Raw genomic sequence first — 55,152 nt, 5'->3', positions numbered from 1 at the left:
CCTTCGCCGCTACCCCGAGGGCTCGGTGCCGGTCTACGCGGTCGGTGACCGCCATGTGCTCAAGCTGTATCCCACCGTCTGCGCCGGGGACGGGGTCGCGGAAGCGCGGGTTCTGGACCACATCCAGGGCAGGTTGCCCGTTGCGACCCCCGAACTCCACGCCTGCGGCGAGTACGAGAGCGGCTGGCGCTACGTCCTGATGTCGCAGCTCCCCGGTGAGGGGCTGGCCGGGGCGTGGCCGCGCGCGACGGGGGCGGACCAGGACCGGTTGGCCACTGCGACCGGGGAACTGCTCGCCGGGCTCCATGCCCTCGACGCGGCGCCGTTGAGCGATGCGCTCGGCCCGAAGGCATGGGGCTCCTTCCTCGCCGGGCAGCGCGCGGCGGCGGTGGAGCAGCAGCGTGAGCGCGGACTTCCTGAGGTGTGGCTCGAACAGATACCGGAGTTCCTCGAGTCCGTGCCGCTGGCCGAGGACCCGGAGCGGGTGTTGCTGCACACCGAGGTGATGCGCGAGCACCTGCTCGTCGATGCGAGCCGGTGGACGCTGAGCGGGCTCTTCGACTTCGAGCCCGCGATGATCGGCGACCGCGCCTACGACTTCGTCGCGGTCGGCGTCTTCGTCTCGCGCGGCGACCCACGTCTGCTCGGCCGGATCATGGCCGCCTACGGTCACGTCTTCCCGCCCCGCGAACTGCTCGCGCACACGCTCCTGCACGTCTACGGCAATCTGCCCTGGTACTTCAGGGTGCTGCCGGCGCCGCCGGAACCCACGCTGGACTCGCTGGCGGAGGCGTGGTTCGGCACCGCCCAGCGGGTCACCGCTGGTGCTTGCTCGCGGCGGCCAGGGCGCTGGTGATGTTGGCTTCGGCGGCCGCCTTGTCGATGCCCAGGCCGGTGAGGACGCCGGTGCCGTCCTCGAGCTCCAGGAGGGCGAGCAGGATGTGCTCGGTGCCGACGAAGTTGTGGCCCATGCGCAGGGCCTCGCGGAAGGTGAGTTCCAGGACCTTGCGTGCGCCCTGGTCGTACGGGACGAGCTCGGGCACCTCGTCGGCCGCAGGGGGGAGCGTGGCGGTGACGGCCTGGCGGACGGTTTCCAGGGGGACGCCCAGGGCGACGACGGCCGCGGCGGCGAGGGCGTCGGGCTCGCTGAGGAGGCCGAGGGCGAGGTGTTCGGGGCGGACCTGAGGACTGGCTGCCGTACGGGCTTCCTCGTGTGCGGCCATGACGACGTTCCGGGCCCGCTTGGTGAAGCGGCTGAAGCCCTGGTCGGGGTCGAGGTCCGCGGGCGTGGCGGGGTCCTTGGGGACGAAACGCTTCTGGGCGGCCTGGCGGGTGACGCCCATGCTCCGGCCGATCTCGGTCCAGGAGGCGCCGGAACGCCGTGCCTGGTCGACGAAGTGGCCGATCAGGTGGTCGGCGACGTCGGCGAGGTGGTCTGCGGCGATGACGGCGTCGGAAAGCTGGTCGAGGGTGTCGGAATGGGCCTTCTTGATGGCGTCGATGAGGTCATCGAGCCGAATGGGCTGCGTCATGTGTCAACGCTAGGTTGACACCCTCCCAACTGTCAACCGCGAGTTGACAATTGGCTACTCGCAGGGCGTGCCCCGGGTGAGCGCGTACCGCGCGCCTATGTGGTACGTCCCCGCCGACGGAGCGTAGAGCCGCGTCCAGGTGCCGGACTGGGTGAGGCAGCCGTGCAGCGAATCGGTGGCGCCTTCGATGCCGAGCCAGGGGGAGTAGGGGATGCGCAGGAGGTAGGAGCCGGGGGAGGGGATCTTGACGGTGAGGGCGGCCGGGCCGGCGTCGGTGACGGTGGCGGGGGCGGCGGCCAGGGGCTGGGGGTGGGTGACGCGGTAGACCTGCCAGTTGGTGTCGTGCCAGACGGGCTGGAGCCAGGAGAGGTGGGCGGAGGTGATGAGTTTGCTCTCGGCGAGGCCGGCGCCGTCGGGTGCGTCGGAGGGGAGGACGACGTAGCGGACGCCCCACTGGCGCAGCCAGGTGCGGTACGAGGTGGCGGTGAGGGTGCCGTCGTAGAAGAGGGGGTTGCGCTCGACGTCGGCCTGCCGGTTCCAGCCGCGGGCGAGGTTGACGTACGGGGAGAGGCCGGAGGCTTCCCAGTGGGAGCGGAGCGGTACGACCTCGACGCGGGCGGTGTCGGCGCCGAGCCTGCCGAGTTCGGTGATCAGGGGGGCGGCGTGGCGGACCGTGTCGGTGACGGGGGCGGTGTTGATCAGGTCGGTGACCGGCTTGGCGATCTGCCAGATGGCGACGCCGGCGAACGCCGCGTACAGGGCGACGGTCCGGCGGCCCCCGACCCGACCGGCCAGCGCGGCCGACAGCAGCACCACACCCCCGAAGAGCAGCGCCAGGCGTTCGGCGTTGCTGCCTATGGGCGACGGTATGGCGAAGGTGAGGGCTATGCCGACCGCGTAGACCACCGCACCGGCCCGCATGACGCGCCACTCGCGCGGCACCAGCAGGGCGACGAGCACCGCCGTGGCGAAGGGCAGCGCCGCGAAGTACCAGGCGAAGGGCTGGACTCCGTCGAAGGGGAAGAGGAGCGACGTCGCGCCGATGACCAGCGGCGGCCCGGCGGCGAGTACGTACGCCACCTTGCGGCGCCCGGTGAGGAAGAGCGCGGCGGCCAGCACCTCGACGAACAGCCCGGCGACCGGGCTGCACGCGGTGGCGAGCGCACCCAGCGCCGAGGCCCCCACCACATGGCGCGTGCCGCCCAGCACCATTTCGGCGGCCAGCAGTCCGAACAGGACGCCGAGTGCGAAGGTGACCCGGCCCGACGCCACGTCGCACCAGAGCGAGAACGCCGCCCAGAGCGCGGGGAGCAGTGGACGGGCGATGCCGGAGCGCATGACCAGCCGCGCCGCGATCGTCGCCGACAGGGTGCCCGCGAGCACGGCGGTCGTACGGACGCCGAGCAGGCCCATGACGTAGGGGGAGAAGAGACTGTACGAAGCCGGATGCATGCCCCCGTACCAGGACAAATTGTACGCAGAGTCCGGGTACTTGAGGGCGAAGTCGGTCCAGGCGTACTGGGCGGCGAGGTCGCCGGCGTCGTTGGCCAGGAAGAGCGCCCACACGATGAGGAGGACGCCGGCGAGGACGGTGGCCGCCGTCACGGGGTGCCGCAGATTCAGGCGCAGAGGCGGGAAGCGTAGGGACGGCTCCAGGACGGCCACAGTGGGTTTCCTCCAGGTGGGGTGTTGACCCCGCACCTTTCGATCTGGAGTCCGATCAGCGAAGAAGGACGCTAACACGGGCTCCTGTGGTTGCCTGCGCGCGGGCGTACGCCGGATTCGTCCATTGCCCTACGCGCCGCCTCACGGCAGCCGTACCGTGGTAGCGGAGTCGCAGATCTTCGCATCGGGAGCGCGCCATGGAACGTCGGGTACCGCCGGGCGGGGACAACCGCTCCGGTCTGTCCGGCCGGATCCCGCTCGCCGTGGTGGTCGTGGACGACGCAGGCATGGTCTCGCACTGGAGCACAGGTGCGCGCAGGCTGTTCGGGCGCGCGAAGGAGGAGGCGCTGGGCAGGCCCGCCATCGACCTGCTGCCGGTGTCGGGCGCGTTGGGCGCGGAGGCGGTCGGTGCGGCGGGCCGTGCGGGCGGCGGAGCGGCGTACGACCCCGAGGACGATCTCGGGCCGGATCTGGACGCGTCACTGAACGGAGAGACCTCCTTTCCGACCGCCGGGCGGGCGCGTTTCGCCGATGCCGACGCTGACGCCGGCGATGGCGACGGGCAGCGGGTGGACGTCCTGTGGTGGGCGTATCCGCTGGTCGGCCCGGGGCCGGAACGGCTGTTGGTGCTGGCCGCGGATGCCGGGCTCCTGCACACACCGCCCGAGGAGGCGGAAAGCCAGGACGAGTTCGAGCGGATCGCCCCCGGCTTCGCCCTGCACACGGAATTCCCGGGCGCCGACGACCTCGCCAGGCGGCTGCCGGAGATCCTGCCCAGCATGAGCGTCGCCGAGAGCCGCCGGATCGTCTCCCAGGTACTCGAACTCGGCTACCCGGTGCTGGAGATCAGCCAGCACGACCGGGTGCCGGTGACCCCGGACTGGGGTGTGCCCAAGCGGGTCGAGCGCCGCAGGCCGACGGGGCGGCCGGCCGATGCGGCGGAGGCGGGCGCGGCTGGAGCGGCGGGCGCGGCCGTCGGCGCGCGGGCGCCACAGCGGACGGGAGCGATCGAGGACGACCTCGAATACGCCGCCGTACGCGAGCGCCTGGAGTTCCTCAACGAGGTCAGCGGCCGCATCGGATCCTCCCTCGACCTGGCCCGTACGATCCAGGAGGTCAGCGCGGCAGTCGTCCCGCGCTTCACCGACGTCGCCGGGACCTATCTGCGTGAGCAGGTGCTCGCGGGCGAGGGCTTCCCGGACGGACCGCCGGACGTCACCACCATGTGGTACCGGGTCGCGCTCGAGCACAACGACGAGCCGGGGCGCTGGGACGACGTGGTGCCGGTCGGTGAGTCGATGCCCTTCCCCGAGCACACACCCTTCTTCCAGTGCATGACCAGCGGTCAGCCGGTGCTGGTGCCCCGGATCACCGAGCCGATGGGCGACGCGATCGCCTCGCAGTTCGAGAAGCGGGACATCCGGCCGCTGATCACCGGGCGGTCGATGCTCGTCGTGCCGCTGAAGGCGCGCAATGTGGTGCTCGGCTTCATGATCCTGCTGCGGCACGGCGAGCGGCCGGTCTTCAACGACATGGACCGCGTGACGGGGGCCGAACTGGCGGCGCGCGCCGGGCTCGTGCTCGACAACGCGCGGATGTACACCTACCAGGAGAACGTCGCCGACACGCTCCAGGACAGCATGCTGCCGCAGATCACCCCGCGCATGCCGGGATGCGACGTGGCCACCCGCTATCTGCCCGGGACCAGGCTGGGGAGGGTCGGCGGCGACTGGTTCGACACCATCAAGCTGCCGGGATCGCGGCTGGCACTCGTCGTCGGCGACGTGATGGGGCATGGCCTCAACTCGGCCGCCATGATGGGGCAGTTGCGGACCGCCGTGCAGACGATGGCGGCGATGGACATGCCGCCGGCGCAGCTGCTGCGCAATCTCGACGACCTGGCGCAGCGGCTCGGCGAGCACTATCTCGCGACGTGTCTGTACGCGGTCTACGATCCGGTCGAGTCCGAGCTGCTGATCGGCAACGCCGGCCATATCCCGCCGGTGCTGGTCAGGGCGGTGGACGGGCGGAGCGAGCTGCTGGAGATCCCGACCGGCGCGCCGATCGGCATCGGCGGTGTGCCCTTCGAGACGGTGAAGGTGCGGGTGGCGCCCGGCGACCGGCTGGTGCTCTGCACGGACGGGCTGGTCGAGGTGCGCGGCCAGGACATCGGGCAGGGGCTGGCCGCTCTGTGCGAGAGCGCCGCCCATCCGGCGGCGTCCATGGACGACGCCTGCGACACCATCATCCGCGCCCTGAACCGGCCCGGCGGCCGCAAGGACGACGTCGCGCTGCTCATGGCCCGGCTCAACGGCATCCCGCGCGAGGACGTCGCCATGTGGCAACTCGCCCTCGACCCACGCGAGGTGGGCCGGGCGCGTCGGCTGACCGGCGACACACTTGAGCGCTGGGGCCTCGCGGGGGCGGCCGAGACGGCCGCGCTGCTGGTCGGCGAGGTCGTCACCAATGCGGTACGGCACGCCCACACCCGGCATGTCGAGCTACGGCTCGTGCGGGCGGACACCGCGCTGCTGTGCGAGGTAACGGACGACGACCACGCCATGCCCGCGCTGCTCAGCACCGGGCCGGACGACGAGTACGGGCGCGGGATGCGGATCGTCAGCCGGCTGGCGCGGGAGTGGGGCGCGAGCCGTACCGCGCAGGGGAAGACGGTGTGGTTCGAGCAGTCGTTGCCACGGCGATAGTGCGAGGCTCGAACGCGGCATCACGGTTCACCACGGATTGTGCCGGGCGCTTGCCAGGGTCAAGTGGCGCCTGTAGTTCAGATCTTGACTGTGCGTCGGATGATCTGGTCTTCCTGGGGAGTACGCGATGAACGTGGCCGGCGGGTATCTGCAAGCGTGGGAGAGCTTCTGGCGGGATGTGCCCGACGAGCCCGGGGCCGCCTTCTGGGACTCGGAGGCGGAGGTCACGGCCGCCGGCCATCTGCCGCTCTTCGAGGGGTATGTCGACGACACCCTCCCGCTCGTCGATCTGGGGTGCGGTAACGGCACCCAGACCCGCTTCCTGGCGGGACGCTACGGCCGGGTGGTCGGCGTCGATCTCGCGGCCGCCGCCATCGAGCGCGCCCGACGGGCGGACCCGGGCGGCCTCGCGGAGTACCGGCAGCTCAACGGGGCCGACGCGGAGGCCGTACGGGCCCTGCACGCGGAACTGGGGGACGCGAACGTCTACATGCGCGGCGTACTGCACCAGTGCGAGCCGGACGAGCGCGGCCCGCTGGTCGAGGGCATCGCCGAGCTGCTCGGCGTACGGGGACGGGCCTTCGCCGACGAGCTGGCGGGCGCGGCCAAGGGCGTACTGATGGGGCTGGCGCAACAGCCGGGCGGCCCGCCCGCGAAACTCGCGGCGGTCTTCGCGCACGGCATCGCACCGGGAGAGGTCCCGGACGAGGCGATTCCCGGCTTCTTCCGGTCGGCCGGGCTCGACGTGCTGGAGCAGGGGGCGCTTCCGCTGACCACGACGGAGTACGCGGCCGACGGCACGCGGATCCAGGTGCCGACGAACTGGCTGGTGGCGGGGCGCCGGGGCTGACCGGTCCGGCGAGGGAGCCACTGCGGCGGGGCGCCAGAGGTCTGTGCCGGTGGAGTTATCCACAGGGCCGGAGGGGGCCCTGGAGCGAGCGGCGCGCACCGCGTAGCGTGACGTCCCATGAAGATCCTGATCTCGGCCGACATGGAGGGCGCCACCGGCGTGACGTGGCCCGCCGACGTGCTGCCGGGCAGCGAGCAGTGGCAGCGCTGCCGGCACATGTTCACGTCGGATGTGAATGCGGCGATCGCCGGGTTCTACGACGGTGGCGCCGACGAGGTGCTGGTCAACGAGGCGCACTGGAGTATGCGCAATCTGCTCCTGGAGCGGCTCGACGAGCGCGCCCAGATGCTCACCGGCAGGCACAAGGACCTGTCGATGGTGGAGGGCGTGCAGCACGGGGACGTGGACGGCATAGCGTTCGTCGGCTACCACACGGGCGCGGGCACGGAGGGGGTGCTGGCGCACACCTATCTGGCCAACTCCATCACCGGCGTGTGGGTCGACGGTGAGATGGCGAGCGAGGGGTACCTCAACGCGCTGGTCGTCGCCGAGTACGGGGTGCCGGTGGTGCTGGTGACCGGTGATGACCGGACGGGGATCGACGCGAAGAGCTATGCGCCGCAGGCCCGTACCGTCGCTGTGAAGGACTATGTGTCACGGTATGCGGCAGTGTGCCGGCCGCCGGCCCGGACGGCGGCGGACATCCGGGCGGCGGCGAAGGAGGCGGCCGCGCTCGCGGTGCGGCACGAGCCGCGCGAGGGCGGACCTTTCGGCGTCGAGCTGGAGTTCGACGCCGTCCATCTGGCGGGGGCGGCCACCGTGGTGCCCGGGGTGGAGCGCACCGGGGAGCGGCGGGTGACGTACACCTCGCCGACCATGTACGAGGGCATCCGGTGCTTCAAAGCGGTGACAACAGTCGTATCGGCGGCGGTGGAGGAACAGTATGGCTGACCAGGCTGACCAGCAGGCGATGGACGAGGTGGTGCGGTTCACCTCGGACCTGATCAGGATCGACACGACCAACCGGGGCGGCGGGGACGGCAACGAGCGCGCGGCCGCCGAGTATGTCGCCGAGTGGCTGGCCGAGGCCGGAATCGAGGCGCGGATCCTGGAGTCGGCACCGGGCCGGGCCAATGTCGTGGCCCGCATCGAGGGCACCGACCCCGCGGCGCCGGGCATGCTCGTCCACGGACACCTCGACGTCGTGCCGGCGGAGGCCGCCGACTGGACCGTCCACCCGTTCTCGGGCGAGGTGCGGGACGGCGTGGTGTGGGGACGCGGCGCCGTCGACATGAAGGACATGGACGCGATGGTGCTCGCCATGGTGCGTTCCTGGGCCCGCGAGGGCCGGCGGCCGCCACGCGACATCGTGCTGGCCTTCACCGCCGACGAGGAGGACAGCGCGGCGTACGGAGCCGCCTTCCTGGCCTCCGAGCACGCCGACCTCTTCGAGGGCTGTACGGAGGGCGTCAGCGAATCGGGCGGCTTCACCTTCCACGCCGGCGGCGGCCTGCGGATCTACCCCGTCGCCGCGGGGGAGCGGGGCACAGCCTGGTTGAAGCTGACCGCCCACGGCCGCGCGGGCCACGGTTCGAAGGTGAACAGGGAGAACGCGGTGAGCCGGCTGGCGGCCGCGATCACCCGGATCGGCGAGCACGAATGGCCGGTGCGGATCATCCCGACCGTGAGGGCGGCGCTGACCGAACTGGCCGCGCTGCACGACATCGAACCCGACTTCGACGACGTGGACGCGCTGCTGGCCAAGCTCGGCCCGGCGGCGGCGCTGGTCGAGCCGACCGTCCGCAACAGCGCCAACCCGACGATGCTGCAGGCCGGTTACAAGATCAACGTCATCCCGGGCCATGCGACCGCGTACGTGGACGGGCGGATGCTGCCGGGCGGCGAGGAGGAGTTCGCCAAGACCCTGGACCTGCTCACCGGGCCCGAGGTGGACTGGGAGTTCCAGCACCGGGAGATCCCGCTGCAGGCCCCGCTGGACTCGCCGACCTACGCGGCGATGGCCGAGGCGCTGCGGCACTTCGACCCCGACGGCCATGTGGTGCCGTACTGCATGGGCGGCGGCACCGACGCCAAGCAGTTCTCGCGGCTCGGGATCACCGGCTACGGCTTCTCGCCGCTGAAGCTGCCCGAGGGCTTCGACTACGCGGGGATGTACCACGGGGTCGACGAGCGGGTGCCGGTCGAGGCGCTGCACTTCGGCGTCCGGGTGCTCGACCGCTTCCTGATGGGCGGGGACGCCGTATGACCCGCGTCGCGTCCTACGGCGCCTGGGAGTCGCCGATCGACGCGGGGACGGCCGCGTCCCACGACGGACGCCCCGAATACCCCGGCACGGTCGGCGACGAGGTGTGGTGGACCGAACCCCGTCCGGCCGAGGGCGGCCGTCGCGCGCTGGTGCGGCGCCGGGCCGACGGCAGCACGGCATCGGTGCTCCCCGCGCCCTGGAACGTCCGGACCCGGGTCATCGAGTACGGCGGCCGCGCCTGGGCGGGCACGACCGGATCGGGCGGCGGCCCTCTGGTGGTGTTCTCCCACTTCCCCGATCAGCGGCTGTACGCGTACGAGCCCGACGAGCCCGGCGCCGAGCCGAGACCGCTGACCCCGGTGTCGTCCGTGGGCGGCGGGCTGCGCTGGGCCGACCCCCAGGTGCGCCTGGACCGGGGCGAGGTGTGGTGCGTCCTGGAGGAGTACACGGGGGACGGGCCGAGCGATGTGCGCCGGGTGACAGCCGCCGTGCCGCTGGACGGCTCCGCCGCCGAGGACCGGGACGCGGTGCGCGAACTGTCCGACGACGCCCACCGGTTCGTGACCGCGCCCCGGCTGTCCCCGGACGGGCGGCAGGCGGTGTGGATCGCCTGGGACCACCCCCGTATGCCCTGGGACGGCACCGAGCTGAAGATCGCCGACATCGCGGAGGACGGCCGCTTCACCGGGACCCGCACCCTCATCGGCGGCCCCGAGGAGTCCGTCGCACAGGCGGAATGGGCCGTGGACGGCTCCCTGCTGGCGGCCACCGACCGCACCGGGTGGTGGAACCTGCACCGCGTCGACCCCGGGACCGGGGAGGCGGTCAACCTGTGCCCGCGCGAGGAGGAGTTCGCCGGACCGGGCTGGCAGATGGGGGCCCGCTGGTTCACGCCGCTGGACACCGGGCTGATCGCGGTCCTGCACGGCAGGGGCGCGCTCCGTCTGGGCCTGCTCGACCCGGCCACCGGCGAACTCACCGACGCCGCAGGGCCGTGGACCGAGTGGGCCGGCGGCCAGCTCACCGCGTCCGGCACCAGGGTCATCGGCACCGCCGCGAGCCCGCGCACCGCCCACGAGGTCGTCGAGCTCGACACCGCCACCGGGCGGGCCCGCGTCATCGGCGCCGCCCACCACGACACCGTGGACCCGGACTACCTCCCCGATCCCGTCGAGCGGGTCTTCACGGGCCCCGGCGGCCGCGAGATCCACGCCCACGTCTACCCGCCGCGCAACCCCGGCTTCGCCGCGCCCGAAGGGGAACTGCCGCCGTACGTGGTGTGGGTGCACGGCGGCCCGACCAGCCGGGTCCCGCTCGTCCTCGATCTGGAGGTCGCCTACTTCACCTCGCGCGGCATCGGCGTCGTCGAGGTCAACCACGGCGGCTCGACGGGCTACGGCCGCGCCTACCGCGAACGGCTGCGCGGACAGTGGGGAGTCGTCGAGGTCGAGGACTGCGCCGCCGTCGCCCGGGCCCTGGCCGACGAGGGCGGCGCCGACGGCACCCGGCTCGGCATCCGGGGCGGCAGCGCGGGCGGCTGGACCAGCGGGGCCTCGCTGGCCTCGAGCGACCTCTACGCCTGCGGCACGATCAGGTATCCCATCCTCGACCTCTACAGCTGGGCGGCCAACGGCGAGACCCACGACTTCGAGTCCCGCTACCTGGAATCCCTCATCGGCCCATTGGCGGAGGTCCCCGAGCGGTATCGCGAGCGCTCCACGATCAACCGCACCGACCGGATCAGCGCGCCCTTCCTCCTGCTCCAGGGGCTGGACGACGTGATCTGCCCGCCCGTGCAGTGCGAACGCTTCCTGGAGCGGATCGCCGGGCGCGGCATCCCGCACGCGTACCTCTCCTTCGAGGGCGAGGGACACGGCTTCCGCCGCGCGGACACCATGATCGCCTCCCTGGAGGCCGAACTGTCGCTGTACGGGCAGACCTTCGGCTTCGACCCGCCCGCCGTACCGCGTCTGGAGCTCGCCACATGACCACCCTCACGCCACTGCTCCGTCCCCGCCGGCTCGCGCCGGGCGACCGCGTCGCCGTGGTCGCCGCCAGCGGGCCCGTGGTGCCCGAGCGGCTCGACGTGGGGCTCGACATCCTGCGCGGCTGGGACCTCGACCCCGTCGTGGCCCCGCACGTCCTGGACCGGCACCCCCGCCTCGACTATCTCGCCGGGGACGACGAAGCGCGTGCCCGTGACTTCCAGGACGCCTGGTGCGATCCGGCCGTGGCCGCCGTGATGTCCGCCCGCGGCGGCTACGGCGCGCAGCGCATGATCGACCTGCTCGACTGGGATGCCCTGGCGGCGGCCGGCCCGAAGGTCTTCATCGGCTTCAGCGATGTGACGGTCCTTCACGAGGCGTTCGCCCGGCGCCTCGGCCTCGCCACGCTGTACGGGCCGGTGGCGGCAGGTGTCGCCTTCACCAAGGACGAGCCCACCCGCGAGCACCTGCGCCGGACCCTCTTCGAGCCGGAGACCGTGCGGACCCTCACCTCGGCGACCGCCGCGCCCCTGGTGCCCGGCCGGGCGGGCGGCGTCACGGTGGGCGGCTGCCTGGCGATGCTCGCCGCCGACATCGGCACCCCGCACGCCCGGACCGGCCTGAGCGGCGGCATCCTCGTCCTGGAGGACATCGGCGAACGGCCCTACCAGCTCGACCGGCTCCTCACCCAACTGCTCCGCTCCGGCCTCCTCGACGGCGTCGCCGGCATAGCCCTCGGCTCCTGGCGCGACTGCGGGCCGCCGGAGGAGGTGCGGGCGGTCCTGCTGGACCGGCTCGGCAGCCTGGGCGTCCCGGTCGTGGAGGAGCTGGGCTTCGGGCACTGCGACAGCTCCCTCACCGTGCCGCTCGGGGTCCCGGCCGTCCTGGACGCCGACGCCGGGACGCTGACGCTGGAGGTGCCGGCTCTTACGGAGCTGTGACGTCGGGGCCCGCCGCCGCCCGACAGCCGGGTTTGTGACCTACGGTCGGCCCCATGCTGGTACTCGTCACCGGAGGGGCCGGTTTCATCGGCTCCCACATCGTCACCGCCCTGACCGCAGCCGGGCTCGGCGTCCGCGTCCTCGACGCCAACGGCCCCGGGCCGCACGCCGACGTACGCGACCGTGCGGCCGTCGACGAAGCGCTGCGCGGCGTCGACGCGGTCTGCCACCAGGCCGCCATGGTCGGCCTCGGCAAGGACTTCGCCGACGCGCCCGAATACGTGAGCCGCAACGACCTCGGCACGGCGGTGCTGCTCGCCGCGATGGCCGCGAGCGGCGTACGGCGGCTGGTGCTCGCCGGGTCGATGGTCGTCTACGGCGAGGGGCGCTACGACTGTGAGTGGCACGGCACCGTACGCCCCGGGCCCCGGCGGGTCGCCGACCTCGACGCCGGGCAGTTCGAGCCGCCGTGCACGCTGTGCGGGGAGCCGCTCAGCCCCGGCCTCGTCGGCGAGGACGCCCCGGCCGACCCCCGCAATGTCTACGCCGCCACCAAACTCGCCCAGGAGCACCTGGCCGCCGCCTGGGCCCGGGCCGTCCAGGGGCGGGCGGTCTCGCTGCGCTACCACAATGTCTACGGCCCCGGCATGCCCCGCGACACGCCGTACGCGGGCGTCGCCGCCCTCTTCCGTTCCGCGCTGGCCGGCGGTGAGGCGCCGCGGGTCTTCGAGGACGGCGGCCAGCGGCGCGACTTCGTCCACGTACGGGACGTCGCGGCGGCGAACCTCGCCGCGCTCGGCGCCGACGGGACCGCGCCGGGGGAGCTGCGCGCGTACAACGTCGGCAGCGGCGAGCCGCGCACCGTGGGCGAGCTGGCGAGCGCGCTCGCGGCGGCCTGCGGCGGCCCGGCCCCCGTCGTCACCGGCGAGTACCGGCTCGGCGACGTCCGGCACATCACGGCCTCCTCGCGGCGGCTGCGCGACGAGCTCGGCTGGAAACCGGCCGTCCGCTTCGAGGACGGCATCGCCGAGCTGTGAACGCCCCGGTCTAGAAGTCGTCCGGGCACCACGGAGCGACGGCGCTGCGCAGCAGCAGGTCGGCCTCCAGGGCGGCGCCGGGGCGCAGTTCGCGGACCAGCCCGGCGGCGGTGAGGCGCGGGACCGACTCGCCGCCGAGGTAGAGCGAGCCCAGGGCGCCGGCGTCCATCGACAGGTCGGCCGGGTCCTCGGTGCGGGTGGCCCTGCCGGTGCCGTCGGCGGCGGCCTCGACGGCCCAGCGCCCGGCCGCGTAGCCCGCCGGGTCGGCGACCTCCAGGACGGTGCGGCCGGGCACCCGGTACGTACGAGCGCCGAAGGCGGCCGGCACGTCGAGGACGCGCAGCCACAGGGAGTCGATGGATTCGGACGTCGGCCGGGCCGCCCGGGGGTTGTTGAGCAGCAGCGGCAGCGGATCGTCGGGCGCGATGTTGTCGACCACGACCTTGCGCACCCAGTCCACCGAGAAGGCGTACCGCCACAACGCCTCGGCGGTCTCGCGGTCGGTGGCCATGTGGTCGAGGACGGTGAGGGTGCAGTCCGGGCGGCCGTCGCCCCAGCCGCTCTCGACGCGGTAGGCCAGCAGCCCGGTCACCTCGCCGTCGGCCGCCCGGTGCAGCGCGACGAACGGCTCCTTGAAGGGCGACGCGCCCGGCCGGGCGATCTCGCCGGTGTACCACTGCCACCACCATGCCGGGCGGCTGATCGCGCCGGGCTGCGTCACGCGGTGCCGGTCGTGCAGCTCCGGCCCGACCTTGCGCAACTCCTCCATCGTCGCGAGGTCGATACGGCCCGCGCCGCCGGTGCCGACGCCCGGCCGCAGACCGCCTGAGGAGGAAAGCGCGATCTCGTACCCCGCCTTCCGGACGGCCGGGCCGAAGCCGTAGCGGCCGTAGATGGCGTACTCGGCGGCCATCAGGATCGACACGGCCTCCCCACGCGCGTGCGCGGTCGCCAGGTCCAGCTCCATCATCCGGGTCAGCAGACCGCGCCTGCGGTGCGTGGCCGTCACCGTCACGCTCGCGACCCCGTCGGCGGCGAGCGTCGCGCCGCCCGGCACCGTGAGGTCGAAGGGGATACTGCGGAACGTCCCGACGCAGCGGGCCCCGTCGTACGCGCCGAACCAGCGGCCGGGCTCGAAGGTCCGCCTCCGCCAGCCCATGTCGTCCTTCTGGAACGGGGCCAGGAAGCCGGCCTGTACGGCCCGGCCCCACTCGTCGATGTCGTCCTCACGGACCACCCGGACGACGAGATCCTGCTGCCGGTCCCCGTGCTCAGCGCTCGGCTCGATACCCATGCGGTGCACGCTACGGCGCCCACCGGCTCGGGCGCATCCGGATTCAGCCCGCCGCAGGCAGCACGACCTCGAAGCGGCAGCCGCCCGGAACATTCCGTACCGCCGCGCGGCCGGAGTGGGCCTCGACGATGCCGCGCACGATGGCGAGGCCCAGGCCGGCGCCGGCGGGCGGGGTGCGGGCGTCGGTGCCGCGCCAGCCGGTGTCGAAGACACGGGGGAGGTCCTCGGCGGGGATGCCGCCGCAGCCGTCGGTGATGGACAGGACGACCGAGTTGTCGAGGCGGTGCGCGGCCACGGCGACGGTGCCGTCGGCCGGGGTGCGGTGGATGGCGTTGACGAGCAGATTGGCCAGTACGCGGGTCATCTCACGGCCGTCGACCTCGACCGGCACGGCCTCCACGCCGTCGCCGACCAGCCGGACGCCGTGCTCCCGGGCCAGGGGGTCCGCACCGGCTATGGCGTCGCCCACGAGGTCGTACGCGGACATGCGTGTGGGCGCGAGGGCCAGGACGCCCGCCTGGATGCGGGAGAGTTCGAAGAGGTCGCCGACCATCTCGCTGAGCCGTTCCACCTCGGCGAGGATCCGGGCGTGGTAGCGCGGGGGATCGTCGGCGACACCGTCCTCCAGGGCCTCGGCCATCGCGCGCAGACCGGCGAGCGGGGTGCGCAGGTCGTGCGAGATCCAGGCCACCAGCTCCCGCCGGGAGGCTTCGAGGGCCTGCTCGCGCTCCCGCGAGGCGGCGAGCCTGGCGCTGGTGGCGGCCAGTTCGCGGCCCAGCTCGGCGAGTTCGGCGGTGGGGGCGGCGTCCGGCGCGGCGAAGCCGTCGCCGTCACCGAAGGCGCGGGTCGCGGCGGCCAGGGCGCGGCTGCCGGCGACGACGCTGCGGCCGAGGATCAGCGCCATGACGAGCGAGACGACGGCGGCTATCGCGCAGACCGTCGTGACGACGCCGAGGTCGTGCGAGGACAGGAACATCGCCCACGCCACCGACAGCGTCCCGGCGAGCATCGCGGCGACCGTGACGGCCGCGACGACGGCGAGCGACAGGGCGACCGAGCGGTGCCGCAGCAGGCGCAGCGCGATCGAGCCGAGGACACCGGCGGTGGCCGCGCCGAGGGCCGCGTAGGCGGCGATGAGGAGCAGGTCATGCATCAGTGGCCTCCCCTTGCCCGTGGGCCTGCCCATCCGCCTGCCCGTCGGTCTGCCCGTCGGGCAGGGGCAGATCGAACCGGTAGCCGACGCCCCACACGGTGCTGATCAGCCGGGGCCGCGCCGGGTCGTCCTCGACCTTCTCGCGCAGCCGCCGCACATGGACGGTCACCGTGGACAGGTCGCCGAACTCCCAGCCCCACACCCGGTGCATCAGCTCCTCGCGGCCGACCACCCGGCCCGGGTGCCGCAGGAAGAAGGCGAGCAGGTCGAACTCACGGATGGTGAGGGCGAGTTCGCTGCCGGAACGGAGGGCGCGCCGGGCCACCGGGTCCAGGGCGAGCGACCCGGCGCTCAGCCACGGCTGCCCGGCGGGGGCGGTGGCGGGGGTGGTCGCCGCGCCCGCCCGGCGCAGGACGGACTCGACGCGCAGGACGAGCTCGCGCGGGCTGAAGGGCTTGGTGACGTAGTCGTCCGCGCCGACCTCCAGGCCGAGGATCCGGTCGTCCTCGTCTCCCCGCGCGGTCAGCATGACCACCGGCACCTGGCCCTGCTCCTCCCGGATCCGGCGGCACACCTCCAGCCCGTCCAGCCCCGGCAGCATCAGGTCGAGGACGACCAGATCGGGCCGTACGGCCACCGCGCGCGCCACCGCCGCGGGGCCGTCGCAGGCCCGGTCCACGGCGAAGCCGGCGCGGGCGAGGTAGCCGGCGACGACCTCGGCGACGGTCGGGTCGTCGTCCACGACGAGGATCCGGCGGGGGGTGGTTTCTGGGGCGGTGGTCACGTTTTGAGTCTTGCACCGGCGACGGGTCGCCGGATCCCCGGAAGGGGGCCGGGTGGGGGACGTCCTTGTTTCGTAAGGAGCCGAGGTCCTGAATGTCCCGATTCCCGTTCGTACTGTCAGAGGCGTGACCGACTCTCCTTGTGTTGTGGATGTTGTGCTGCCCTGCCTCGACGAGGCGGCCGCGCTGCCCTGGGTGCTGGAACGGATCCCGCCCGGCTGGCGCGCGATCGTGGTCGACAACGGCTCCACGGACGGCTCGGCCGAGCTCGCCGCATCCCTGGGCGCGTACGTGGTGCGGGAATCCCGGCGCGGCTTCGGCGCCGCCTGCCACGCCGGGCTGCGTGCCGCGACGGCCGACGTGGTCTGCTTCTGCGACTGCGACGCCTCGCTCGACCCCGGGCTGCTGCCCTCCGTCGCCGACCCGGTGCTGGACGGCTCCGCCGACCTCGTACTCGGCCGCCGACGCCCCGTCGACCGGGGCGCCTGGCCGCCGCACGCCCGTCTGGCCAACCTGGAGCTGGCCCGCCTCATCCGCCGCCGTACGGGCCTTCGGCTGCGCGACCTCGGGCCGATGCGCGCCGCCCGCCGCGAACCGCTGCTCGCCCTCGGCCTGGCCGACCGCCGCTCCGGCTACCCCCTGCAGATGCTGGTCCGGGCCGCCGACGCGGGCTGGCGGGTACGGGAGACGGACGTGCCGTACCACCCGCGTACGGGACGCTCCAAGGTCACCGGCACATGGCGCGGGACCTGGCACGCGGTACGGGACATGCGGGCCGTGCTGGCGGAACCGGCGGGTGGCGTGCGATGACCACCCTGCTCGTCATCGCCAAGGAGCCGCTGCCCGGCCGGGTCAAGACCCGCCTGACGCCGCCGTACAGCCCGGACGAGGCCGCCGCCCTGGCCGAGGCGGCCCTCGCCGACACGCTCGACGCCGTTCTGCGCGCCCCCGCGCGGCGCCGGGTGCTGGTCCTGGAAGGGGCGCCGGGGCCGTGGCTGCCGGCCGGCTTCGACGTCGTACCGCAGGTGCCGGGCGGCCTGGACGAACGGCTCGCGGCGGCCTTCGCCGGGTGCGACGGGCCTTCGCTGCTGATCGGGATGGACACCCCGCAGCTCACCCCGGCGCTGCTCGCCCCGGCGCTGGCGGCGGACGCCTGGCGGCACTGCGACGCGTACTTCGGCCCGGCGGCCGACGGCGGCTTCTGGGCGCTCGGCTTCGCGGAGCCCGCCCCGGAGCTCGTGCGGGGCGTGCCCATGTCGACGCCCACGACGGGCGCCGTCCAGCGGCGCAGGCTGAACGACGCCGGGCTCCGAGTGCGCGATCTGGCGCCGCTGCGTGACGTGGACACCGCCGCCGACGCCGCCGAGGTCGCCGCGCTCGCCCCCGGCACCCGCTTCGCCCGGGCCCTCCGGGTGGCCGTCCGATGAGCCAGGTGACCGCCACTGCCTCCGAGCCCTGGGTGGACGACCCCTACGCCCTGGCCCTGCACAACGGCCGCGGCCCGCTCTTCCTGCGCCGGTCCGACGGCTGGCTGCTCCCGCTGGAGGTCGAGCGCTGGTGCGCCGGCCCCGACGCCGCCGACGCCGCACTGCTGCGCCGCTGCCGGGGCCCCGTGCTCGACATCGGCTGCGGACCCGGGCGGCTGGTCGCCGCCCTCGCGGCATACCGGCTGCCCGCCCTCGGCGTCGACGTCAGCCCCGCCGCCGTCGCCCGCACCCGCGGCGCCGGGGGCGCGGTGCTGCGCCGCTCCGTCTTCGACCGGCTCCCGGCGGAAGGACGGTGGGCCACCGCCCTCCTCGTCGACGGCAACATCGGCATCGGCGGCGACCCGCGCGCCCTCCTCACCCGGGTACGCGAACTCGTTTCCGCCGGCGGCTCCTTGCTGGCCGAGGCCGCCCCGTACGACGTCGACGAACGCCTCACCGTCCGCGTCCAGGACGCCCGCGGCCACCACGGCCGCGACTTCCCCTGGGCCCGCCTCGGCCCTGCGGCCCTGCGGACCGCGGCGGCCACCACGGGGTGGGCGGTGGCCGGCGAATGGGCCGTCGAGGGGCGGCGCTTCGCGGAGCTGCGGCGCTAGGGTCTGTCTTGTGGATCTCCGTGGGAGAAGGAGCGGGGTCTGGCGCCTGTGATCGCAAGGCGGTGGGGCACCCCCAGCCGCCAGGGCTGGGGGAGAAGGAAGCGACGCGGTGGGGGCACCTCCCAGCCGCCAGGCTGGGGGACGTCGTTGACTGACGACAACGCCGCGAGCTCCCCCAGCCCTGGGGGCTGGGAGGTGCCCCCAGTGCCAGGGCACGCGACGCCGCGGAGATCCACAAGACAGGCCCTACGCCTGTCCGGCGATCCCGAGTGCCGTGGAGAAGGTCCGCCCCGACAAGGCACTCACAAGGTGCGCTCCATGCACACCAGTTCGTCCCGCTCGTCCCACGACTCGGTGACGGTGAAACCAAGCCGTTCGTACAGGGCGATGGCACTTGCCCGCCACTTCCACACCGACAGCCGGACCGTGCCGACTCCGCTCTCCGCAGCATGCGCAAGCGCGGCGCTGACCAGGGCGGACGCGATGCCCCGGCCCCGGGATGCCGGGTCCGTCCAGAGCCTTTTCACCTCTGACCGTCCCTCGACGGGGGCGGTCACCACCAGGCAGCCCACAGCGGTGTCCCCGCTCAACGCCACCAGCACGGCATCGTCGGCGAACGCGGTCCGGGGGTTCAGGACCTCCGCCCGGTAGCGGTCCGGCAGCTCGTCCACGCCGGCAACGGCCTGGCCCTTCTCGGCCTCCGTCTGCAGATGGTAGGCCGCCAACAGCCCCCGCAGCCCGTCCTCGGCGGAAGGGCTCTGGCCTGGCCGGCGGACGATGACAACCTCGCGTTGATCAGTCACAACGGCAGCATGACACGAGCCGCCGGCCCCCTCCTACGGCCGCCGCTTGCGCCCGAGCAGGCGCAGCGCCCACCAACCCGCCGTCGCTGTGGCGACGGCCCCCAGCGCGATCAGCAAGCCGAGCGGATAGTTCAGCGGCAGCACCGTCGCGTTGGTCGGCCGCCCGGGCCGGAGCAGCACCGGCAGGGCCACGGCGGTCAGGCAGGCGGCGACGATCAGGGCGGCGCGGAGGGGGCGGCGGATCCGTACGGGCAGGAGCGCCCCGATCCCCAGCACCACCGGCACCAGGACACCGTCGTGCAGTACCACGGCGCCGACCAGCCACTCCAACACCGCCAGCGGGGCCTTGACCTGGCGATCCGTCAGCAGCAGCCACGCACCGAAGGCCATGCCAGCGACCCCGGCCCCGCCCGCCACCATGCGCACGGCCCGCACGGTACGCATCAGATGACCTCCAGCCGGGAGACCCACTTGGTCTGCAGGACGCCCGGCCGGTTCGGCGCGATGATGCGGGCCGGGAAGCCGTGGTCGAGGGAGAGCGGCTCGCCGTTCAGCGAGAGGGCGAGCAGGGTCAGCGGGTCGCGCGCGTAGGAGGCGCCCATCTCCATGACCGCGTAGGCGCCGTGCTGCTGCAGGGACACCACACGCAGCCGCGATCCGGGCGGCGCGCCGGCGCGGTCGAGGAGGTCGCGGATGCGTACGCCCGTCCAGTGGGCGTTCTTGCTCCAGCCCTCGACGCAGGCGATGGGGAGCACGGCGGAGTGGACGGCCAGAGCGCGCAGTTCGGGGAGGGTGAGTTCGTACGGGCGGGGGCCGGCCACCTGCAGTCGCCAGTCCGCGAGGCGGTCGGGGGTGATGGCGGCGGCAGCGGCGGTGCGGTTGATGGGCAGGCCCTGGGGGCCGTGGTCGGGGTGGCGGGGCGCGAGGAGGTCGAAGTCCTTGAGCGGGGTGAAGGACTGGCCGCCGGTGGTGAGGGTCACGGCGCCGACGGCCGCGCCCACGGCGGCGACGAAGGCGCGCCGGTCGGGGCCGTCGGTGGCGGGCAGTTCGAAGGTGCCGGGGGACCGGCGGGACCAGTGGGCGGCGATCACGGGAGCCTTCACCGCGATGTGCAGCAGCAGCGCGCCTGCCGCGACCCAGGCCAGCGCCCAGTGCACGGGCCGGAAGTTCCAGGGCCAGGGATACCACTGGACGGTGTTCAGGATCCCGGTGACGATCTGCAACAGCACGCTCGCGACCAGCACCCCGATCGACAATCGCTCCAGCGCCTGCCGCACCGAGCGGGCAGGCGGCCAGACGAACAGCCGAGGGTACACAGTCCACAGTTTCGCGAGCAGCAGCGGAATCGCCGCGATCCCGCTCGCCACATGCAGCCCCTGGGTGAGCCGGTACCCCCACACGGGACGGCTCGGCAGGACGTCCGCCGCCCAGCCCGGCGGCTGCTGGAGGTAGTGGCTGATCAAGCCGGTCACGAAGCAGACCGCGATCGCCGCACCCAGCGCACGGCCGAGGACCGTCGCCGTACGGGCGTCGTGCAGCCGCCCCTTGAAGACCGGGAGCGGCGGCCTGGGGAGGCGGGGGAGGTTGGTTCGCATGTCTCCATCACACCCCCGACCAGGCCCGGAGAGGGGCCGCCGACACCTTACGGAATGCGGACGGACGGCCCCGCAAGATCCCCACGGCCGCCTCCGGCTGCGACGGTGGGTGGCGTGGGAATCCGTACTGCCGCCGTCAGAAGCCAAGCCGCCGTCAGAGGCCGAGCCATCGTCAGAGGCCGAGCCGCCGTCACCGCCGCCCTCCTCGCCGCGCTCACCGCGGTCGTCGCCGCCACCCTCCGCCTCGGGGGCGTGCGGGCCGACGACAACCACGGCCGCCTGCTGCTCTGGTACGCGGCCGCGTGGGCGCTCTTCGCGGCCGCGGCCTGGACCGTGCGCAAGGTCCCGGTCCGGGCGGCGACGGTCCTGGTCCTGGTGGGCGGCGCCGCGATCGCCGTAGCGGCGCTGGCCGCCCCGCCCCGGACCAGCGACGACATGTACCGCTACGCGTGGGACGGCCGCGTCCAGGCCGCCGGGATCTCCCCGTACGCCTACCCGCCCGCCGCGCCCGAGGTGGCGGCGCTGCGCGACGGCTGGCTCTTCCCGCAGGGCAGCGCCTGCGACGACTGGCAGTCGCACCGGGTCGGCGACAGCCTGTGCACGCTCATCAACCGCCCCACCGTGCACACCATTTACCCGCCCGTCGCCGAGGGCTGGTTCCTCGCCGTCCACGAGGCGAGCCCCGCCGGAGCCCGCCACCAGCCGGTACAGATCGGCGGCGCCCTCCTGGCCACCGGGACCACCCTCGGGCTGCTCGCCGTACTGCGGCGGCGCGGCGGCGATCCGCGCGGTGCCGCGCTGTGGGCGTGGTGCCCGGCGGTGCCCTTCGACGCCGTCAACAACGCGCACATCGACACCCTCGGCGTGCTGCTCACCGTCCTCGCCCTCGGCACCGCGCGGCCCGGTGCCCGCCGCGGCGTGCTGCTCGGCGCCGCCGTCGCCGTCAAGCTGCTGCCCGTACTCGCCCTCCCCGGCGCGCTGTCCGGAAGGCCGGGCCCCGGCAGGACCGCCCGCGTCGTCCTGGGCGCCGCCCTCGCCGTCGGGCTCGCGTATCTGCCGTACGTCCTGGCCTCCGGCGCCGGCGTCCTCGGCTACCTCCCCGGCTATCTGCACGAGGAGGGCTACGCGTCCGGCGACGTACGCCGCTTCGCGCTGCTCCGCCTCCTCCTGCCCGACCGGGCGGCGGGCCCGGCCGTCGTCCTGCTGATCGCCGCCGCCGCGCTGTACGTCTGGCGCCGCGGCGACCCCGCCCGGCCCTGGCGCGGCGCACTGCTGGTCACCGGCACCGCGCTGCTGCTCACCTCACCGGCCTATCCCTGGTACGCGTTGCTCGTCGTCGCCCTCGTCGCGCTCGACGGCCGCTGGGAGTGGCTCGCGATCCCGGCCGCCGGGGCGGCTCTTTACGTGGGCGGTGTCCAGCAGAGCGTTTCGTACGGCGCTGCCGGGCTAGTCGTACTCGGTGGGACGCTCATCCGCCGAACCGGGAGCCGGACGGGCGGTGGCCCACGTCTGTACGTACACAAGCGCGAATCACCGAGGGAGGACCTCCCCGTATGAAGCGTGAGTCCCGTGGCACCGTTCTGGCCGTCCTGGCCGTCATATCCGCCCTCGTCCTCACCCTCACCGCCTGCAGTGGCTCGGGCGGCTCCGCGGGCGCGGGCGGCTCGGGCAAGAAGTCGCCCGCCGCCGCCATCACCGTCAGCCCCGCCTCCGGCGGCCGGGCCGTCGCCGTGAACCGCAAGGTCACCGTCCGCGCCACCTCCGGCACCCTCACCGCCGTCGAGGTCACCGCTCCCGGCCCCGGCAAGCTGCGCGGCACCTTCTCCGGCGACAAGGCCACCTGGACCTCCGCCGACCGCCTCGCACCGGGCGTCACCTATACCGTCACCGCCGGCGGCACCGCCTCCGGCGGCAAGCGCCTCACCAAGAGCGCCACCTTCACCACCGCCGAGCCGACCGCGAGCGTCGTCGGCGAGTACTACCCCGACCAGGGCACGACGGTCGGCGTGGGCATGCCCGTCTCCATCGTCTTCAACAAGCCCATCCAGGACCGCGCCGCCGTAGAACGCCGCCTGTCCGTCACCACCTCCCCCGCCGTCAGCGGCTCCTGGAGCTGGATGAAGGACCGCTCCGGCCGCGACCGTGTCGACTACCGCCCCCGTGCGTACTGGAAGTCCGGCACCGCCGTCACCATCCGCATGACCCTCGACGGCATCGACACCGGCGGCGGCGTCTACGGCACCCAGAACCGCGTCGTGCACTTCACCATCGGCACGTCTGTCGTCAGCACCGTCGACACCTCCATCAAGCACCTCACCCTCCGCCAGGACGGCAAGGTCCTCCGCACCCTCCCCGTCTCCACCGGCAAGAAGGGCTACGAGACCTGGAACGGCACCATGGTCGTCCTCGGCAAGGTCCCCAGCATCACCATGAACTCCCGCACGGTGAAGATCTTCGGCACCCAGGCCTACAACCTCAAGGACGTCAAATGGGACGTCCAACTCACCCCCTCCGGCACCTATGCCCACGCCGCCCCCTGGAACCAGGGCAAGTTCGGCCGGGTCAACGGCAGCCACGGCTGCATCGGCATGAGCACCGCGGACGCCAAGTGGTTCTACAGCCACGTGGGCGTCGGCGACGTGGTCACCGTCCTCCACTCCACCGCCACCGTCCCGGTCAACAACGGCTACGGCGACTGGAACGTCAGCTGGGCCGCCTGGCAGGCCGGAAGCGCCCTGCACTGACGGCGCGCGCCTTGGCACCGCCGAGGGCGGCACGGGCCGCGACCGTCATCGCCGCGTTCGAATCTTTGCGCGGAGGAGGTGCCGGACAGAGCGCCCGTGGACGCCGGATTCTGACAGGATCGGGCCGTACTTGTCGGCCGCCTGACAGCTGAAGGAGCCCGTGCGTGAGAGTCCTGGGCCCTGGTCCGTTGCCGGAGGGGCTGGTTCGGCCGGGGGTGGCGGGGGAAGCGCCGGAGGTGTGGCTGCTGCATGCGGCGGAGCATGTGGCGGGCGGGGGGCTGGATGTGCTGGACGCGGAGGAGAGGGCGCGGTACGAGGGGTTCGTGCGGGACGGCGACCGGGATATGTACGGGGCCGCGCACGTGGTGCTGCGGAAGCTGCTGGGGGCGTATCTCGAGGAGGCGCCGGAGGACGTGGTGATCGGGCGCGAGGAGTGCCCGGTGTGCGGGGGGCCGCATGGGCGGCCGGCGGTGGTGGGGGTGGACGGGCTGCACTTCTCGCTGTCGCACAGCGGGGGGCTGGTGTTGCTGGCCTTCGCGGGAACGCCGGTGGGCGTGGATGTGGAGGAGGAGCCGGGGCCGGAAATCGTCGAGGAGTTGGGCGACGTGATACTGCACCCCGGTGAGCGGGCCGAGCTGGACGGTATGCCGAGGGACGAGCGGGGCAAGGCCTTCGGGCGGTGCTGGGCGCGCAAGGAGGCGTATCTGAAGGGCACGGGGGCGGGCCTCGGGGACAATCCGCACCGCAGCAGGGTCGGGGCGGGACCGGTTCCGTATCCCGTGCCGGGGTGGGGCATCGGCGACCTGGCGGTGCCGGTGGGGTACCGGGCGGCCCTGGCGGTGGCTACGGCTCCGCGCGCTCCGCGGTTCCCGCAGGCCGACTGATCGCGGCGAGCCGCTGGTCCCGTTCGCCAACGGGTGGGGTTGTCAGGGTCGTTGACTCAGCAGACAGGCGCCCCTACCGTCACTTGGCGCACCACCCAATGAACGACAGTTCACAGAGCGAACAGGCGCGGACGAACAAGCGCGGAGCGAACCGCCGTACTGATCAGGGAGTGCCCATGCGTCCCATGCGTCGCACTTTATGCACGCTCTTCACGGCCACCGCGCTGCTCGCCGCGGCCGCCTGCGGCGGCTCCGGAAGCCCGTCGGGCGGCAACTCCGGCGGCGTCAGGACGATCAAGGTCGGCGCCATCGCCATCGCCGACACCGCCCCGGTCCATCTCGCGGTCAGCAAGGGCATCTTCAAGAAGCACGGCCTGAACGCCAAGATCACGGCGGTGCAGGGCGGTGCGGCCGGCATCTCCGGGGTGATGGGCGGTCAGTTCGACTTCGCCTTCGCCAACACGACCTCCATCCTGACCGCCGCCGCGCAGAACCTGCCCATCAAGGTCGTGTCGAACGGCAACGCATCGACCGGGGTGCCGGGCAAGGACTTCAGTGCCGTCGTGGTCAGGAAGGACAGCCCGGTGAAGTCCGCCAAGGACCTCGAGGGCAAGACCATCGCGGTCAACCAGCTCAAGAACATCGGCGACACGACCATCCGCGCCGCCGTGCGCAAGGCCGGCGGCGACCCGTCCAAGCCGAAGTTCGTCGAGATGCCCTTCCCCGACATGCCCGCCGCCCTCGCCAAGGGCCGGGTCGACGCGGTCTGGATCGTCGAGCCCTTCCTCACCCAGGTCACCGCCACGGGCGCCCGCGCGGTGGTCTGGAACTTCGCCGAGGCCGCGCCCGACCTGACCGTCTCCATGTACTTCACGTCCAGCAAGCTCGCCCAGCAGGACCCGGACCTCGTCAAGCGCTTCGTCGCCGCCATCAACGAGGCCTTCGCGTACGCCACAGCCCACCCCGACGCCGCCCGCAAGGAGCTACTGACGTACACCGGGATCCCGGCGGCCACGGTCGGGAAGATCACGCTGTCGAAGTGGCCGATCGCGATCAACCGGGCGTCCGTGGAGACCATCGCGGACGACGCGCTCAAGGACGGGGTGCTGTCGAAGAAGCCCGACCTGGACGCGCTGCTGCCGTGAGGGGACGGGACACCGCATACGGGATCCTCGGCCTCGGCATGCTGTACGCGGTGGCCGAGGTCGTACCCCGACTCGGCCTGGTCTCCCGCGACTTCCTGCCGCCCGCCTCCGAGATCCTGCGCACCCTCGGCCACGAGATGGCCGGCCGGGAGCTGTGGACCGCCCTCGGCGAGACCATGCGGGCCTGGGCGATCGGCCTCGGCATCGCCTTCGTGCTCGCCGTCGCCGTCGGCATGCTCATCGAGGCCATCCCCGGCGCCCGCGCCGCCACCGTCTCCACCATCGAATTCCTGCGCCCCATCCCCTCCGTGGCCCTCATCCCGCTCGCCACCCTCCTCTACGGCGCCGACCTCGGCTCGAGCCTCCTCCTCGTCGTCTACGCCGCCTTCTGGCAGGTCCTCATCCAGGTCCTGTACGGCATCGCCGACGTCGATCCCGTCGCCCGCGAGACCGCCCGCAGCTACCGCCTCAGCCGCTGGTCGACCTTCCGCCGCCTGGTCTGGCCCACGGCCCTGCCGTACGTCATGACCGGACTGCGGCTGGCCGCCGCCGTGGCCTTCATCCTCGCCGTCACCGCCGAACTGGTCATCGGCGGACCGGGGTTGGGCCGCGAGATCCAACTCGCCCAGTCCGGCGGCGCCGTCGCCACCGTCTACGCGCTCATCACCGTCGCCGGATGCGTCGGCGTCGTCGTCAACCTCGCCGTACGGGCGCTGGAGCGCCGCGTCCTCGCCTGGCACCCCTCCGTACGAGGGGAGTTGTCCCGGTGAACCTGCTGCTCCGGCTGCTCCGCCTCGTCGGACTCCCCGCCCTCCTCGTCCTCGGCTGGTGGGGCTACAGCGCCTGGCGGCCCAGCTTCTACGTCCCCTCCCCGCCGCGCATCGCCGCCGCCTTCGCGGACGTCTGGTTCACCCGCCGCATCCTGGACGACGTCCTGCCGTCGCTCGGGCGGCTGCTGGCCGGATACGTGCTCGCCGCGCTGCTCGGCGTGGCGCTCGGGGTCGCCATCGGCTCGTACCGGCGGCTGCGCGCGACGACCGAGCCCGTACTGGAGTTCTTCCGGGCCGTCCCGCCGCCCGTACTGGTGCCGCTCATCATGCTGATCGTCGGGCTGAACGACACGATGAAGGTGCTGGTCATCGTCTCCGGCTGCATCTGGCCCGTACTCCTCAACACCGTCGAGGGCGTGCGCGCTCTGGACGAGGTGCTCGCCGACACCGCCCGCGCGTACGGCCTGCGCGGCGTGTCGCGGCTGCGCCGGCTCGTCCTGCCCGCCGCGAGCCCGCAGATCATGGCGGGGCTGCGGCAGGCGCTGTCCGTCGGGATCATCCTGATGGTCATCGGCGAGATGTTCGCCAGCACCTCGGGCCTCGGCTACACCATCGTCCTGTTCCAGCACGGCTTCCAGATCCCGGAGATGTGGAGCGGCATCGTCCTGCTCGGCCTCCTCGGCTTCGTCCTCTCCCTGGCGTTGCGCGCCGTCGAACGCCGGGTGCTGTACTGGCACCACGCCCTGTCCCGCCTGGATCGAGAGGCCCATGCTTGACATCGCCGGACTGCGCAAGGTCTACGAGGGGCGGGGCCGCACGGTCGAGGCCCTCCGTGCGATCGACCTCACGGTGGGGGAGGGGGAACTGGTCTGCGTCGTCGGCCCGTCCGGCTGCGGCAAGACGACGCTGCTGAAATGCGTCGCCGGGCTGCTGACCCCCACGGGCGGCCAGGTGCGCCTCGCCGGGCAGGCCGTCACCGGGCCGCCGCCCGGCATGGCGGTCGTTTTCCAGGAGTACGGCCGCAGCCTCTTCCCCTGGATGACCGTCCGCCAGAACGTCGAACTCCCGCTCCGCGAAAAGCGCGTCCCGCCCGCCCGCCGCGACCTGCTCGTCAGCTCCGCCCTCGCCTCGGTCGGCCTGGGCGACGCCGGTTCCGCCCACCCCTGGCAGCTCTCCGGCGGCATGCAGCAGCGCGTCGCCATCGCCCGCGCGATCGCGTACGAACCCCAAGTCCTGCTCATGGACGAGCCGTTCGCCGCCGTCGACGCCCAGACCCGCGCCGACCTGGAGGACCTGCTCCTCGCCCTGTGGCGGCGGCTCGGCATCACCACGGTCCTGGTCACCCACGACATCGACGAGGCCGTCTACCTCGCCCAGCGCGTGATCGTCCTCTCCTCGGCGCCCACCGTCGTGCAGGAGGACCTCCGCGTGGACCTTCCCGACGACCGCGACCAGATCGTCACGCGCTCCCTGCCGCGCTTCGCCGAGCTGCGCACCCATGTGTACGGTCACATCCGGGCCGCCAAGGCCCGGTGAGCGGTGTGATCTACTGGACTATCGGAGGGGTCTCCGTTTGGCAGGTAGTCGCTGACGAGAGGGTGGAGAGCCAACATGGCCGAGCAGCGGCACGAGCCCGTGCGGGCGGACGCGCGGCAGAACCGCGCCCGCATCATCGAGGTCGCCCGGGAGGCACTCTCGGCCGCCGGCGACGCGTCGCTGAACTCCATCGCCAAGAAGGCCGGCGTCGGCCCGGGGACGCTCTACCGGCACTTTCCCACCCGCGAGGCGCTGATCGTGGCGGTCTATCGCCACGAGGTGGAGCGGCTCGCGGCCTACGCGCCCGAACTGCTCGAGGAGCACCCTCCGCTGGAGGCCCTGCGGCTGTGGTTCGACCGGCTCGCGTACTACGGGCGGATCAAGCACGGCCTGTCGGACGTACTGCACGCCCTCACCGACGACGGCCTGGCGGGTGAGAGCTACGGGCCGATCATCGGGGCCGTCACCACGCTGCTGCGCGCCTGCGAGGACGACGGCAGCATCCGGCCGGGCGTCGACCCGGACGACGTGCTGCTGATGCTGGGCTTTCTGTGGCGGGTCAGCCCCGGCAAGGAGGGCGAGGCGCGGGCCGCGCGGCTGCTCGATCTGGTCATCGACGGCCTACGGTTCGGCGCACCCGCACGGCCCTAGCCGACCCGCGCGGTAGCCGGGTCCGGCTGCGCCGACGCCGGTGTCGGAAGCGTTTTCGCGCATCGGCGGCGGCGCAGCAGCAGCCGCCGGCCGGGGGATTCGACGCCCTCGTACAGGGCCCAGGCGAGTCCCAGCGACACGGTGAACGCGGCCGTGGTGGTGGCCAGTCCGGTCAGGGCGCCGAAGTGCGGGAACTTGCCCAGCAGATTGGTCCCGGCGCGCAGCACCAGCAGGTGGATCATGTAGAAGGCGAAGGAGAGTTCGCCCAGCCGCACCAGCCGGCGGTGCCGCCACATCGAGGGCAGGCCGTGGATGTCGGCGACGGCCGCCGCCGGGATGAGCAGGGTGAAGCCGATGAGGGTGCAGGCGTTGGCCGGGTACCCGGTGGCGACCTGGGGGACCAGGAAGTAGCCGATGATCGCCAGGGCAAGGGAGCCTTCCAGGCCGGGCCCGCGCCAGCGGTCGAGGAGCACCAGGCGGGCGACGGCGGCACCGAGGACGAACTCGGGCAGGCGCGCCGCGGGGAAGGACGTGACCGGCTGGCTCATCAGGTGGTGCGGCTCCGCCCACGCCAGCACCAGTACTGCCACGGCTGACGCCCCCGCGAGCACCGCCGAGCCCCGGGCGCCGAGGCGGCGCAGCAGGAAGGCGAGCAGCGGGAAGAGGGCGTAGAAGAAGGCCTCGCAGGCCAGCGACCAACTGACGGGGTCGAGTGTCTGCCACCAGGGGCGCCACCAGGAGTGGGTCAGCAGCACATTGGCCAGTCCCTGGTGCAGGGTGGGCTTCGGCTGATGGGCCAGGGTGAATCCCATGAGCAGCGCGATCGCGGCGGTGACCAGGTGAACCGGGTAGATCCGGGCGACGCGCCGCCGCCAGAAGCCCAGTACTCGGTCGCCCGGCCGAGCGGACCACATCAGGACAAACCCGGACAGTATGAAGAAGAAGGACACCCCGGTGGTGCCGGCCCCGAATCCCCAGGTCGCGATGCGGGCGCCCTCGCCACCGAAGTAGCCGAAGTTCCGCACATGCAGCCCGAAGACGAGCAGCGCGGCCATCCACCGCAGCCCCGTCAAGGACGGCAGCGAGGGCATCCTGGCGCTGCCCCGCCCGGGGGCCCGGGCAGGAGCCGCGGTGCGGGCGGGAATTGATGCCTCGACCTGGGCCTCGGCCCCGGTCTCGGCCGTGGTCGACGGCGCCTGAGGCGTCCGGGTAGCCCCGGTCGCCGTCGTCATCGCGCCACCTGACGAGCGGTTTCCAATTGATGCATGAGGGGGAGGCTTGCCAGTCCGTTACGTTTCATTCCAGGCGGGTGGGCAAGGTCACACGGCCGCGGCGATTAGCGGGGAAATGGGCGATCCGACCCGTGGAGGGACGAGCATTGGGCTCCGAAGGCATGCTGACGATCGACGACGTACGGGCGGCGCAGAAGCGGATCCACGCAGTCGCCCACCGGACACCGGTCCTGACCTCCACCACGATCAACAACCTCGTGGGCGCCGAGGTCCACCTCAAGGCCGAGAACTTCCAGCGCGTCGGCGCCTTCAAGTTCCGGGGCGCCTACAACGCCGTCTCACAGCTCAGCCCCGACCAGCTCCGGCGCGGCGTCGCGACCTACTCGTCGGGCAACCACGCCCAAGCGGTCGCGCTGGCAGCCCGGATCGCCGGCACCACCGCCGTGATCCTGATGCCCGAGGACACCCCGGCCAGCAAGCTTGCGGCCACCAGGGACTACGGCGCCGAGATCCTGACCTACGACCGCTACAACGGCGACCGGGTCGCGCTCGGCAACGAGCTCGCCGCCGACCGCGGACTGGTCCTGATCCCGCCCTACGAGCACCCTCACGTGATGGCAGGGCAAGGCACCGTCGCGCTGGAACTGCTCGAGGAGACCGGTCCGCTCGACGCGCTGCTGGCTCCCATCGGCGGCGGCGGTCTGATGGCGGGCTGCGCCACGGCGGCCAAAGCCCTCGCCCCGGGCATCCGCGTCGTCGGCGTCGAGCCCGAGCACGCCGACGACACCAAGCAGTCGCTGGCAGCGGGCACCCGGATCTCGGTACCGGTCGCGAGAACGATCGCGGACGGCCTCGCCGCCGACACCCCCGGCCAACTCACCTTCTCCGTCAATCAACGCCTCGTGGACGAGATCGTGCTGGTCAGCGATGACGACATCCGCGCAGCCATGACGGTGGCGTTCGAACGCCTCAAGATCGTCATCGAGCCGAGCGGTGCCGCGGCCCTCGCCGCGCTCCTCTCCGGCCGGCTCGACCCGCTGCCCGCCCGGATCGGCGTCGTCATCTCCGGCGGCAACGTCGGCCTGAGCCGATTCACCGAGATCCTCTCCGGATCCGAAGCCACTCCCTGACAGTGCCGCCCTACGAGCCGTCCACGGGCCGGCCCAGGGCGCGGCGCCACCGTCCACACGTACGACGCCCAGCTCACTGTCGGCCGCGCCGGTCGTCGATCAGGGCGAGGAGCCCCGCGAAGAAAGGCTGATCCTCAGCAGGCGGCGTCATACCGGATTTCCTACCAGCCGCCTACGACAACGCCGCCCAACATCGCGACCAGCCCCTCCGCCAACTCCTCCCGCCAGCACACATAGTCGTGGCCGCCGTTGATCTCGCGGTACTCGACCTCGTACCCCTTGGTCATCAGTACGTCGCGCAGCCGCCGGCTGGCCGGCAGCACGAGCCACTCCTGCACCCCGGCCGTGAGGCGGAAGCGGATCGGCCGCCGTCGGGTGGCCTCGATGCGGTCGGTCAGCCATTCCTCGCCTCGGGCCGGATCGGCCGGGGAGGTGGGCCACCAGAAGGAGCCGGACTGGACCAGGACGTTGCCGAACCGCTCGGGGCAGCGCAGGGCCGCGTACGCCGACATCAGGCCGCCGAGGCTCTGGCCGGCCAGCACGGTGCGGGAGGGGTCGGTGGTGACGGGCCAGCGGCCGGCGGCCCAGGGGAGGAGTTCGCGGGTGAGGTAGTCCACGAAGGAGTCGTCGCAGGTGAGTTCGTCCCAGCGGGTGTCGCTGTCGAGGGAGTCCGGCATGAGGGCGACCAGTGGTGGAAGCACCCCGTCGGCGATCAGGTTGTCGAGCAGGGTCGTGATGCCGAGCTCGGGTCCCCACATCTCACCGTCGAGCAGGACCAGGACCGGCAGGTCGGCCAGATTCTCATAGCCGGCCGGCGCGTACGTCCAGACCCGGCGCCAGTTGCGCAGGTTGGCGCTGCGCATGGTGTGGACCCCGACCTCGCCGTGGCGGACGCCCGGGCGTCTCTCCCAGCGGGCGGCCCGGGAGCGCGGCGCGTCCGGCAGTTCGACGACCGACAGCGGCTCGCCGCCCCAACGGCGGGGAAAGGACGTCCGGTTGAGCGGGTCGCGGCGCGGCCGGGTGTGCAGCCAGCGCAGATAGGCGGGACCCCGGGGGGCCTCGGCAGCCGGGTCGTCGTCCACGCAGAGCGCGTACGTCGCCCGCCAGTCGGTGCGCATGCGTACGGTCCAGTGCCAGACGTCCGTGCCCGGTACGCGGGACATGAGGTTGCCGGTCAACTCGGCAGGATCGGCAAGCTTGTTGGGCAGCGCCAGCACCGCGCGCGTGGTGCCGGCGCCGCCGCGCCACAGGAAGGTGACGGCGGCATGCCCCGGATCCCCGGCGATGGGCTCGACGAGCGGGGTGCCCTCGGCCTCGACCGCACGCCAGAAGTCCGGGGCCTTCTCGGGGGCCTCGGTGAGCGCGGTGATTCTCGGGCTGCGTACGCGTTCCACAGGCGCCGGTCGCGGGGCGCGGGGCGGGTGGCCCGGCACTTCGGTCGGCGGGCCCCACAGGGCAGACAGCATGATCGACAAACCAACCCTCCGCGATGAGACCTGGGCATGGCAAGCACGGCAAAGAGAACCTAAAATGAGGGTCACCTTACCTGTAAGGCAGGTTAAGCGGAGGGCACCCTTGCGTCTGCCTACCCGTGGGGGCGGCCGCTAAGCGAGGGGTTTCCCTACGCTCGGCGTGTTACCGCCTCCGCGACCCCTATTTCCTCCGGACCGCATGTCTGGCGCAACTTCGGGTACGCGGCCCGTTCAACCCCCGTACGAAGTCATAAAAAACGCACCCGGGAGGAACCGGCCATGACAGAGAGCAACCCCAATGGCGCCCTGCCGCCCGCGCAGCGTGCGCTGCACGAGATCGCCGTGGGCGGAGACAACGCGGCGGCGCTGAGCACGCTCGCCGTCAGCGATGTGCTGCTGCCCGTGCCGGGCGAGCCCGACGCCTCGGGCGGCCGCCCGGAGGAGCAGGCCATCCAGCTGCCGGTCTACGAGCAGGAGGACGGCACGAAGCTGGTGCCGGTCTTCACCGACGAGGTACGGCTGACGCAGGCGCTGCCCACCACGCAGAGCTACCGGATCGTGCCGCTCGCGGTGCTCAGCAGCAGCTGGCCCTCGGACGAGCTGACGCTGTCCATCGACGCCGGATCGCCGGACACCCTCACCATCGGCGGCGAGGGCGTCCGGGCGCTGGCGGGCCTGTCCAGCCAGTAGCCCGACCGGTCGGATCAGGTCACGCCATCGGCCGGCCGGTACACGGTCAGGGCCTCGTTGACCTTGTCGAGAATCAGCTCGGTGGGCGCGGGCGCCACCTCGCCGTCATAGGCGAGGTGCGCGCCCGCGGCCATTCCGCTGACCCGCAGCCGCCGCAGCGGGGCGGCCGAGTAGACCGGTGAGTTCGCCAGGCCGCCGGTCATGGCGGCGGCGATCAGCCGCGTACGGGCGAAGGGACCACCGTTCACGATCCGTACGTCGAGCAGCCCGTCGGCGAGGTTCTGCCGCCGGACGGGAGCCAGGCCCACGCCCCGGTAGGCGCAGTTGCCGGCGAAGAGCAGCCACACCGGCCGGCGGTGCCCGTTGATGACGACGTCGATCGGCTGCGAGGTCCGCAGGACGTGCAGGGCCGCCAGGATCCCGGCGGGCCAGCTGCCGGTGCGGCGGGCCCAGCGCTCGCGGTAGCGCACCAGCTCCGGGTAGGCGCCGATGCTGAAGGTGTTGAGGAACGGCGTCGGCTCGGCGTTCCCCGCGTCCTGCGAGGTGAAGCGGGCGATGTCGACGGCGACCGCGCTGCCCTCCCGGACCGCCCGAGCCGCGTCGTCCACGGTCGCGATGCCCAGGTCCCGGGCGAAGTGGTTGTACGTACCGCCGGGGAACGCCACCAGCGGCACGCCGTGCCGGACCGCGATCGTCGCCGCGAGGTTGATACTGCCGTCGCCGCCGTGGATGCCCAGCGCCCCACCCTGCTCGACGGCCCGTTGCGCCGCCTTCTCCAGCAGCTCGGCCAGGTCGTCGTCCTCCGTGCGCTCCGTCACCTGTGCCTGCGGCAGAGCGCCCCGGACCCGTTCGGTGGGCGTGATCAGCAGCGCCGGCGGCCCGGACGCCTCGTTGACCACGACAAAGAGCCCCTGCCCCTCGGGGAGTGCGGGCGCGTCCGCGCGCGGCCGCGCAGGCACCGCGAGGTCCCGGCGGGTCGGTACGACACCGCGTACGGCAAGAGCCGCGCCGGCGCCGATCGCCGCGCCGACCACCACGTCACTGGGGTAGTGGACGCCCGTATAGATCCGCGAGAAGGCCACCGACCAGGCCACCGGCGCCACCACCGCCCCCCACCTCGGCGACTCCAGCGCCACGCCCGCGGCGAAGGCGGCCGCCGACGCCGCGTGCCCCGACGGGAACGACGTGGTGACCGGCTGGTGGCGAAGCCGCCGGATCACCGGCACCGTGTCCAGCAGCGGCCGCGCCCGGCGCACGGCCCCCTTGCCGAGGGTGTTCACCGTGGCCGACGCCACCGCCAGCGAGCCCACCCCGCGCAGAGCCGCCCGCCGCCCCGGCCGGCCGCCCACCGCCGCGATCCCCGCCGCGACGCCGAACCACAGCAGACCGTGGTTGGCGCTGCGGGTCAGCCGCGGCAGCACCCGCTCGGCAGCCGGCCACTGCCGGGTGGCGACCTGATGGAACAGCGTCCGGTCCCAGCTACTGAATTTCTGCCTCATGCGGGTGCGGGTACCCCCATGAGGCCCTTTCACGTGTCGGAGCCAGGGCTGCATGGCGGGTCCCCCACACCCGCGTCACCCGTCCGGCTCAGCGCTGCGGCTCGTCTCTCCGGCTTGACTCTCCGGCTCACCTGTCGGGCTGTGCCCGGCTGATGTCCGCGAGCGCCGAGTCCGGGTCCCGCTCCCGCGCGAGATCGCCGAGGCTGACGATGCCGACCGGCCGGCCGTCCTCGATGACGGGCAGCCGCCGCACGGCGTGCTCCCGCATCAGCGTGACGGCTTCGCCGACCGTGTCACCGGGGGTCACCGGGGGTCACCGTCACCGGGTCGCCGCCGGCCACCGAGGCCGCGCTCACCGTGTGCGGGTCCGCGCCGTCGGCGACCGCCCGCACCGCGATGTCCCGGTCGGTGACCACCCCCACCACCCGGTCTCCCTCCGCGACCAGCACATCGCCGATGTCCTGGTCACGCATCAGCTTCGCGACCTCCACCAGCGACGACTCCGGCCGCACGGCGGCGACCCCGGCTGTCATGACGTCCTTCACCAGCTCTGCCACGGGCCCTCGCCTCCTAACGGCCTTCCAGGGCCGTGACGATCTCCTGGACGTTCCGGTACTTGTGGTCGGCGTCAGGAAGCCGGCCCACGGCGTCGATCAGCGGATCCGGCGCGTGGTTGCCCTCCAGCACCCGCTCCAGCGTGCCGCGCTTGGCCGGGAAGGTCTTACGCGTCAGGTGCCGTGCCAGCTCGATGCTCAGCGGCGCCCCTTCCGGGCCGCCCGCCACCCCCGGATCGTCGTCGGCCGCCGGCTCCGGGTCGTACCACTCCTCGGTCCGGGTGGGATGCCCGGAGCGCAGCAGGCCCTCCAGTTCGTGCTTCATCTCCTCGTCCTTGTGGACGCTGAGACGGTCACTGCCTCGCTGCACGATGACTCCTCCCTTCACCTTTCGGGTTGTCTGTCGCCCTTCGTCTAACCAGGTCGCGGGGGATGAATCCGCCTCTGTGGGGTACGCGCAGCCCATGAGCCCCAATGATGGCGGCGTCAACCCCGCTGACCTGGACGAACGGCAACTCCTGCACGAGCTGGAAACGGTCCACCGCACCCGGCACGAGACCCTTCTCCATGGCTCGCCCTCGGCCCTGGAGGCCCACACCACACGCCTGACCGCACTGGAGGCCGAATACCTCCGGCGGCATCCCCACCGCGACGTGCTCTCCGGCCGGACGCGTGAGGGCGCCCGCGAGCGCAGTTAGACCGCGCCCTTCCGGGTAGCCGCCCCATATGAACGCACAGCGGATCTTCCCCATCGACGAGCGGGCCCCGGGCGCCGTACCGGACCGTCTTTCGGAGCAGGCCGAGCGAGCCGTCCGCGACGCCCTGCGCGCGGAGACGCGTGAGCGGGGCCCGCACGCCCGCCTGTACGCCGGCTCGGCCGCGGCCGGGCTGCTCGGCGGCGGCGCGCTCACCGCGTGCCTGGTGCTGGCCCTGGCGGAGGCGATGCCGGGGTGGGCGGCCGCGCTGATCGTCGGTGTCGTCCTCGTCGCGCTGGCGGTGCTGCTCAAGAACGCCGCGCGGACCCGCCCGCACGCCCTCGTACGCTCGGCGGATCCGCCGGTGCCGAACGCCGTGCCGGACCACCTGGTGCCCGGCACGGCCGTGGACGGCGCCGAGGCACCCCACCACCGGGCGTGACGGCACGGCCAATCGGCAGCGTCCTTGCCCAGCAGCGCCCTGGCGACGCCCGCGCCCTGGCCGAGGTGGACGGCCACCTTCGAGCCCGCGTTGAGGACCTCGGCGCCACCCTTGAAGTCGTGGGTCGGCGGGGAGTAGTCCATGCCTGCGGTTCTTCGACGACATGACGCACAGCCAGATCGCCGAGATGACGGGCATCTCCCAGATGCACGTCTCCCGCCCCCTCAAGCCGCACCTGCGCGGCCCTGCGCCCCCAGGCCCGGTCCGAAGCCTGAAATGCCCCGGGCGCGCACGAGTGCAAGGCTGGTCACGGGCACGCCGACGGCCGACGGTGGGCCTGGACCTACGGTGCCGGGTCGGCGAGTGAGCCGAAGCGGAGCGGTCGCTGTCGAAATGGGGGGCACTCCCCCAGCCTTCGGCCGGGGGGACCCCCACCCAGCGGAAGCGCTGGGGGAGAGAACGCGCGCAGTCCGCGAGGAACGAGCGGGCGAGCACGATCGACCTCCCCCAGACTCCGTCTGGGAGGTGCCCCCACAGTGACTCAGCGCAGCGGAGGCGAACGACGCCTCAAAAAAAGAAGGGGAGCGCGGATGCTGGCTGCATGGCCCGACCCCGGCCTGCCGACGCCGCCGTACTGGGCCCCGCATCTGGCGGCGCCGGCCGGCACCGAGGACATCGCCGCGGCGGCGGCAACGTACTGGGAGCGCCGGGGCCTGCGCACGGAGCCCTCGCAGACCGCCACCGCGGCCGGCGGGGAGGCGCTGCTGCTCGCGGTGCTCACCGCGATCGGCGGGGACGCCGTGGTCCTGGCCCGGCCGGCCGCCGCGTGGCACACCGTGCCGGGCCGGATGCTGGGGCGCCGGACGCTGCGCGTGCAGACCCCGGCGGAGGGCGGCGGGGCCCCGGATCCGTTCGCGCTGCTGGAGACGGTCCGGCGGGCCAGGGAGGAGGGCGCCGACCCGCGCGCCCTCGTGCTGTCCGCCGCCGACGACCCGACGGGTACGGTCACGCCGCCCGAGCCGCTGCACGAGGTGTGCGAGGCGGCCGCCGAGGCCGGGCTGCTCCTGGTCTCCGACGAGACGTACAGCGACACCGTCCGGCACGGCGTCGTCCTGCTGAGCCCCGCCGAGATCCTCCCGGACCGCACCGTCGTGCTCACCGACCTGGGCGCCTCCCTCGTGCCGCCTGCCTGGCCGGCCGCGATCGCCCGTTTCCCGTCGACCGACGAGGGCGCACTGCTGCGTACGGAGGCGCTGGCGGCCTCCGTCGCGCTGCCGGAGCCGGTCGCGGCGGCGGCCGCGTACGCGCTGGGCGAGCCGGAGGACGTACGGGCGTACACGGACGCCGCCAAGCGGCTGCACACGGCGGTGGGCGCGGCCGCGTACAAGGCGGTGACGGGGTCGGGCGCGCTGTGCCGGCCGCCGGAGTGCGGTTTCCAGCTGTACGCCGACCTGGCGTCGTTGGGCACCGAGCGGGACGCGGCCGGCGTCGAGGAGTGGCTGACCCGGCGGCTCGGGCGGCCGGTGCCGGGCGGCCACCGGTTCGGTGACGACCCGTCGGCGCCCCGGGTACGGATCGACGTCGGCCCGCTGTGCGGCGCCGGCGAGGACCAGCGACGGGCGGCCCTGCGCGCCGAGGACCCGGTGGCGGTGCCGCATGTCGCGGCGGCGCTGCGGGAGTTGGGGGAGGCGCTCAGCGCGTTGTCGGACGGGTGACGGTGACCAGCCACTTCCAGGCCTGCGGGGCGGCGGTGACGGCGAGGGTCAGGACGACCGCGACGACGACGCCCTCCCAGGGCTCGGGGAAGAGCGAGCCGCCCAGGACGCCGATCAGCTGGTAGGCCGCGGCCCAGGCCAGGCAGGCCGGGATGTCGCCGCGGGCGAAGCGGCGTGGCGGCACCTCCGACAGCAGGCAGGCCAGCATCACCGGGATCCGCCCGGCGGGCACCAGCCGGGACAGGACCAGCACCGTGACGCCGTGCTCCTCCAGCTTGTGCTGGGCCGCTTCGAGGCGGCCCGGCTCGGCCCGGTCCTGCAGCCGCTTCAGCCACCGCGAGCCGTTCTTGGAGTGCACGCCCCGGTGACCGAGCCAGTACAGCGCCATGTCGCCGATGAACGCGGCCAGCGCCGCCGTCACGAAGACCAGCGCGAGCGCGACCGGCGCGTCCTGGCGGTGGAACGCCACCACGGCGGCGCCGCTCACCAGCGCACCGGTCGGCACGACGGGCACCAGCGAGCCGAGGGCCACCAGGAAGAAGAGCGTCGGATAGCCGACCACCTGCTGGGTGGAGTCGGCGGAGGTCGTGGTCTGCTCCGCCAGAAAGGCGATCACAGGGCGGCCCCTCCCAGCTCCACGCTCTCGCCGTGGTCGAGCCTGTGCACGTCGGCCTCCGGGGCGAGCCGGGCCGCGATCCGTACGAACTCGTCCCCCGGGGAGTGGAATTCATGCGGCCGCACGCCGTCCATGCCGATCGGCCAGTACGTCCCGTAGTGGATCGGCACCGCCGACCGCGCCCCCAGCTGGGCCAGCGCCTGCGCCGCCCGCCCCGCGTCCAGGTGCCCGGAGCCCAGGAACGGCCCCCAGCCGCCCACCGGCAGCAGCGCCGCGTCGATCGGCCCCACGGCCTCCGCCATGGCGTCGAACAGACCGGTGTCCCCCGCGAAGTACGTCCTGGCCTCGCCTTCGATCACGTATCCCAGCGCCGGGCTCCGCCGGGGCCCGAACGGCAGCCGCCGCCCGTCGTGCGCCGCCGGCACCGCCCGGACGGTCAGCGGGCCCGCCTTCACCTCGTCGCCCGGCGCCACCTCGACCACGTCCAGCCGCCGCAGTCGCCGCAGCCCCGGCACCGCGTCGTGTGCGCCGCGCGGCACGAGCACGCGAGTGCCGTCCGCCAGCCGTGCGAGGGAGCCCACGTGCAGGTGGTCCGCGTGCAGATGCGACACGACCACCACATCCGCCGCGACGGCGGCCATGGGCGGCACCGGGCCCCTGCGCCGCCGCAGATGTCCCAACCGCGGCGCGAACAGCGGATCGGTCAGCACCCGCACCCCCGAGTCCCGCACGGTCACCGTCGCATGCCCCCACCACGTGACGCCGACCGCTGCCTCGCTGACCACACTGCCTCCTCGCTTCAACGCCGAGCCTATCCCCCGGGGCTGCGGCCGGGTGTTTCTCCCCTACCCCGCAGCGACCCGAAACCCTGGGGGAGGCCCCCTGGCCCACGGCGCGGCGGAAAGTAGGCCAGGCTGGAGGCATGAACTTGCGTCGGTGGCGGTCGGTGGGCCGCACGGTCGGCCGCGTACTGGCCGTGTGGGCGGTGGCGACGGCGACGATGGCCGTGCTGGCGGGGATCCTGCCGGACTTCCGGATCCAGTCGGCGAGCGGCGACAGCCCGACCCGGATCGCGGTCACCGCGGCGATCGGCGCGGGCGCGTTCGGCCTGCTGAGCGCGCTCGTGTGGCCGGTGCTCGTGCGGGCGCTGCTGCTGGTGCCGGCCCTGGTCCTCGGCGGACTGGTGTTCTTCCTGAACGGTTCGCTGTTGCTGATCGCCCTCCGCCTGGCGCCGGAGTGGCGGGGCGATGTGGCTCCGGCGACGGCCGTGCTCATCGCCGCCGTGATGTCGGCGACCTCGTCGGCGACCAGCACCACGCTCGCGATGCGCGACGACGAGGCGTACGGCCGCCGGCTGGCCCGGCTGGCCGGCCGCCGGGGGAGCCGCCGGGGCGCGACCGACCTCTCCCCGCCGCCACCGCCCGGGATCGTGTTCGTCCAGCTCGACGGGGTCGGTCACGACGTGCTGCGCGAGGCGGTGCGGCCGACGCACTGCAAGGGGCGCGTCCGCCCGGCCGCGATGGAGACGGTCGCCGAATGGCTGGACTCCAGCCACCGCCTCGTCCCGTGGCGTACGGACTGGAGCAGTCAGACCGGCGCCAGCCAGCTCGGCATCCTGCACGGGACGAACGAGGACGTCCCGGCCTTCCGCTGGTACGAGAAGGAAACCGGGCAGCTGATGGTCTGCAACCGCCCGTCCAGCGCCGCCGAGCTGGAGCGCCGGGCCGTGGGCCGCACCGGGGAGCGGGGGCTGCTGGCCGGCGGCGGGGCGAGCCGGGGAAACCTGTTCAGCGGCGGCGCGGAGCAGCTCGCGCTGGTGATGTCGGTGGCGGGGCGCGGCCGCCTGACCCGCTCGCGCACCGGCTACTTCGCGTACTTCTCCGACCCGGCCAACGCCGTCCGCACCGCCGCCTCCTTCCTGGCCGAGGTGGTCCGCGAGACCGTCGAGTCGACGGCCTCGCGCTTCGTGCGCCGTGACCGGCCCCGCGTGAAGCGCGGCGGGCTGTACCCCCTCGCCCGCGCCTTCGCCACCGTCGTCGAACGGGACGTCGCCGTGGCGGCCGTGGTCGGCGACATGCTGGCCGGCCGCAACGCCGTCTACGCCGACCTGGTCGCGTACGACGAGGTGGCGCACCACTCCGGGCCGCGCAGCGGCGACGCCATGCGGGTGCTGAGCCGCCTGGACCGGATGATCCGCCTGATCGCCGACGCCTCGCGCTACGCCCCGCGCCCGTACCGCATCGTGCTGCTGTCCGACCACGGCCAGAGCCACGGCGAGACCTTCGCCGGCGCGTACGGGCTCCGCCTCAAGGACCTGGTCCGCGCGGGCTGCGGGCTGCCGGTGTCGCGCCGGGCGAGGCATACGGCGAGCGGCACGGAGGCCCGTACGGCGGCCCGGGCGGCGCTGCGGCGCCCGGAGCACAAGCGGCGGGCGGAGGAGGAGGCGGAGTGCGCCGGACCGGTGTCGGACCCGGTGGTGCTGGCCTCCGGCAACCTCGGCCTGATCAGCTTCCCGGACATCCCCGGCCGGGCCACCCGCGAGGACATCGACCGCCGCCATCCCGCCCTGCTGCGCACCCTGGCGGAGCATCAGGGCATCGGCTTCGTCCTCGTACGCAGCGAGCTGCGCGGCCCCCTCGTCCTGGGCGCCGGCGGCGCCGAGCACGAACTCGACACCGGCCACGTCACCGGCACCGACCCACTCATCCCCTTCGGCCCCGGCGCCGCCGCCGCGGTACGGCGCACGGCCGGCTTCCCGCACGCCGCCGACATCATGGTCAACTCCGCGTGCGACCCGGCCACCGGCGCCGTCCACGCCTTCGAGGAGCAGGTCGGCTCGCACGGCGGCCTCGGCGGCGACCAGAACCGCGCCTTCCTGATGCACCCCTACGCGCTCGAAGGCCCCGAGGAGCGGCTGGTCGGCGCCGAGGCGGTGCACGCGGTGCTCCGGGGGTGGCTGGCGGACCGCGACCACGGCACCAGTCGTACGGTCCATACGGACGGCGCGCGGACGCCCGGTCGCAGCAAGGCCCGAACGGGTTATTGACCTGCGACCGCGCCTGCGTGGACGCTGGGCGCCGCAAACGGGGCGCGCGGGGAGGCGGCGATGGCGTACTACGAGGACCTGAGTCGGTACGGCTATTTCACAGAAACCATTCCTCCCGGCATCTCCGCTGCCTGCGTCGGCTGGCTCGACCCCGCCCACGACCACCCCACCGGCGACCCCGACAGCGCCTTCGCCGACCGCCTCTTCGCCCTCACCCGCGACCACCGCAGCGCCGTCACCACCAGCTGGCACGGCTGCCGGCTCTGTCCCCGACGGCTCTTCGGCACCGGCGGCCGCCCCTACCCGGTCAAGGTCTCCCGCCGCGGCGAGGAAATCCTCGTCGGCCACGGCGAGTTGCGCCTGCGCTCCGCCGCCCCCGGCACCTGGCTGATCGCCCCCGACCTGGTCGTGCACTACGTCACCGCCCACCGCTACGCCCCGCCCGCCGCCTTCGTCGAGGCCGTCATGGCGGGCCGGGTCGTGGCGCACTCGCTCTGAGCGGGCGGGTGAGATCGCCTACGCCTCGGCCGTACGGGTCCGCCGTGTCCGCCCCCTCCGGCCGCCCCGGTGCGCCCGCGTGCCGGGGGCGAGGGCGGCTCACCTGCCGGCGGCGGACTGACGCCCCGTCGGCGGGCGGCCGGCCGTCGAGACGTAGGCGCGGTAGCCCCGGAACGAGGCGCCGTCGCGCAGTTGCACAACGCGCCACCGACGGGCGAAGGCTGGAGGCTGCCGGCCCTTCTTCAGCAGGATGGCCACCGGCTTGTGGCCGGCCATGGCCCGGACGCCGTCCGGGGTGATGCTGGCGTCGGCGCCACCCATCTCGCGGGAGGCGCAGCCGGCGTAGAAGGCGATCAGGACCGACGCGTCACCGGTGATCACGCAGGGCGGCCGCACCCCGGCCTGCCGCAGGCGGTCGGCGATGGAGTCGTTCACCGCGCGCTGCAGCCGGTTGTCGTGGACGGTGTGCGTCAGTACGCGGAACTGGACGGCCAGGTGGCCGCACAGGGCGACCGCGACGAGCGTGGCCGCCACCAGCCGCAGCCGCCCGCCGGGGCCGGTGACGACCCACCGGAGGCAGTCGGCCACCGGCAGCGCCAGCAGGGCGTACGCGGGCAGCAGGAACCGCGGCGCCGCGTAGTCGATCAGGAACAGGTAGGGCACCGCCAGGAACGCCGCCACCACCAGCGGCAGCAGTGCGGTGGCCCGGCGCCCGGCCCGTCGCGCCGCCACCACGCCGGCCGCCGCCGGCACCGGCAGGGCGAAGAACCATACGGAGGTGATCCGGTGCCGCCAGCGAATGTCGCACGGGCGGCACAGCGGCCGCCCGTCCAGCGCCCGGATCTGGTCGTCGAGGGCGAAGTGCCGGCCCATGCCGCCCTGGATGTCGCTGCCGAGCCGCAGCCGCTCCGCCAGCCCCCCGTACCGTACGAACGCCTCGACGACCCACTCACCGCACCCCAGCACCAACCCCGCCGCCACCACGGCCACCAGCGCGGGCCGCCGCCACTCGCGGACCACCAGCGCGGCACCGACCAGCGGCATCGCGAGCCACACCGCGTCCGGCGGCCGCATCAGCCCGGCCACCGTGACCCCCGCCGCCAGGCCCAGCAGGGCGCCTCGGTCGCTGCGGTCCCGCACCGCCCGCAGGAAGCAGCCGACGGCCAGCAGCACGCCGTACGCGTCCCACAGATTGGGCATCACCTGAGGCCCGTAGTAGAGCGTGATCCACAGCCCCGCGAACAGCCCGCCGGCCAGCGCGAGCACCCGTACCGGCAGCAGCTTCCGCCACACCCACAGGGCGACGAACAGCCCCACCCCGGACAGCAGAGCCATCCACACCCGCAGGGCGAGCGTCGACCTCGTCAGCTCGGCCACCGGCGCGGCCAGGAACGTGATGCCCCGCGCACGCGGCGCACTGAAGAACGCCGCCGGGACCGACCCGCCGACCTGGCTCGTGTACACCGTCTCGTCCCAGCCCAGCCCCGTCCCCGGCACCACCAGCGCGAGCTGGACCACGACGTACGCCACGCTCACCCCGGCCAGCCACGGCAGGGTCCGCGGCACCCGCTCGGCCACCACCCGGGTACGCGGCGGGGCAGGCGTCGTTCGGTCGAATATGCGCTCCGACATCCTGGCCGCTCCTCACCGCGCACCGGCCCCGGCGACCCGGCACCGCTGAAAACGCTCGCAGCGCCCGCCACCCCCGGCCACCCGCACGCGGCATTCGGTGGACTTCTGCCATTGCGGCATCGCCCACGGCCCGCAAGGCTGGCCCCATGAACCCCGACGCGCCTCCGCCCGTGATCGTGTACCCGGCGCTCAACGGACACCGCCGGGTGGCCGTACGCGGCGAGCGCGTCGGTACCGCGCGAGGCGTCGGCGACCTCGTGGAGTTCCTCCGCCGAGCCGGACTCGATGCCGACGACTCGACGCTCACCGACCCCGAACTCATCGAGTGGCGCGGCGGCGGCCCGGACGCCTGGTAGCCGGACCCGCCTCAGTCCCCGGGGTCCAGGGACAGCGGGGCGTTGCGACCGTCCTTACAGCGAGTGCCGCGAAACGGTGAGCAGGTAGGTGCCGTAGAAGAAGGAGAATCCGGCCAGCCCGGTGAGCAGGACGGCGACGGTACGCAGGCGAGCGCGGGCCAGGGCCAGGGCGAGCGGGATCAGGAGAGGGAAGGCGGGCAGCAGGAGCCGCGGCCTGCTCGTGAAGTAGTGGGCGCCGCCGAGGGCCATCGTGATGAGGAATGCGGAGTACACGATGAGCGCCAACGGCTGCCGGTCCAGGACGCCCAGGAGGAACAGCAGCACGGAGCCGAGGGCGATGGCGGCGGTCAGATAGACGACGAGGGTGTCGTGGCCGGTGACCAGGTGCTTGAGCATGAAGACGGTGTAGTGGCCGAAGTCGAACCGCGAGCCCCATCGGCTCTGCACCTGGAAGTAGCCGGTGAGGCTGTGCGTCCTGAGTCCCACCCAGGCGACATAGCCGAGCCACCCGACGGGGGCCAGCAGAGCGGCCCCCCACGCGCGCCGGACGGTGGGCTCCCCGGCGCGGTGGCGCTGCCAGAGGTGGGCGGCGGCAGCCACTATGACGGCCGCTGCCGCCGCGATGCCGTTGGGGCGGCACAGCCCGGCCAGCGCGGCCAGGGTCCCGGCGGTCAGCCAGCGGTTGGTCAGAGTGGCGTAGAGCGCCCAGGCGGCGAAGGCCGTCATCAGGGATTCGGTGTACGCCATCGTCAGGACGACGGCGTGCGGCAGCAGCGCCCACAGTGCCACGAGCGCGATGCCGACCCGTCGTCCGTGCAGAACCTCGCCGACCGCGTACACACCCCAGGCGGCCATGCCGGCGGCGACCCAGGAGATGACCAGCCCCGCGTTGACCGGGCCGATCGGCAGCACCGTGTTCAGCGCGCGGACCAACCCCGGGTACAGGGGGAAGAAGGCCAGGTCGTTGTAGACGCGGCCGCCGCCCGGGCTTTGGACGATCGTGCCGTAGCCGTACCGGGCGATGTGCCAGTACCACCCGCCGTCCCATTCCAGGCCGAGCACGTTACGCGGGTGCCGGCCGAGGTGCGCCGACCAGATGGCCACCATGGCCACCCCCGTCAGCCGCACGGCGGCGAACAACGCCAGCGCGGGCGCCGCTCGCCGCAACTCGGCACGCCACCACCGCACCCGGGGTGGTGCGGCGGGTGGCGGCGGCGGCGCGAGCGGCCGCGTGGCCGTGCCGAGGACCCCCTGGGGGCTGTTGTCCATGCCGAATTCCTCCTGTTCGCCCTGCTAGAGGGAACGGCGGGGGAAGGGGTTCCATCGGATGGAAGATCTCGATCTCTCGGGAGCTATGGGAGGCGAAGGTGTGGGGGATTACGGGAGGCGAAGGCCGAGTCTGTCCGCCCAGGCCGAGACGGCCGCGGCGATCAGCGCCGGCTGGTCCTCCGGCGTCTGATGCCCGGCGACGGCCTCGGAGTGTTCGATCTCCAGGCCGGCGATGTTCGCCGCGCACCACGCGACGATGCCGTCGTGCATCATCACCCCCGGCCCGGGCTCGAACGTGAGCAGGAGCTTGGGCACCTCCGTACTGGCCCTCAGCCACCGGTCGTACGCCTCGATCCTGGCCACGACGTCGGCGGGCTCGCCACCCAGCGGCATCGAGCGCGCCCACTGCAGGATCGGCAGCCTGCTGTCCCGGGTCGGGTACGGCTTGCGGTAGACGTCGAAATCGCCCTGGGCGAGCGGCGTGGCGCCGGCGCCGGGCAGGGCGGCCTCGATGAAGGCGTTCTCGTCGAGGATCATCGCCTCGCCGACGCCCTCCGTCTTGATCGCTTCGAACAGCTGCCGGCCGCCCTCGGGGAACTCCTCCCACGCCATCGGCTTCACGATGGTCTCGGTGAACGCGATACCGCGCACCCGGCGCGGGTGGCGCGCCGCCCAGTCGAAGGCCAGGGCGCCGCCCCAGTCATGGCCGACCAGCACCACGTCCTGGAGGTCGAGCGCGTCGAACCAGGCATCCAGGTAGCGGGCTTGGTCGGCAAAGGTGTAATCGATAGCGGGTTTGCCCGACTCGCCCATGCCGATGAGGTCGGGAGCCAGCAGCCGGCCGGACCCCACGGCCGGCATGACGTCCCGCCAGAGGTACGAGGAGTTCGGGTTCCCGTGCAGGAAGACCACCGGCACCCCGGTGCCGGACTCCCGGTGGTACATGGTCGAGCCGAGGATGTTTCGAACAGGCATGATCCAGTCCCCTAGCGGAGGTTGAGGTGTGCCTTCACCGGAAGGCTGCGGCGTGGCGCCCGGCCCAGGCGGCGAAACTGCCCGGCGCCCGGCCCAGGACGTGTGCGACGTCGGGGCTCACCTGCTGTTCGCCCTCGGTCGGCTCGCCCAGGATGGCCAGGGTGCCCTCGACCACGGGCAGCGGCACGAACTGCGCCATCAGCTGGTGGGCCTCCGCACGGGACTGCTCGGTGAAGCGCACCGGCTCGCCCAGCGCGGCAGCGATCGCGGCTGCCCGCTCGCGCGGGGTGGTCGGTGCGGGACCGGTCAGGGTGTAGGTGGCGCCCAGGTGGGTCTCCTGGCGCAGGGCGACGGCGGCGACCGCGGCCACATCGTCGGGATCGACGAAGGGCAGGGCGACGTCGCCGAACGGCGCCGCAGCCTCCCGCCGCGTACGGATCGACTCGGCCCAGGCGAAGGCGTTGGTGGCCAACCCACCCGACCGCAGGATCGTCCACCCCAGCCCCGACCCCCGCACGGCCGCCTCGAACAGGCCCGGGTGCCGGTACGCCTCCGGGCGGGTCCCGGCGCCCTGTGAGGACAGCAGCACCACCTTGCGGATCCCGGCGGTCTTCGCCACGTCCAGGATGCCGTGCGGGTCATCGCCCGCCACCAGCAGGAACAGCGCCTCCGCCCCCTCGAACGCGACGCGCAGACCGCCCGGATCGGCCAGGTCGGCGGCCACCGCCCGCACTCCCGGCGGCACGTCGGCCTCGGTGATGTGCCTGGCCACGGCCGTCACCGGCACCTGATCCTCGGCGAGCATCCGCACCAGCGCCCGCCCGACATTTCCGGTCGCACCCGTCACCACGATCATGTCGATCTCCCCACTCCCCAGATAAGTTAGTTGGCTGACTAACTCTGATGAGTAAGACGCTAGCACGGATGGGTTACCGCTTGTCTATAGTTAGTCGGGTGACTAACTCAACGGACTCCCCGCCCCGCACGGGACGGGCCGCCGGTAAGCGGCAGCGGCTGATGGCCGCCGCGGCCCGGGTCCTGTACGAGCAGGGCGTGGAGCGCACGACCATCGCCGACATCGCCCGCGCGGCCGACGTCCCGGCGGGCAACGTGTACTACTACTTCAAGACCAAGGACGAGCTGGTCCAGGCCGCCCTCTCCGAGCACACCGCACATCTGGACACCCTCACCGCCCAGCTCGACCGGCTCCCCGACCCGCGCGAACGCCTCAAGAGCCTCGTCGACGCGTGGGTCGGTCAGCGCGACACCGCGGCCCGCTACGGCTGTCCCACCGGCACCCTCGCCGTCGAACTCGGCAAACGAACCGAGGGCACCCTCGACCCCGTCGTGGGCCAGGTCATCCGCCGTCTGCTGACCTGGGTGGAACAGCAGTTCCGCGAGATGGGCCCGGCCGACCCCGAAGGCCTCGCACTGGCGCTCGTCGGCGCCTACCAGGGCATGTCCCTGCTCTCCAACGCCCTGCGCGACCCGGAGATCATGACCCGCGAGGGGGCCCGCCTCACCCGCTGGCTCGACACCCTGGCCTGACGCGCACCCGCTCGGGCCGAACGGCCCGTCAGGGGCAGATCCAGCAGTAGAGCCGGTGGCCGGCCGTGCGAGCGCGGGTCGCGAGACCGGCCAGGTCGCTCAGAAAGTCCGCCAGGATGTGCGGATCCGGATCCGGCGTTCCGTAGAAGGCCTGGGGAGAACGGGCCCACCCGACCGCGACGTCATGCAGCAGGGTCTTGTCGAAGCAGGCCAACTCGTCGCGAAAGGTGTCGGTGAGCGACACCGCCACCACTTCGCCGTCCCCGACCATCCCGATGAGCGCGCAACGCCGCGGATCCGCCGTGACCTCGTCATGGTCCCGGCCCGTGACGAGCGCTTCGGCGGGCAGCAACTCGATCGCCGGATCGATGCCCTTGATCACGAGCTGGTCGAAGCCCGTCCCGGAAGGTTGGCCATCGGCCCGGACGACGGCACTGACGGCGTCGCGGTCATCGGCAGCGGCGTAGTAGCCGTAGAGAACACCCACGCGGCAGATCATCGCACCGGCCACTGACAACACGCCGAAGGAGTGAGCGGGTACCGGTCTGAAACCCCGGGGGCGGAATCATCATCTCTTGGAGCGAAGGGCGTCCGCGGGCACGCAACGGGACTTGACGGGACGCCAGGATGCCGGAGAGGCGTGTCATGAGTCTTACGGGGACGGCGTTCTTCGGGGTGACGATCACCATGGCCATGGCCGCGCTGGTCGTGCTGCTGGTGGGCTGGAACCTGGTGCCGGGGCCACTGCCGGTGCGGGTGGTGGCCAGGGCGGTCATGGCGATGGTGTGCCAGGCGACCGCGGTGCTGGCGGTTCTGGTGTGGGTGAACAACACGTACGGGCTGTACGACTCGTGGACGGACCTGCTCGGCGGGGGCAACGGCCAGGTCCACCTCGCGACGGGACGGGCGGAACCGCACCGGGTGGGCGGCGCGGTGGCCGCCGACGTACGGCGGGTGCGGTTCGCACCCCTGCAGAACGGGGTGCTGCGCACCACGGTGACGGGACCGCGCTCGCACATCACCGGCGAGATCGATGTGTGGCTGCCGCCGCAGTACGACGAACCGGCGTACCAGCGGACGGCGTTCCCGGTGGTCGAGCTGCTGCCGGGGTATCCGGGGACGCCGCGGGCGTGGTTCGGGGCGATGGGGGCGCAGCGGGAGCTGTCGGCGCTGATCCGGGCGCACCAGGTCCCGCCCATGATCCTGGTGGCCCCGAAGATGAACGTCCTGGGCCACGTCGACCCCGGCTGCGCGGACCTGCCGCACGGCAGCCGCACCTCGACCTGGCTCGGCGTGGACGCACCGCAGCTGGTGAAACAGAACTTCCGGGCCGCCCCCGACGCCGCCCACTGGGCCGTGATGGGCTACTCCGCCGGCGCCTACTGCGCGGTCAACCTCGCACTCCACCACCCCGACACGCTGCACGCCGCCGTCAGCCTCTCCGGCTACAACGCCCCGCTCGCCCAACTGGTGACCCGGCACCCCGCGCTGGCCCGCGCCAACAATCCGTACCTCGAACTGCGCGACGCCAGGCGCCAGCCCGGCATCGCCCTCCTCATGGCGGGCAGCGAGCAGGACGGCGACACCGTGTACGCCGCCCGGTCACTGCTCGGCGAGCTGCGCGACCCGGGGGCGAGCCGGCTGCTCACGGTGACCCGCGGCGGCCACAACACCCGCGTCTGGCGGGCAATGCTGCCCACCGCGCTGCGGTGGATCGCCGGGCAGATGCCGCGCACGGTCCCCTAGCCTCGGGCTTTCGCGACCTGGGGCGTCCGGAGAACGGTCGATGTGGGCCGATGGCTTGTGACCTGGGTTGTTGTGCTGCGGCGTCCGAATGGGGGACGGGAGCCGCGGGGCACTGGGAGTCCTACGGGTGAGTCGGGGCGGTGGAGGGTGCAAGTGCCGGGATTCGGCGCAGGGCGATGTGGCACAGGGCAGCGAGGGCGAAGCCGATCGCTGAGGTGATGTCGCCGATTGCGGGGTGGGCCTTGGCGATCAGGCCGGTGTAGTAGCTCTGATCACTGAACAGCCACACCGACACGCCCACGCCGACCAGGAAGGAGACCAGCCCCGACCAGTTGGTCCAGCCCGGATCGGTCAGGCGGGAGCCGATGTCCTCACGCCGTGTCAGGAACCGCTCGGTGAAGTAGACCGCGATCCATGGGCCGACCCAGTAGCTGATGATGAGGAGGAAGTTCTCGTAACGGGTGCCCGCGTCCTTCAGTCCGGTGAGGGCCACCGCAGTGCCGAGGACCCCGAAGGCGAGGACCGCACAAGCGCGCACGGACCGGAACGGCAGCTTGATCCCGAGGGTGGTGAAGGACACGGCGGCGGAGTAGATGTTCAGTGCGTTGGCGCAGACGCCGCCCAGAATGATCGCCAGCAGGGTGAGGTCGGCCATGGCGTGCGGGAGCAGGCCGGTGAAGGCCGCGGTGGGCGAAGCGTCGGGGTCGGTCGCGAGGGTGGCGGAGGCGGCCCCCGCCGCGAGCAGTATCGCGTTGGAGCCGAAGTTGCCGAGCGCCGGCCACAGCGCCGTCTGCAACCTGGGAGCCGTCGGGGGCAGATAGCGGGTGTAGTCGGAGGCGAAGGGCGTCCATCCACCCGCATAGCCGAAGGCGGCGCCGGCGGTGAGCAGGAAGCCGCCGAGACCGCCGTCGTGGCCGGTTGCGCCGAGATGGGCCTTGCCGAGGGTGATCACGGCTGCGGTCACGAACACCGCGACCAGAACCGGCATGGCGTACCGCTCGACCCGGTGGATCAGGTTGTGCCCCAGGAAGCCGGCCAGGATCTGCAGCGCGGCCACGACCAGCAGACTCGGGATCTTGGGCAGGCCGAGCAGGGTGTTCAGAGCGAGGGCCGCGCTGACGCTGTTCACCGCGAACCAGCCCAGCCCCGTGGTCAGGGTGTTCACCACGGCGGGTACCCGGTTGCCGACGTGCCCGAAGGCCAGGCGACTGAGGGCCATCTGCGGAAGCCCGTGCAACGGACCGTCCTGGCTGAGCAGTCCGAGGCACAGGGACGCCAGGCCGGTGCCCAGCAGCAGGGCGGCCATCGCCTGCCAGAAGCTGAGGCCGAAGGCGGAGACGGCCAGGACGCCGATGAAGACGGTGGCGAACTCCATGTTCGGGGAGATCCAGGTCCACAGCAGGTCCAGTGGGCGACCGTGCCTCTCGGCTGCGGGAATCACCTCGGATCCCGCGGCCTCGACGGCGATGACCTTGGTGCCGTACGCCGCTTCGGACGAGGTACCTGCGGCTGTGTGTGCTTGGGTGGACTGGGTCATCTACTCGCCTTCGCTGGACGGGTAACGGGCGAATCGGGTGTGCAGCTCGGAGGTGAGCGCGGGCCAGACCACCGGATCGTGGCCCGGCACCAGTTGGTAGCCCCGCTCCGCGGCGATGCGCTTGAGCTTGCGGATCTGTTCGACGGTCTCCGCGGGGTCCACGCCGATGGTGGAGCCGACGGGCAACTCGTGCTCGATGTTCTCGGTGAGGTCTGCGGCGTCGAAGGCGAAGACGAACCCGCCTCCGCCCACCGAGTCGTCCAGGTCCACCACGAAGCTCTGGTGCCCCGGGGTGTGTCCCGCGGTCAGAACGGCCGTGACCCCGGGGGCAATCTCGGTGTCGCCCTCCGCGATCTCCCACTTCATGTCGGGGTGGTCGAAGTCGATCCGGTTGACCGCGTTGCGCTCGGGAATCGGATGGGGTGAGAGCCCGAAGTCGAGTTCGGCCCGCTGGACGTGCACCGGCACCCGCCCGGCGAAGTGCTTGAGGCCGCCGGCGTGGTCGTGGTGCAGGTGGCTCATGCCGACCGCATGGATCCGGTCCATGTCGATGCCCGCCCGGGCCAGTGCCTCCTCCAGCGGCTCACCGGGCCCCGGCAGGACGGGACGGTAGGCGGGATCGCCGAAGAAGCGCCGGCGCAGGGCTGGATCATTGATCAGCGCGGTGTTGAACCCGGTGTCCAGCAACAGCCAGCCGCCGTCGCACTCCAGCAGCACACCCGGAGTGGGCTCACGCAGGCGTTGCTCGGGCGGAGCACCGTGGACCGAGACCGACTTGGGCAGGTCCTCCCAGCCCAGCGTGAGCAGGACGATCCTCCGTATCCCGGTCTTCACAGGAGCTCCCGGGTCGCCAACCGACGATGAGGCAGCCGGCCGCGGCTTGCCTCCCGGGCTCCTGTCGCGCCGTGGAGCGGGGGTTCCATGCGATGAGGGAACCCTGGGCGCGGGAACGCGTCGGCGATGGGAATCGGGATGTTCACCATGCTGCTCCTCCTGGTGTCAGCGGACGTGGGTGAGCGGCACAAGACCCGGCCCGCTCCTGGAGTCTCCGGGAGCGGGCTCTGTTCAATGGCGGGGATCTGCGGGCCGCATCCCTCCGCCACGGGCCGCCATCGACAACCGCTGTCGCAGCTCAATACCTGTCGTGCGACAGAAATTAAAGCCGCTGAGTTTCACCGCGATGTCACCCCCGTGTCGGCAGGGTAAGAGGCCGCCCAGCCAACGGCTTTCGCGGCCGCGACGAGCGCTCTTCGCGGACCTGTACCCCTGGTCAAGCGGCCGCCCCTCGGCGCCGCCCCAGGTGTCGGCCCACGCCACCGGACCGAGTACGGGGACTCAGGCCCCGGCCGCCGAGCGCGCCGCGGATCCTTGGAGGATCGGTGGGAGCGTCGGCCTCGGCGTCCTTCAGCGGCTGCGTACCTACGGTCTCGCGGTGATGGAGCGCGCACTCTGGCGCATGACCAGGTGTGTGCCGAGCATGACGCTCTGGTCGGCGTACAACGGGTCGTCGCGGTGCAGCGCCATCCGCACCGCGGTGCGGCCCAGTTCGTCGAAGGGCACGTGCACGGAGTTCAGCGGCGGGTAGAGGTCGGCGCAGATCGACTCGTCGTTGTAGCCGATGAGCGACAGATCGTCCGGAATGGACAGGCCGGCCTCGCGGGCGGCGGCCATCGCGCCGGCCGCGAGGTAGTCGTCGAAGCAGAACGCCGCGGTATACGGCAGTGGTCCGGCGGCCAGGTGGGCGCGCACGGTCTCGTAGCCGAATGGCCGGTCGGCCCGTCCGATGTGGAGGAGTCCCGGATCCGGGGTGACGCCGTAGTCCTCGTGCGCTCGGCGGTATCCGGCGATGCGCAGGTTGGTCGTGGTGTGGTCACGGGGGCCGCCGAGGAGGGCGATGCGCCGGTGGCCGAGGGACAGCAGGTGGCTGACGGCCGCGTGGGCGCCGCCTTCGTTGTCGTAGTCCACGACCGTGATCGGCAGGTCGGGCGCGGGGGCGGGGCGACCGCAGAGCACCAGCCGGGAGCCGCTGGCGTCGAGGACTCGGGCGAAGCGGGAGATGCGCTCGGCGTAGTGGGGCGTGACGAACGTTCCGCCGATGAGCACCACCGCCTCGGTGTTGTGCTGGCGCAGTGTCTCCAGCAGCGCCATCTCCCGATCCGGGTCGTTCCTGGTGGAACAGACGATGCAGAGCCGATTCTCGTTGATGGCCTGCTCTTCGATGCCGCCGGCGACCCGGTTGTGGAACTGCCAGGACAGCGTCGGCAACAGGATCGCCACGGTGCGTGAGTGCGGTGCCGACAGGGCGCGCGCCTGGGCGTTGACCACGTAGTCGAGATCCCTGATGGCCCGCTGCACGCGTACCTGAACCGTGGGGGAGACCGGGCGGTTGCCGGTCAGGACCCGGGAGACGGTCGCCGGCGAGACGCCGGCTCGGGCCGCGACATCGCGGATGGTGGCGGCACGCGGAGCCGCGTTCTGGCGGTCGTGCATACCGTCGTGCATAGCTGAAGTATACGGTTGCCTGTCTGTTTCCTCTGAGGACAACGGGCTCACTTGAGCATTCCCACGGTGAGGCCGGCCTGGATGCGCCGCTGGAGCATCAGATAGAGGGCGATCACGGGGACGGCCGCGATGACGAGTCCGGCGAACAGGGCACTCCAGTCCGCCTCGTAGCCCTGCTGGCTGGACAGGCTCGCCAGGCCCTGGGACAGGACGTACTTGTGGCGGTCGGTGTTGAGCGCGACCGGTAGCAGGTACTGGTTCCACATGCCGAGGAAGTTGAAGATGCCGACCGAAACCAGACCGGGCTTGGCCATGGGCAGCATGACTCGGAAGAATATGGCCTCCTGCGAGGCACCGTCGATGAGGGCGGCCTCGGCGACGGCCGTGGGCAGGGTGCGGAAGAAGCTGGTCAGGAAGAAGACGGTGAACGGCAGTGCGTACGCCGTATAGACCAGGATCAAGCCCTGGTAACTGCCGAGTAGGCGGAGGTTCTTGACGATGAAGAAGAGTGGGACGAGGGCGAGGACGACGGGGAAGGCCATGCCGGCGACGAACGTGTAGTAGATCAGCCGGGATCCGGGGAACGTGAACCGGGCCAGCACGTAGGCGACCATCGAACCCAGGATCATCGTGAGGGCCAGCGCGCCGAATACGACGACGAGGGTGTTGACGAAGAAGTCCCCGATGCTCGCCTTGGACCAGGCCCGGGCGAAGTTGTCGGCGTGCCAGGTGCTGGGGAGCCGCCACGGGTTGCCGAACAGCTCGCTGTTGTCCTTGAACGCGCTGATCAAGGCCCACAGCAGAGGCACGGTGGACAGCAGGGCCCAGAAGGCGAGCAGAGCGTGGGTCACGCCGGTGGCCAGGGGAGCGGCGCGGCGGGTGCGTTGGGGGGAGGTCGTTGTCGGGCCGGCCTCAGAACTCGATCGTGTGGCCAGGGGAGCGCCGGCGCGGGTGCGGTGGGGCGAAGTCGGCGGAGTTGTCATCGGGTTGGCCTCAGAACTCGATCGTGGTCTTCTTGCGGGAGGTGCCGAAGGTGAGCGCCGTCATCAGCAGGCTCAACAGGCTCAGCAGCACACCGATCGCGGTGGCGTAGCCGAAGTTGCCTTTCTGGAACGCTGACAGGTAGAGGTACTGGGACAGCACCATGGTGGAGTTGTCCGGGCCGCCGGAGGGGGCGAGAACCATGAACAGCGCGAACGCGTCGAGCGCGTGGATGCCCAGATATATCCAGGCGACCTGGACGGTCTCCCGCAGCAGCGGCAGGGTGATGCGGGTCAGCATCTGGAACCGTCCGGCGCCGTCCAGTTCGGCGGCCTCGAAGATGTCCTTCGGAATGGACTGCATCGCGGCGCTGAACAGCACGACGTAGAATCCGACGCCGGCCCAGACCAGCACGCCGATCAGCGCCCACAGCGCGACGGTCGGGTCGCCGAGCCAGGAGTGCGCCAGCCCGCCCAGCCCGATTGCCTCCAGCCCCCCGTTGAGCAGCCCGATCTGGGGGTTGTAGATGAACTGCCAGAGAACCGCCGTGATCACCACGGGGAGGATGTGCGGAAGGAAGTAGACGCGGCGGTAGAAGG

Annotated in this window: 53 protein-coding genes and 2 pseudogenes (2 of these 55 only partly in view); 30 read left to right on the top strand and 25 right to left on the bottom strand. The window is 72.7% G+C overall.

All coding sequences use genetic code 11. The features are described 5' to 3' along the window. Positions 1-856, top strand: the 3' portion of a protein-coding gene (locus tag ACFXJ5_RS27625) for a phosphotransferase family protein (protein ID WP_384636529.1). 113 nt of this gene lie to the left of the window's left edge; the window shows 856 of its 969 coding nt (coding positions 114-969); the start codon falls outside the window, past its left edge; its stop codon occupies positions 854-856. Here ACFXJ5_RS27625 and ACFXJ5_RS27620 read toward each other — a convergent pair. Together ACFXJ5_RS27620 and ACFXJ5_RS27615 are read right to left on the bottom strand one after the other, a co-directional pair. Further along, a complete protein-coding gene (locus tag ACFXJ5_RS27620) occupies positions 816-1,532 on the bottom strand; it encodes a Clp protease N-terminal domain-containing protein (RefSeq protein WP_384636526.1) in 717 nt (238 codons plus the stop codon). The genes ACFXJ5_RS27625 and ACFXJ5_RS27620 overlap by 41 nt on opposite strands. A gap of 54 nt (positions 1,533-1,586) precedes the next feature. Then, positions 1,587-3,197, bottom strand: a complete 1,611-nt coding sequence (locus ACFXJ5_RS27615; RefSeq protein ID WP_384636524.1) for an MFS transporter — start codon at positions 3,195-3,197, stop codon at positions 1,587-1,589. A 197-nt stretch (positions 3,198-3,394) separates the two neighbouring features. Here ACFXJ5_RS27615 and ACFXJ5_RS27610 point away from each other — a divergent pair, with 197 nt between their 5' ends. The 7 genes from ACFXJ5_RS27610 to ACFXJ5_RS27580 all read left to right on the top strand — a co-directional run bounded on the left by ACFXJ5_RS27610 (position 3,395) and on the right by ACFXJ5_RS27580 (position 12,981). Further along, the gene (locus ACFXJ5_RS27610) at positions 3,395-5,902 is read left to right on the top strand and encodes a SpoIIE family protein phosphatase (RefSeq protein WP_384636521.1); all 2,508 of its coding nucleotides are present in this window, start codon (positions 3,395-3,397) and stop codon (positions 5,900-5,902) included. Between the two features lie 127 nt (positions 5,903-6,029). Beyond that, on the top strand, positions 6,030-6,752 hold the full coding sequence (locus tag ACFXJ5_RS27605) for a methyltransferase domain-containing protein (RefSeq protein WP_384636518.1): 723 nt from the start codon (positions 6,030-6,032) through the stop codon (positions 6,750-6,752). A gap of 117 nt (positions 6,753-6,869) precedes the next feature. After that, a complete protein-coding gene (locus ACFXJ5_RS27600) occupies positions 6,870-7,703 on the top strand; it encodes a M55 family metallopeptidase (protein WP_384636515.1) in 834 nt (277 codons plus the stop codon). Further along, a complete protein-coding gene (locus tag ACFXJ5_RS27595; protein ID WP_384636512.1) occupies positions 7,696-9,018 on the top strand; it encodes a M20/M25/M40 family metallo-hydrolase in 1,323 nt (440 codons plus the stop codon). Before ACFXJ5_RS27600 ends, ACFXJ5_RS27595 begins: the two co-directional genes overlap by 8 nt. Further along, positions 9,015-11,006 (top strand): prolyl oligopeptidase family serine peptidase, encoded by a 1,992-nt coding sequence (locus ACFXJ5_RS27590; protein ID WP_384636510.1) that lies wholly within the window; start codon positions 9,015-9,017, stop codon positions 11,004-11,006. Before ACFXJ5_RS27595 ends, ACFXJ5_RS27590 begins: the two co-directional genes overlap by 4 nt. Continuing rightward, positions 11,003-11,944, top strand: coding sequence for an LD-carboxypeptidase (locus ACFXJ5_RS27585; protein ID WP_384636507.1), 942 nt, complete (start codon positions 11,003-11,005; stop codon positions 11,942-11,944). The genes ACFXJ5_RS27590 and ACFXJ5_RS27585 overlap by 4 nt, the downstream gene beginning before the upstream one ends. Before the next feature lie 53 nt (positions 11,945-11,997). Further along, positions 11,998-12,981, top strand: coding sequence for an NAD-dependent epimerase/dehydratase family protein (locus ACFXJ5_RS27580; protein ID WP_384636504.1), 984 nt, complete (start codon positions 11,998-12,000; stop codon positions 12,979-12,981). A 10-nt stretch (positions 12,982-12,991) separates the two neighbouring features. Here the strand turns inward: ACFXJ5_RS27580 and ACFXJ5_RS27575 are convergent, their stop codons facing one another. From ACFXJ5_RS27575 to ACFXJ5_RS27565, 3 genes are read right to left on the bottom strand one after another with little or no spacing between them, the layout of a single operon-like run. After that, positions 12,992-14,275 (bottom strand): GNAT family N-acetyltransferase, encoded by a 1,284-nt coding sequence (locus tag ACFXJ5_RS27575; RefSeq protein WP_384636501.1) that lies wholly within the window; start codon positions 14,273-14,275, stop codon positions 12,992-12,994. Between the two features lie 43 nt (positions 14,276-14,318). Further along, positions 14,319-15,428, bottom strand: coding sequence for a sensor histidine kinase (locus ACFXJ5_RS27570; protein WP_384636498.1), 1,110 nt, complete (start codon positions 15,426-15,428; stop codon positions 14,319-14,321). Further along, positions 15,421-16,212: a response regulator transcription factor gene (locus ACFXJ5_RS27565; RefSeq protein ID WP_384636496.1), complete on the bottom strand. Its 792-nt coding sequence runs from the start codon at positions 16,210-16,212 to the stop codon at positions 15,421-15,423. Before ACFXJ5_RS27565 ends, ACFXJ5_RS27570 begins: the two co-directional genes overlap by 8 nt. Before the next feature lie 145 nt (positions 16,213-16,357). Between ACFXJ5_RS27565 and ACFXJ5_RS27560 the strand changes: the two genes are divergently transcribed. From ACFXJ5_RS27560 to ACFXJ5_RS27550, 3 genes are read left to right on the top strand one after another with little or no spacing between them, the layout of a single operon-like run. Then, positions 16,358-17,020: a glycosyltransferase family 2 protein gene (locus ACFXJ5_RS27560; RefSeq protein ID WP_384636569.1), complete on the top strand. Its 663-nt coding sequence runs from the start codon at positions 16,358-16,360 to the stop codon at positions 17,018-17,020. After that, positions 17,017-17,637 (top strand): DUF2064 domain-containing protein, encoded by a 621-nt coding sequence (locus ACFXJ5_RS27555; RefSeq protein ID WP_384636493.1) that lies wholly within the window; start codon positions 17,017-17,019, stop codon positions 17,635-17,637. Before ACFXJ5_RS27560 ends, ACFXJ5_RS27555 begins: the two co-directional genes overlap by 4 nt. Beyond that, entirely contained in the window at positions 17,634-18,290 is a 657-nt protein-coding gene (locus tag ACFXJ5_RS27550; protein ID WP_384636490.1) for a methyltransferase domain-containing protein, read from the top strand. The genes ACFXJ5_RS27555 and ACFXJ5_RS27550 overlap by 4 nt, the downstream gene beginning before the upstream one ends. Positions 18,291-18,592: 302 nt before the next feature. Here ACFXJ5_RS27550 and ACFXJ5_RS27545 read toward each other — a convergent pair whose 3' ends face one another. The 3 genes from ACFXJ5_RS27545 to ACFXJ5_RS27535 are packed head-to-tail and all read right to left on the bottom strand — an operon-like array spanning position 18,593 to position 20,688. After that, positions 18,593-19,093, bottom strand: a complete 501-nt coding sequence (locus ACFXJ5_RS27545; RefSeq protein ID WP_384636487.1) for a GNAT family N-acetyltransferase — start codon at positions 19,091-19,093, stop codon at positions 18,593-18,595. Positions 19,094-19,126: 33 nt separating this feature from the next. Then, positions 19,127-19,537: a hypothetical protein gene (locus ACFXJ5_RS27540; RefSeq protein WP_384636484.1), complete on the bottom strand. Its 411-nt coding sequence runs from the start codon at positions 19,535-19,537 to the stop codon at positions 19,127-19,129. Beyond that, on the bottom strand, positions 19,537-20,688 hold the full coding sequence (locus ACFXJ5_RS27535) for a molybdopterin-dependent oxidoreductase (RefSeq protein ID WP_384636481.1): 1,152 nt from the start codon (positions 20,686-20,688) through the stop codon (positions 19,537-19,539). Before ACFXJ5_RS27535 ends, ACFXJ5_RS27540 begins: the two co-directional genes overlap by 1 nt. Positions 20,689-20,802: 114 nt before the next feature. Here ACFXJ5_RS27535 and ACFXJ5_RS27530 point away from each other — a divergent pair, with 114 nt between their 5' ends. The 8 genes from ACFXJ5_RS27530 to ACFXJ5_RS27495 all read left to right on the top strand — a co-directional run bounded on the left by ACFXJ5_RS27530 (position 20,803) and on the right by ACFXJ5_RS27495 (position 28,418). Further along, a complete protein-coding gene (locus ACFXJ5_RS27530; RefSeq protein WP_384636478.1) occupies positions 20,803-22,245 on the top strand; it encodes a glycosyltransferase 87 family protein in 1,443 nt (480 codons plus the stop codon). Next, positions 22,242-23,432 carry an Ig-like domain-containing protein gene (locus ACFXJ5_RS27525; RefSeq protein ID WP_384636475.1) on the top strand — a complete coding sequence of 397 codons (1,191 nt, stop codon included), beginning with the start codon at positions 22,242-22,244 and terminating at the stop codon, positions 23,430-23,432. Before ACFXJ5_RS27530 ends, ACFXJ5_RS27525 begins: the two co-directional genes overlap by 4 nt. Before the next feature lie 164 nt (positions 23,433-23,596). Further along, a complete protein-coding gene (locus ACFXJ5_RS27520) occupies positions 23,597-24,316 on the top strand; it encodes a 4'-phosphopantetheinyl transferase family protein (protein ID WP_384636472.1) in 720 nt (239 codons plus the stop codon). Between the two features lie 176 nt (positions 24,317-24,492). After that, positions 24,493-25,461, top strand: a complete 969-nt coding sequence (locus ACFXJ5_RS27515; protein WP_384636469.1) for an ABC transporter substrate-binding protein — start codon at positions 24,493-24,495, stop codon at positions 25,459-25,461. Next, positions 25,458-26,231 carry an ABC transporter permease gene (locus ACFXJ5_RS27510; RefSeq protein ID WP_384636466.1) on the top strand — a complete coding sequence of 258 codons (774 nt, stop codon included), beginning with the start codon at positions 25,458-25,460 and terminating at the stop codon, positions 26,229-26,231. Before ACFXJ5_RS27515 ends, ACFXJ5_RS27510 begins: the two co-directional genes overlap by 4 nt. Beyond that, positions 26,228-27,007, top strand: a complete 780-nt coding sequence (locus ACFXJ5_RS27505) for an ABC transporter permease (RefSeq protein ID WP_384636463.1) — start codon at positions 26,228-26,230, stop codon at positions 27,005-27,007. The genes ACFXJ5_RS27510 and ACFXJ5_RS27505 overlap by 4 nt, the downstream gene beginning before the upstream one ends. Next, positions 27,000-27,767, top strand: coding sequence for an ABC transporter ATP-binding protein (locus ACFXJ5_RS27500; protein WP_384636460.1), 768 nt, complete (start codon positions 27,000-27,002; stop codon positions 27,765-27,767). The genes ACFXJ5_RS27505 and ACFXJ5_RS27500 overlap by 8 nt, the downstream gene beginning before the upstream one ends. 75 nt (positions 27,768-27,842) lie before the next feature. Next, on the top strand, positions 27,843-28,418 hold the full coding sequence (locus ACFXJ5_RS27495) for a TetR/AcrR family transcriptional regulator (protein WP_384636457.1): 576 nt from the start codon (positions 27,843-27,845) through the stop codon (positions 28,416-28,418). Here ACFXJ5_RS27495 and ACFXJ5_RS27490 read toward each other — a convergent pair. Further along, positions 28,415-29,650: an acyltransferase family protein gene (locus ACFXJ5_RS27490; RefSeq protein WP_384636454.1), complete on the bottom strand. Its 1,236-nt coding sequence runs from the start codon at positions 29,648-29,650 to the stop codon at positions 28,415-28,417. The genes ACFXJ5_RS27495 and ACFXJ5_RS27490 overlap by 4 nt on opposite strands. 161 nt (positions 29,651-29,811) lie before the next feature. Between ACFXJ5_RS27490 and ACFXJ5_RS27485 the strand changes: the two genes are divergently transcribed. Beyond that, positions 29,812-30,780 carry a pyridoxal-phosphate dependent enzyme gene (locus tag ACFXJ5_RS27485; RefSeq protein ID WP_384636451.1) on the top strand — a complete coding sequence of 323 codons (969 nt, stop codon included), beginning with the start codon at positions 29,812-29,814 and terminating at the stop codon, positions 30,778-30,780. A 161-nt stretch (positions 30,781-30,941) separates the two neighbouring features. On the opposite strand, the gene fes is transcribed toward ACFXJ5_RS27485, so the two are convergent. Then, positions 30,942-32,246 carry an enterochelin esterase gene (gene fes, locus ACFXJ5_RS27480; RefSeq protein ID WP_384636448.1) on the bottom strand — a complete coding sequence of 435 codons (1,305 nt, stop codon included), beginning with the start codon at positions 32,244-32,246 and terminating at the stop codon, positions 30,942-30,944. A 285-nt stretch (positions 32,247-32,531) separates the two neighbouring features. On the opposite strand from fes, the gene ACFXJ5_RS27475 reads away from it, so the two are divergent. Then, entirely contained in the window at positions 32,532-32,942 is a 411-nt protein-coding gene (locus ACFXJ5_RS27475; protein WP_384636445.1) for an SseB family protein, read from the top strand. 14 nt (positions 32,943-32,956) lie between these two features. Here ACFXJ5_RS27475 and ACFXJ5_RS27470 read toward each other — a convergent pair whose 3' ends face one another. The 3 genes and pseudogenes from ACFXJ5_RS27470 to ACFXJ5_RS27460 all read right to left on the bottom strand — a co-directional run bounded on the left by ACFXJ5_RS27470 (position 32,957) and on the right by ACFXJ5_RS27460 (position 35,365). Then, entirely contained in the window at positions 32,957-34,441 is a 1,485-nt protein-coding gene (locus ACFXJ5_RS27470; RefSeq protein ID WP_384636442.1) for a bifunctional phosphatase PAP2/diacylglycerol kinase family protein, read from the bottom strand. Between the two features lie 127 nt (positions 34,442-34,568). After that, positions 34,569-34,974, bottom strand: a pseudogene (locus tag ACFXJ5_RS27465) (CBS domain-containing protein). A gap of 37 nt (positions 34,975-35,011) precedes the next feature. Next, on the bottom strand, positions 35,012-35,365 hold the full coding sequence (locus tag ACFXJ5_RS27460; RefSeq protein ID WP_384636439.1) for a DUF2795 domain-containing protein: 354 nt from the start codon (positions 35,363-35,365) through the stop codon (positions 35,012-35,014). A 94-nt stretch (positions 35,366-35,459) separates the two neighbouring features. On the opposite strand from ACFXJ5_RS27460, the gene ACFXJ5_RS27455 reads away from it, so the two are divergent. The 4 genes and pseudogenes from ACFXJ5_RS27455 to ACFXJ5_RS27440 all read left to right on the top strand — a co-directional run bounded on the left by ACFXJ5_RS27455 (position 35,460) and on the right by ACFXJ5_RS27440 (position 37,847). Beyond that, positions 35,460-35,693, top strand: coding sequence for a DUF6158 family protein (locus tag ACFXJ5_RS27455; protein WP_384636436.1), 234 nt, complete (start codon positions 35,460-35,462; stop codon positions 35,691-35,693). 28 nt (positions 35,694-35,721) lie between these two features. After that, positions 35,722-36,132: a phage holin family protein gene (locus ACFXJ5_RS27450; protein ID WP_384636433.1), complete on the top strand. Its 411-nt coding sequence runs from the start codon at positions 35,722-35,724 to the stop codon at positions 36,130-36,132. A 145-nt stretch (positions 36,133-36,277) separates the two neighbouring features. Further along, positions 36,278-36,407, top strand: a pseudogene (locus ACFXJ5_RS27445) (sigma factor-like helix-turn-helix DNA-binding protein); the annotation flags it as partial. 315 nt (positions 36,408-36,722) lie between these two features. Beyond that, positions 36,723-37,847 carry an aminotransferase class I/II-fold pyridoxal phosphate-dependent enzyme gene (locus ACFXJ5_RS27440; protein ID WP_384636430.1) on the top strand — a complete coding sequence of 375 codons (1,125 nt, stop codon included), beginning with the start codon at positions 36,723-36,725 and terminating at the stop codon, positions 37,845-37,847. Here the strand turns inward: ACFXJ5_RS27440 and ACFXJ5_RS27435 are convergent. Both ACFXJ5_RS27435 and ACFXJ5_RS27430 read right to left on the bottom strand, forming a co-directional pair. Continuing rightward, positions 37,825-38,463: a DedA family protein gene (locus tag ACFXJ5_RS27435; RefSeq protein ID WP_384636427.1), complete on the bottom strand. Its 639-nt coding sequence runs from the start codon at positions 38,461-38,463 to the stop codon at positions 37,825-37,827. The genes ACFXJ5_RS27440 and ACFXJ5_RS27435 overlap by 23 nt on opposite strands. After that, on the bottom strand, positions 38,460-39,248 hold the full coding sequence (locus ACFXJ5_RS27430; protein WP_384636424.1) for an MBL fold metallo-hydrolase: 789 nt from the start codon (positions 39,246-39,248) through the stop codon (positions 38,460-38,462). Before ACFXJ5_RS27430 ends, ACFXJ5_RS27435 begins: the two co-directional genes overlap by 4 nt. Positions 39,249-39,385: 137 nt before the next feature. On the opposite strand from ACFXJ5_RS27430, the gene ACFXJ5_RS27425 reads away from it, so the two are divergent. Next, entirely contained in the window at positions 39,386-41,509 is a 2,124-nt protein-coding gene (locus ACFXJ5_RS27425) for a phage holin family protein (protein WP_384636421.1), read from the top strand. 60 nt (positions 41,510-41,569) lie between these two features. Next, the gene (locus ACFXJ5_RS27420; protein WP_384636418.1) at positions 41,570-42,007 is read left to right on the top strand and encodes a DUF7919 family protein; all 438 of its coding nucleotides are present in this window, start codon (positions 41,570-41,572) and stop codon (positions 42,005-42,007) included. A 99-nt stretch (positions 42,008-42,106) separates the two neighbouring features. Here the strand turns inward: ACFXJ5_RS27420 and ACFXJ5_RS27415 are convergent, their stop codons facing one another. Continuing rightward, on the bottom strand, positions 42,107-43,639 hold the full coding sequence (locus ACFXJ5_RS27415; protein ID WP_384636415.1) for a hypothetical protein: 1,533 nt from the start codon (positions 43,637-43,639) through the stop codon (positions 42,107-42,109). 146 nt (positions 43,640-43,785) lie between these two features. On the opposite strand from ACFXJ5_RS27415, the gene ACFXJ5_RS27410 reads away from it, so the two are divergent. Then, the gene (locus ACFXJ5_RS27410; RefSeq protein ID WP_384636413.1) at positions 43,786-43,995 is read left to right on the top strand and encodes a hypothetical protein; all 210 of its coding nucleotides are present in this window, start codon (positions 43,786-43,788) and stop codon (positions 43,993-43,995) included. A 54-nt stretch (positions 43,996-44,049) separates the two neighbouring features. On the opposite strand, the gene ACFXJ5_RS27405 is transcribed toward ACFXJ5_RS27410, so the two are convergent. The 3 genes from ACFXJ5_RS27405 to ACFXJ5_RS27395 form a co-directional block, all read right to left on the bottom strand. After that, positions 44,050-45,264, bottom strand: a complete 1,215-nt coding sequence (locus ACFXJ5_RS27405) for a hypothetical protein (protein WP_384636410.1) — start codon at positions 45,262-45,264, stop codon at positions 44,050-44,052. A gap of 108 nt (positions 45,265-45,372) precedes the next feature. Then, complete coding sequence (locus tag ACFXJ5_RS27400; protein WP_384636407.1) at positions 45,373-46,239, bottom strand: haloalkane dehalogenase; 867 nt, start codon at positions 46,237-46,239, stop codon at positions 45,373-45,375. Positions 46,240-46,273: 34 nt separating this feature from the next. Next, complete coding sequence (locus ACFXJ5_RS27395; RefSeq protein WP_384636404.1) at positions 46,274-47,095, bottom strand: SDR family oxidoreductase; 822 nt, start codon at positions 47,093-47,095, stop codon at positions 46,274-46,276. A 98-nt stretch (positions 47,096-47,193) separates the two neighbouring features. On the opposite strand from ACFXJ5_RS27395, the gene ACFXJ5_RS27390 reads away from it, so the two are divergent. Beyond that, positions 47,194-47,787, top strand: coding sequence for a TetR/AcrR family transcriptional regulator (locus tag ACFXJ5_RS27390; protein ID WP_459253991.1), 594 nt, complete (start codon positions 47,194-47,196; stop codon positions 47,785-47,787). Between the two features lie 28 nt (positions 47,788-47,815). Here ACFXJ5_RS27390 and ACFXJ5_RS27385 read toward each other — a convergent pair whose 3' ends face one another. After that, positions 47,816-48,307 carry a hypothetical protein gene (locus ACFXJ5_RS27385; RefSeq protein ID WP_384636401.1) on the bottom strand — a complete coding sequence of 164 codons (492 nt, stop codon included), beginning with the start codon at positions 48,305-48,307 and terminating at the stop codon, positions 47,816-47,818. Positions 48,308-48,432: 125 nt separating this feature from the next. Here ACFXJ5_RS27385 and ACFXJ5_RS27380 point away from each other — a divergent pair, with 125 nt between their 5' ends. Further along, positions 48,433-49,533, top strand: coding sequence for an alpha/beta hydrolase (locus ACFXJ5_RS27380; protein WP_384636399.1), 1,101 nt, complete (start codon positions 48,433-48,435; stop codon positions 49,531-49,533). A 121-nt stretch (positions 49,534-49,654) separates the two neighbouring features. Here ACFXJ5_RS27380 and ACFXJ5_RS27375 read toward each other — a convergent pair whose 3' ends face one another. The 5 genes from ACFXJ5_RS27375 to ACFXJ5_RS27355 form a co-directional block, all read right to left on the bottom strand. Continuing rightward, positions 49,655-51,070, bottom strand: coding sequence for a purine-cytosine permease family protein (locus ACFXJ5_RS27375; protein WP_384636395.1), 1,416 nt, complete (start codon positions 51,068-51,070; stop codon positions 49,655-49,657). Further along, positions 51,071-51,904, bottom strand: a complete 834-nt coding sequence (locus ACFXJ5_RS27370; RefSeq protein ID WP_384636392.1) for an N-acyl homoserine lactonase family protein — start codon at positions 51,902-51,904, stop codon at positions 51,071-51,073. A gap of 585 nt (positions 51,905-52,489) precedes the next feature. Continuing rightward, positions 52,490-53,572, bottom strand: a complete 1,083-nt coding sequence (locus ACFXJ5_RS27365) for a LacI family DNA-binding transcriptional regulator (RefSeq protein ID WP_384636389.1) — start codon at positions 53,570-53,572, stop codon at positions 52,490-52,492. 47 nt (positions 53,573-53,619) lie between these two features. Then, positions 53,620-54,555 (bottom strand): carbohydrate ABC transporter permease, encoded by a 936-nt coding sequence (locus ACFXJ5_RS27360; RefSeq protein ID WP_384636386.1) that lies wholly within the window; start codon positions 54,553-54,555, stop codon positions 53,620-53,622. 10 nt (positions 54,556-54,565) lie between these two features. Continuing rightward, positions 54,566-55,152, bottom strand: partial view of a carbohydrate ABC transporter permease gene (locus tag ACFXJ5_RS27355; protein ID WP_384636383.1) — the 3' portion only. The gene runs 322 nt beyond the window's last position; only the last 587 of its 909 coding nucleotides appear in the window; its start codon lies off the right edge, out of view; the stop codon is at positions 54,566-54,568.

Source organism: Streptomyces sp. NPDC059373 (genome assembly GCF_042751495.1).
In the GTDB taxonomy this organism is placed as follows: domain Bacteria; phylum Actinomycetota; class Actinomycetes; order Streptomycetales; family Streptomycetaceae; genus Actinacidiphila.
This window is presented reverse-complemented; position numbering and strand designations above follow the sequence as displayed.

Coding starts and splice junctions, on each gene's coding strand:
- ACFXJ5_RS27360 (WP_384636386.1), bottom strand. CDS start 54,555: ATGACAACTCCGCCGACTTCGCCCCACCGCACCCGCGCCGGCGCTCCC.
- ACFXJ5_RS27610 (WP_384636521.1), top strand. CDS start 3,395: ATGGAACGTCGGGTACCGCCGGGCGGGGACAACCGCTCCGGTCTGTCC.
- ACFXJ5_RS27380 (WP_384636399.1), top strand. CDS start 48,433: ATGAGTCTTACGGGGACGGCGTTCTTCGGGGTGACGATCACCATGGCC.
- ACFXJ5_RS27410 (WP_384636413.1), top strand. CDS start 43,786: ATGAACCCCGACGCGCCTCCGCCCGTGATCGTGTACCCGGCGCTCAAC.
- ACFXJ5_RS27375 (WP_384636395.1), bottom strand. CDS start 51,070: ATGACCCAGTCCACCCAAGCACACACAGCCGCAGGTACCTCGTCCGAA.
- ACFXJ5_RS27485 (WP_384636451.1), top strand. CDS start 29,812: ATGCTGACGATCGACGACGTACGGGCGGCGCAGAAGCGGATCCACGCA.
- ACFXJ5_RS27415 (WP_384636415.1), bottom strand. CDS start 43,639: ATGTCGGAGCGCATATTCGACCGAACGACGCCTGCCCCGCCGCGTACC.
- ACFXJ5_RS27425 (WP_384636421.1), top strand. CDS start 39,386: ATGAACTTGCGTCGGTGGCGGTCGGTGGGCCGCACGGTCGGCCGCGTA.
- ACFXJ5_RS27405 (WP_384636410.1), bottom strand. CDS start 45,264: ATGGACAACAGCCCCCAGGGGGTCCTCGGCACGGCCACGCGGCCGCTC.
- ACFXJ5_RS27395 (WP_384636404.1), bottom strand. CDS start 47,095: ATGATCGTGGTGACGGGTGCGACCGGAAATGTCGGGCGGGCGCTGGTG.
- ACFXJ5_RS27580 (WP_384636504.1), top strand. CDS start 11,998: ATGCTGGTACTCGTCACCGGAGGGGCCGGTTTCATCGGCTCCCACATC.
- ACFXJ5_RS27585 (WP_384636507.1), top strand. CDS start 11,003: ATGACCACCCTCACGCCACTGCTCCGTCCCCGCCGGCTCGCGCCGGGC.
- ACFXJ5_RS27420 (WP_384636418.1), top strand. CDS start 41,570: ATGGCGTACTACGAGGACCTGAGTCGGTACGGCTATTTCACAGAAACC.
- ACFXJ5_RS27495 (WP_384636457.1), top strand. CDS start 27,843: ATGGCCGAGCAGCGGCACGAGCCCGTGCGGGCGGACGCGCGGCAGAAC.
- ACFXJ5_RS27525 (WP_384636475.1), top strand. CDS start 22,242: ATGAAGCGTGAGTCCCGTGGCACCGTTCTGGCCGTCCTGGCCGTCATA.
- ACFXJ5_RS27470 (WP_384636442.1), bottom strand. CDS start 34,441: ATGAGGCAGAAATTCAGTAGCTGGGACCGGACGCTGTTCCATCAGGTC.
- ACFXJ5_RS27500 (WP_384636460.1), top strand. CDS start 27,000: ATGCTTGACATCGCCGGACTGCGCAAGGTCTACGAGGGGCGGGGCCGC.
- ACFXJ5_RS27620 (WP_384636526.1), bottom strand. CDS start 1,532: ATGACGCAGCCCATTCGGCTCGATGACCTCATCGACGCCATCAAGAAG.
- ACFXJ5_RS27455 (WP_384636436.1), top strand. CDS start 35,460: ATGAGCCCCAATGATGGCGGCGTCAACCCCGCTGACCTGGACGAACGG.
- ACFXJ5_RS27490 (WP_384636454.1), bottom strand. CDS start 29,650: ATGACGACGGCGACCGGGGCTACCCGGACGCCTCAGGCGCCGTCGACC.
- ACFXJ5_RS27475 (WP_384636445.1), top strand. CDS start 32,532: ATGACAGAGAGCAACCCCAATGGCGCCCTGCCGCCCGCGCAGCGTGCG.
- ACFXJ5_RS27595 (WP_384636512.1), top strand. CDS start 7,696: ATGGCTGACCAGGCTGACCAGCAGGCGATGGACGAGGTGGTGCGGTTC.
- ACFXJ5_RS27400 (WP_384636407.1), bottom strand. CDS start 46,239: ATGCCTGTTCGAAACATCCTCGGCTCGACCATGTACCACCGGGAGTCC.
- ACFXJ5_RS27590 (WP_384636510.1), top strand. CDS start 9,015: ATGACCCGCGTCGCGTCCTACGGCGCCTGGGAGTCGCCGATCGACGCG.
- fes (WP_384636448.1), bottom strand. CDS start 32,246: ATGCTGTCTGCCCTGTGGGGCCCGCCGACCGAAGTGCCGGGCCACCCG.
- ACFXJ5_RS27540 (WP_384636484.1), bottom strand. CDS start 19,537: ATGCGTACCGTGCGGGCCGTGCGCATGGTGGCGGGCGGGGCCGGGGTC.
- ACFXJ5_RS27555 (WP_384636493.1), top strand. CDS start 17,017: ATGACCACCCTGCTCGTCATCGCCAAGGAGCCGCTGCCCGGCCGGGTC.
- ACFXJ5_RS27450 (WP_384636433.1), top strand. CDS start 35,722: ATGAACGCACAGCGGATCTTCCCCATCGACGAGCGGGCCCCGGGCGCC.
- ACFXJ5_RS27550 (WP_384636490.1), top strand. CDS start 17,634: ATGAGCCAGGTGACCGCCACTGCCTCCGAGCCCTGGGTGGACGACCCC.
- ACFXJ5_RS27575 (WP_384636501.1), bottom strand. CDS start 14,275: ATGGGTATCGAGCCGAGCGCTGAGCACGGGGACCGGCAGCAGGATCTC.
- ACFXJ5_RS27365 (WP_384636389.1), bottom strand. CDS start 53,572: ATGCACGACGGTATGCACGACCGCCAGAACGCGGCTCCGCGTGCCGCC.
- ACFXJ5_RS27570 (WP_384636498.1), bottom strand. CDS start 15,428: ATGCATGACCTGCTCCTCATCGCCGCCTACGCGGCCCTCGGCGCGGCC.
- ACFXJ5_RS27535 (WP_384636481.1), bottom strand. CDS start 20,688: ATGCGAACCAACCTCCCCCGCCTCCCCAGGCCGCCGCTCCCGGTCTTC.
- ACFXJ5_RS27440 (WP_384636430.1), top strand. CDS start 36,723: ATGCTGGCTGCATGGCCCGACCCCGGCCTGCCGACGCCGCCGTACTGG.
- ACFXJ5_RS27605 (WP_384636518.1), top strand. CDS start 6,030: ATGAACGTGGCCGGCGGGTATCTGCAAGCGTGGGAGAGCTTCTGGCGG.
- ACFXJ5_RS27600 (WP_384636515.1), top strand. CDS start 6,870: ATGAAGATCCTGATCTCGGCCGACATGGAGGGCGCCACCGGCGTGACG.
- ACFXJ5_RS27515 (WP_384636469.1), top strand. CDS start 24,493: ATGCGTCCCATGCGTCGCACTTTATGCACGCTCTTCACGGCCACCGCG.